This window comes from Pseudarthrobacter sp. C4D7, assembly GCF_013359725.1.
Classification (GTDB): domain Bacteria; phylum Actinomycetota; class Actinomycetes; order Actinomycetales; family Micrococcaceae; genus Arthrobacter.
Genome location: NZ_JABFMW010000028.1, coordinates 1 through 50,918 on the forward strand (window position 1 = coordinate 1; position 50,918 = coordinate 50,918).

General features: G+C 60.9%; 50 protein-coding genes and 2 pseudogenes. 27 read left to right on the plus strand and 25 right to left on the minus strand.

The window, feature by feature from the left end; all coding sequences use genetic code 11:
* The first annotated feature begins 551 nt into the window (after window positions 1-551).
* Genes HNO81_RS16380 through HNO81_RS20490 form a run of 3 tightly spaced genes read left to right on the plus strand, consistent with a single transcriptional unit; the run spans window position 552 to window position 1,808 of the window.
* Window positions 552-758, plus strand: coding sequence for a hypothetical protein (locus tag HNO81_RS16380; protein WP_254703529.1), 207 nt, complete (start codon window positions 552-554; stop codon window positions 756-758).
* A gap of 46 nt (window positions 759-804) precedes the next feature.
* Window positions 805-1,566, plus strand: coding sequence for an ATP-dependent DNA ligase (locus HNO81_RS16385; protein WP_371818292.1), 762 nt, complete (start codon window positions 805-807; stop codon window positions 1,564-1,566).
* The gene (locus HNO81_RS20490) at window positions 1,563-1,808 is read left to right on the plus strand and encodes a hypothetical protein (RefSeq protein WP_371818293.1); all 246 of its coding nucleotides are present in this window, start codon (window positions 1,563-1,565) and stop codon (window positions 1,806-1,808) included. The genes HNO81_RS16385 and HNO81_RS20490 overlap by 4 nt, the downstream gene beginning before the upstream one ends.
* Before the next feature lie 136 nt (window positions 1,809-1,944).
* Here HNO81_RS20490 and HNO81_RS16390 read toward each other — a convergent pair whose 3' ends face one another.
* The 3 genes from HNO81_RS16390 to HNO81_RS16400 form a co-directional block, all read right to left on the minus strand.
* Window positions 1,945-2,790, minus strand: a complete 846-nt coding sequence (locus tag HNO81_RS16390; RefSeq protein WP_175319174.1) for a hypothetical protein — start codon at window positions 2,788-2,790, stop codon at window positions 1,945-1,947.
* Window positions 2,791-2,925: 135 nt separating this feature from the next.
* The gene (locus tag HNO81_RS16395; protein ID WP_175319175.1) at window positions 2,926-3,672 is read right to left on the minus strand and encodes a hypothetical protein; all 747 of its coding nucleotides are present in this window, start codon (window positions 3,670-3,672) and stop codon (window positions 2,926-2,928) included.
* 124 nt (window positions 3,673-3,796) lie between these two features.
* Window positions 3,797-4,201, minus strand: a complete 405-nt coding sequence (locus tag HNO81_RS16400; RefSeq protein ID WP_175319176.1) for a hypothetical protein — start codon at window positions 4,199-4,201, stop codon at window positions 3,797-3,799.
* Window positions 4,202-4,430: 229 nt separating this feature from the next.
* On the opposite strand from HNO81_RS16400, the gene HNO81_RS16405 reads away from it, so the two are divergent.
* Both HNO81_RS16405 and HNO81_RS16410 read left to right on the plus strand, forming a co-directional pair.
* Window positions 4,431-4,760 carry a hypothetical protein gene (locus HNO81_RS16405; RefSeq protein WP_175319177.1) on the plus strand — a complete coding sequence of 110 codons (330 nt, stop codon included), beginning with the start codon at window positions 4,431-4,433 and terminating at the stop codon, window positions 4,758-4,760.
* A complete protein-coding gene (locus HNO81_RS16410) occupies window positions 4,741-5,067 on the plus strand; it encodes a hypothetical protein (RefSeq protein ID WP_371818294.1) in 327 nt (108 codons plus the stop codon). The genes HNO81_RS16405 and HNO81_RS16410 overlap by 20 nt, the downstream gene beginning before the upstream one ends.
* Window positions 5,068-5,436: 369 nt before the next feature.
* Here the strand turns inward: HNO81_RS16410 and HNO81_RS16415 are convergent, their stop codons facing one another.
* Together HNO81_RS16415 and HNO81_RS16420 are read right to left on the minus strand one after the other, a co-directional pair.
* The gene (locus HNO81_RS16415; RefSeq protein ID WP_175319178.1) at window positions 5,437-6,462 is read right to left on the minus strand and encodes a Z1 domain-containing protein; all 1,026 of its coding nucleotides are present in this window, start codon (window positions 6,460-6,462) and stop codon (window positions 5,437-5,439) included.
* Window positions 6,463-6,726: 264 nt separating this feature from the next.
* Complete coding sequence (locus HNO81_RS16420) at window positions 6,727-7,029, minus strand: DUF4193 domain-containing protein (RefSeq protein WP_175319179.1); 303 nt, start codon at window positions 7,027-7,029, stop codon at window positions 6,727-6,729.
* A 167-nt stretch (window positions 7,030-7,196) separates the two neighbouring features.
* Here HNO81_RS16420 and HNO81_RS16425 point away from each other — a divergent pair, with 167 nt between their 5' ends.
* Together HNO81_RS16425 and HNO81_RS16430 are read left to right on the plus strand one after the other, a co-directional pair.
* Entirely contained in the window at window positions 7,197-7,883 is a 687-nt protein-coding gene (locus HNO81_RS16425) for a hypothetical protein (protein ID WP_254703530.1), read from the plus strand.
* A gap of 99 nt (window positions 7,884-7,982) precedes the next feature.
* Window positions 7,983-9,083 (plus strand): ATP-binding protein, encoded by a 1,101-nt coding sequence (locus HNO81_RS16430; RefSeq protein WP_175319180.1) that lies wholly within the window; start codon window positions 7,983-7,985, stop codon window positions 9,081-9,083.
* 232 nt (window positions 9,084-9,315) lie between these two features.
* Here HNO81_RS16430 and HNO81_RS16435 read toward each other — a convergent pair whose 3' ends face one another.
* The 3 genes and pseudogenes from HNO81_RS16435 to HNO81_RS16445 form a co-directional block, all read right to left on the minus strand.
* On the minus strand, window positions 9,316-9,522 hold the full coding sequence (locus HNO81_RS16435; protein WP_175319181.1) for a hypothetical protein: 207 nt from the start codon (window positions 9,520-9,522) through the stop codon (window positions 9,316-9,318).
* Window positions 9,523-9,597: 75 nt separating this feature from the next.
* The gene (locus tag HNO81_RS16440; RefSeq protein WP_371818295.1) at window positions 9,598-9,915 is read right to left on the minus strand and encodes a hypothetical protein; all 318 of its coding nucleotides are present in this window, start codon (window positions 9,913-9,915) and stop codon (window positions 9,598-9,600) included.
* Between the two features lie 106 nt (window positions 9,916-10,021).
* Window positions 10,022-10,612: pseudogene (locus HNO81_RS16445) on the minus strand (IS110 family transposase); the annotation flags it as partial.
* Window positions 10,613-11,169: 557 nt separating this feature from the next.
* On the opposite strand from HNO81_RS16445, the gene HNO81_RS16450 reads away from it, so the two are divergent.
* Window positions 11,170-12,105 (plus strand): amidohydrolase family protein, encoded by a 936-nt coding sequence (locus tag HNO81_RS16450; RefSeq protein ID WP_175319182.1) that lies wholly within the window; start codon window positions 11,170-11,172, stop codon window positions 12,103-12,105.
* A 64-nt stretch (window positions 12,106-12,169) separates the two neighbouring features.
* Here the strand turns inward: HNO81_RS16450 and HNO81_RS16455 are convergent.
* The 11 genes and pseudogenes from HNO81_RS16455 to HNO81_RS16505 all read right to left on the minus strand — a co-directional run.
* A pseudogene (locus tag HNO81_RS16455) lies at window positions 12,170-12,550 on the minus strand (recombinase family protein); the annotation flags it as partial.
* A 450-nt stretch (window positions 12,551-13,000) separates the two neighbouring features.
* Complete coding sequence (locus HNO81_RS16460) at window positions 13,001-13,528, minus strand: hypothetical protein (protein ID WP_175319183.1); 528 nt, start codon at window positions 13,526-13,528, stop codon at window positions 13,001-13,003.
* A 276-nt stretch (window positions 13,529-13,804) separates the two neighbouring features.
* On the minus strand, window positions 13,805-14,140 hold the full coding sequence (locus tag HNO81_RS16465; protein ID WP_371818296.1) for a DUF309 domain-containing protein: 336 nt from the start codon (window positions 14,138-14,140) through the stop codon (window positions 13,805-13,807).
* A gap of 458 nt (window positions 14,141-14,598) precedes the next feature.
* Window positions 14,599-14,919, minus strand: a complete 321-nt coding sequence (locus tag HNO81_RS16470; protein ID WP_015062076.1) for a hypothetical protein — start codon at window positions 14,917-14,919, stop codon at window positions 14,599-14,601.
* Complete coding sequence (locus tag HNO81_RS16475) at window positions 14,919-15,551, minus strand: AAA family ATPase (RefSeq protein ID WP_015062035.1); 633 nt, start codon at window positions 15,549-15,551, stop codon at window positions 14,919-14,921. Before HNO81_RS16475 ends, HNO81_RS16470 begins: the two co-directional genes overlap by 1 nt.
* A 645-nt stretch (window positions 15,552-16,196) precedes the next feature.
* Window positions 16,197-17,810: a hypothetical protein gene (locus HNO81_RS16480; RefSeq protein ID WP_254703531.1), complete on the minus strand. Its 1,614-nt coding sequence runs from the start codon at window positions 17,808-17,810 to the stop codon at window positions 16,197-16,199.
* Window positions 17,811-18,200: 390 nt separating this feature from the next.
* A complete protein-coding gene (locus tag HNO81_RS16485; protein WP_015062033.1) occupies window positions 18,201-18,446 on the minus strand; it encodes a hypothetical protein in 246 nt (81 codons plus the stop codon).
* A 72-nt stretch (window positions 18,447-18,518) separates the two neighbouring features.
* Window positions 18,519-19,967, minus strand: coding sequence for a chromosome partitioning protein ParA (locus tag HNO81_RS16490; RefSeq protein ID WP_175319186.1), 1,449 nt, complete (start codon window positions 19,965-19,967; stop codon window positions 18,519-18,521).
* Window positions 19,968-19,973: 6 nt separating this feature from the next.
* Window positions 19,974-20,489 carry a hypothetical protein gene (locus HNO81_RS16495; protein ID WP_175319187.1) on the minus strand — a complete coding sequence of 172 codons (516 nt, stop codon included), beginning with the start codon at window positions 20,487-20,489 and terminating at the stop codon, window positions 19,974-19,976.
* Window positions 20,486-21,568 carry a CHAP domain-containing protein gene (locus HNO81_RS16500; protein WP_175319188.1) on the minus strand — a complete coding sequence of 361 codons (1,083 nt, stop codon included), beginning with the start codon at window positions 21,566-21,568 and terminating at the stop codon, window positions 20,486-20,488. The genes HNO81_RS16495 and HNO81_RS16500 overlap by 4 nt, the downstream gene beginning before the upstream one ends.
* A 51-nt stretch (window positions 21,569-21,619) precedes the next feature.
* Window positions 21,620-21,886 carry a helix-turn-helix domain-containing protein gene (locus HNO81_RS16505; RefSeq protein ID WP_371818297.1) on the minus strand — a complete coding sequence of 89 codons (267 nt, stop codon included), beginning with the start codon at window positions 21,884-21,886 and terminating at the stop codon, window positions 21,620-21,622.
* Between the two features lie 188 nt (window positions 21,887-22,074).
* Between HNO81_RS16505 and HNO81_RS16510 the strand changes: the two genes are divergently transcribed.
* The 8 genes from HNO81_RS16510 to HNO81_RS16545 are packed head-to-tail and all read left to right on the plus strand — an operon-like array spanning window position 22,075 to window position 30,374.
* Window positions 22,075-22,668, plus strand: a complete 594-nt coding sequence (locus tag HNO81_RS16510) for a DUF6668 family protein (RefSeq protein ID WP_371818298.1) — start codon at window positions 22,075-22,077, stop codon at window positions 22,666-22,668.
* 14 nt (window positions 22,669-22,682) lie between these two features.
* Window positions 22,683-22,970, plus strand: coding sequence for a hypothetical protein (locus tag HNO81_RS16515; protein ID WP_175319191.1), 288 nt, complete (start codon window positions 22,683-22,685; stop codon window positions 22,968-22,970).
* A gap of 11 nt (window positions 22,971-22,981) precedes the next feature.
* Window positions 22,982-23,710, plus strand: coding sequence for a hypothetical protein (locus tag HNO81_RS16520; RefSeq protein WP_175319192.1), 729 nt, complete (start codon window positions 22,982-22,984; stop codon window positions 23,708-23,710).
* Between the two features lie 10 nt (window positions 23,711-23,720).
* Entirely contained in the window at window positions 23,721-25,052 is a 1,332-nt protein-coding gene (locus tag HNO81_RS16525) for a hypothetical protein (RefSeq protein WP_175319193.1), read from the plus strand.
* Between the two features lies 1 nt (window position 25,053).
* Window positions 25,054-26,565 carry an SCO6880 family protein gene (locus tag HNO81_RS16530; RefSeq protein ID WP_175319214.1) on the plus strand — a complete coding sequence of 504 codons (1,512 nt, stop codon included), beginning with the start codon at window positions 25,054-25,056 and terminating at the stop codon, window positions 26,563-26,565.
* On the plus strand, window positions 26,565-28,184 hold the full coding sequence (locus HNO81_RS16535; protein WP_175319194.1) for an ATP/GTP-binding protein: 1,620 nt from the start codon (window positions 26,565-26,567) through the stop codon (window positions 28,182-28,184). Before HNO81_RS16530 ends, HNO81_RS16535 begins: the two co-directional genes overlap by 1 nt.
* On the plus strand, window positions 28,184-29,953 hold the full coding sequence (locus tag HNO81_RS16540) for a type IV secretory system conjugative DNA transfer family protein (RefSeq protein ID WP_175319195.1): 1,770 nt from the start codon (window positions 28,184-28,186) through the stop codon (window positions 29,951-29,953). The genes HNO81_RS16535 and HNO81_RS16540 overlap by 1 nt, the downstream gene beginning before the upstream one ends.
* The gene (locus HNO81_RS16545; protein ID WP_175319196.1) at window positions 29,946-30,374 is read left to right on the plus strand and encodes a DUF4913 domain-containing protein; all 429 of its coding nucleotides are present in this window, start codon (window positions 29,946-29,948) and stop codon (window positions 30,372-30,374) included. Before HNO81_RS16540 ends, HNO81_RS16545 begins: the two co-directional genes overlap by 8 nt.
* A 299-nt stretch (window positions 30,375-30,673) precedes the next feature.
* On the opposite strand, the gene HNO81_RS16550 is transcribed toward HNO81_RS16545, so the two are convergent.
* Window positions 30,674-31,003, minus strand: a complete 330-nt coding sequence (locus tag HNO81_RS16550) for an Lsr2 family protein (protein WP_175319197.1) — start codon at window positions 31,001-31,003, stop codon at window positions 30,674-30,676.
* A 512-nt stretch (window positions 31,004-31,515) separates the two neighbouring features.
* On the opposite strand from HNO81_RS16550, the gene HNO81_RS16555 reads away from it, so the two are divergent.
* Window positions 31,516-32,190 carry a bifunctional 2-polyprenyl-6-hydroxyphenol methylase/3-demethylubiquinol 3-O-methyltransferase UbiG gene (locus HNO81_RS16555; protein WP_175319198.1) on the plus strand — a complete coding sequence of 225 codons (675 nt, stop codon included), beginning with the start codon at window positions 31,516-31,518 and terminating at the stop codon, window positions 32,188-32,190.
* Between the two features lie 105 nt (window positions 32,191-32,295).
* Here HNO81_RS16555 and HNO81_RS16560 read toward each other — a convergent pair whose 3' ends face one another.
* Both HNO81_RS16560 and HNO81_RS16565 read right to left on the minus strand, forming a co-directional pair.
* The gene (locus HNO81_RS16560) at window positions 32,296-33,417 is read right to left on the minus strand and encodes an NUDIX domain-containing protein (protein ID WP_217509522.1); all 1,122 of its coding nucleotides are present in this window, start codon (window positions 33,415-33,417) and stop codon (window positions 32,296-32,298) included.
* A complete protein-coding gene (locus HNO81_RS16565) occupies window positions 33,414-34,238 on the minus strand; it encodes a hypothetical protein (RefSeq protein WP_175319199.1) in 825 nt (274 codons plus the stop codon). Before HNO81_RS16565 ends, HNO81_RS16560 begins: the two co-directional genes overlap by 4 nt.
* 345 nt (window positions 34,239-34,583) lie before the next feature.
* On the opposite strand from HNO81_RS16565, the gene HNO81_RS16570 reads away from it, so the two are divergent.
* The gene (locus HNO81_RS16570) at window positions 34,584-35,489 is read left to right on the plus strand and encodes a hypothetical protein (RefSeq protein ID WP_217509523.1); all 906 of its coding nucleotides are present in this window, start codon (window positions 34,584-34,586) and stop codon (window positions 35,487-35,489) included.
* Between the two features lie 1,120 nt (window positions 35,490-36,609).
* Entirely contained in the window at window positions 36,610-37,899 is a 1,290-nt protein-coding gene (locus HNO81_RS16575) for an ISL3 family transposase (RefSeq protein ID WP_175319200.1), read from the plus strand.
* Between the two features lie 242 nt (window positions 37,900-38,141).
* Here the strand turns inward: HNO81_RS16575 and HNO81_RS16580 are convergent, their stop codons facing one another.
* Together HNO81_RS16580 and HNO81_RS16585 are read right to left on the minus strand one after the other, a co-directional pair.
* Window positions 38,142-39,119 (minus strand): helix-turn-helix domain-containing protein, encoded by a 978-nt coding sequence (locus tag HNO81_RS16580; RefSeq protein ID WP_371818299.1) that lies wholly within the window; start codon window positions 39,117-39,119, stop codon window positions 38,142-38,144.
* 164 nt (window positions 39,120-39,283) lie between these two features.
* A complete protein-coding gene (locus HNO81_RS16585) occupies window positions 39,284-40,477 on the minus strand; it encodes an ROK family transcriptional regulator (RefSeq protein WP_175319202.1) in 1,194 nt (397 codons plus the stop codon).
* A gap of 554 nt (window positions 40,478-41,031) precedes the next feature.
* Between HNO81_RS16585 and HNO81_RS16590 the strand changes: the two genes are divergently transcribed.
* From HNO81_RS16590 to HNO81_RS16625, 8 genes are all read left to right on the plus strand, one after another.
* Entirely contained in the window at window positions 41,032-42,069 is a 1,038-nt protein-coding gene (locus tag HNO81_RS16590) for a zinc-binding dehydrogenase (protein WP_256399185.1), read from the plus strand.
* A 24-nt stretch (window positions 42,070-42,093) separates the two neighbouring features.
* Window positions 42,094-43,464: a sugar ABC transporter substrate-binding protein gene (locus tag HNO81_RS16595; protein WP_175319204.1), complete on the plus strand. Its 1,371-nt coding sequence runs from the start codon at window positions 42,094-42,096 to the stop codon at window positions 43,462-43,464.
* 101 nt (window positions 43,465-43,565) lie between these two features.
* Window positions 43,566-44,396 carry a carbohydrate ABC transporter permease gene (locus HNO81_RS16600; protein ID WP_175319205.1) on the plus strand — a complete coding sequence of 277 codons (831 nt, stop codon included), beginning with the start codon at window positions 43,566-43,568 and terminating at the stop codon, window positions 44,394-44,396.
* An 11-nt stretch (window positions 44,397-44,407) separates the two neighbouring features.
* Window positions 44,408-45,244: a carbohydrate ABC transporter permease gene (locus HNO81_RS16605; RefSeq protein WP_175319206.1), complete on the plus strand. Its 837-nt coding sequence runs from the start codon at window positions 44,408-44,410 to the stop codon at window positions 45,242-45,244.
* A 38-nt stretch (window positions 45,245-45,282) separates the two neighbouring features.
* Window positions 45,283-46,122 (plus strand): sugar phosphate isomerase/epimerase family protein, encoded by an 840-nt coding sequence (locus HNO81_RS16610; protein ID WP_175319207.1) that lies wholly within the window; start codon window positions 45,283-45,285, stop codon window positions 46,120-46,122.
* Window positions 46,122-46,991, plus strand: a complete 870-nt coding sequence (locus HNO81_RS16615) for a sugar phosphate isomerase/epimerase (RefSeq protein WP_175319208.1) — start codon at window positions 46,122-46,124, stop codon at window positions 46,989-46,991. Before HNO81_RS16610 ends, HNO81_RS16615 begins: the two co-directional genes overlap by 1 nt.
* A 123-nt stretch (window positions 46,992-47,114) precedes the next feature.
* Window positions 47,115-48,266: a Gfo/Idh/MocA family protein gene (locus tag HNO81_RS16620; RefSeq protein WP_254703533.1), complete on the plus strand. Its 1,152-nt coding sequence runs from the start codon at window positions 47,115-47,117 to the stop codon at window positions 48,264-48,266.
* A gap of 23 nt (window positions 48,267-48,289) precedes the next feature.
* Window positions 48,290-49,291, plus strand: coding sequence for a sugar phosphate isomerase/epimerase (locus tag HNO81_RS16625; protein ID WP_175319210.1), 1,002 nt, complete (start codon window positions 48,290-48,292; stop codon window positions 49,289-49,291).
* Between the two features lie 744 nt (window positions 49,292-50,035).
* Here HNO81_RS16625 and HNO81_RS16630 read toward each other — a convergent pair.
* On the minus strand, window positions 50,036-50,842 hold the full coding sequence (locus HNO81_RS16630; protein ID WP_175319211.1) for a DeoR/GlpR family DNA-binding transcription regulator: 807 nt from the start codon (window positions 50,840-50,842) through the stop codon (window positions 50,036-50,038).
* Window positions 50,843-50,918 lie beyond the last annotated feature (76 nt).

Below are 50,918 nucleotides of genomic sequence, written 5' to 3' on the forward strand. Positions count from 1 at the left end.
TTTTGGCTGCTGGCGAAGCTTGCGGAGCTGTGGCCGACGGAGGCCTGTCTACCCGGCAGGGCAAGGGGCGGGAAATTCCCGGAGGAAATCAGCGACGAAGGAGCGCCGCAGGGACATTTCCCGCACCGCGGGCCCCGACGAAGGAGGGGCTAGACGGGCCGGAGCGGACACGTACAATCCGTCAGGACAGCAGCCAAAGCGTCGTAGACAGAACAGGGCCAGAGACGACGGAGCTCTGCGGAGCCGGCACTGGACCCAACAGCCGGCCGCGCCAGCGGACGCCCAAACGGGTGCGAGCCCTGCGAGCATGCACCATCACTACCGGTGTGGCATGCTCGAAGGCGTAAGCAGCAGGATGTTTACACCCCAGGGCAGAGGGCCCATTCCCACCGGTTGCGGCCCTCTGCTTTGCCCTGGGAAGTCATTGGAGCGTTGATACGAAGGGAAAGCCGATGGGTCTGTGGAGCTGGTTTGTCCGTCGGCGCACGGCGGCAACGGCTGCTGGTCGCCCCGCCTTCGCAGCGGCCATTGAGCCGAAGGAACAGGAGCCGTTGACTCCTGAACAGGTGGCAGATCTGAAAGCGGCGTGGGCCGAACTCGCCGAGGCGGCGAAAGAGTCAACTGCCACCGGTTTTCATGCCTGCTCACGGGGCGCGAAGGCGTGGCAGGAAGATCCGGCAGCTGTGCGGAGCGTGGCGGCATTACTGCGCCGCGTCGACGCGGAGGACGCTGCTACGGAAGGTCCTACGGCCAAGTAGAAGCCAGCACGGACGTTCGTGCTGGTTTCTCCTTTAGGCTGGGCCCATGGCCGAGTCCCTTCCGCCGGCACTACACCCACCGGTCGCGGTTGCCCTGGCGAAACTCGTCAAGACCTTCCCCGGCCCCAACGCACTGCCCGGCGGCCTGAACGCCGAACCCAAATTCGACGGTTTCCGCACTACCGCCTTTAATGACGGCGGCACGGTGACGCTGTGGTCCAGACAGGGCAAGGAACTTACCCGAATCCTGCCGGACGCAGCTGCCGCCCTCGCAGAGCAATTGCCTCCCGGTGTAGTCCTGGATGGTGAAACCGTCATTTGGAACCGGGACCGGCTGGACTTCGACGCGCTGCTGCAGCGCATGGTCACCTCCAGGGCCGCGCTTCCGGCCCTGGCCAACGAGCTGCCCGCTTCGTTCGTCGCCTTCGATGTGCTGGCCGTCGCAGGGCAGGACACCCGCGGTGTGCCGTTCACCGGGCGCCGGGAGCTGCTCGAGGAGCTCGCCCGGGACTGGGCCGCACCATTGCACCTCTCCCCCATCACCAGGGACATGGACCTGGCGAAGACCTGGTTGCGGGATCTTCCCGCGACAGGAATCGAAGGTCTCGTGTTCAAAGGCTCCCAGCCCTACGAGGTCGCCAGGATCTGGTTGAAGCTCAAGCACAAGGATGTTTGGGACATGGTGTGCGCGGCCGTGATCGGGCCAGCCCGTGGCCCAACCACAGGCCATCATCGCCGGCCTGCCCATCGGCGGCGAACTGAAGATCGTCGGCCGTTCGACCGTCCTGACTACAAAGGCCGGGCGTGAACTGGGCCGGGCCCGGGCACCCCTGGCCCGAAGAGATCAGCGAGTCCTCCCTGAACAGATTCAGCAAGGACAAAGGCCCCGTGCGGCTGACACTGGTCGAACCAGTCGTGGTCGAGGTCTCGGCCGACGTCGCCTGGTCCGGCACGTCCTTCCGTCACCCCGTCACCTATAGGCGCGTCAGGCCGGAGCTGGATCCTTCCGAAGTCAGGCTTCCTCCGGAACTGGACAACAGGCACCGCTAACGACGGCGCTGCAGCGGATTTATATCCACGGTAGACACACTGGGCATAACCCGTCCCGGTCCGCCACTGAAAGATGCCGATGAACCTCTGACTATGAACTAACCACCTTTAAGGGGTGAGCGGGTTCGTGGCTGGCTCACGTAGCGTCGGCTGGATCCAAGGTCGTGAATCCGCCGGGTGGTTCGATGCCGCTGAACAAGGCCATGTTCTCCAGGTTGTTGCGCGTGAAAAGCTCTGTGTAGGTCATCCTCTTCTCTAGGGATGGCCGCTGCCCCGCCATAGTGAATCCAGCCCAAGCTTCGATTTCGGGGTCAATCCCTACTCCAGTGAGGTCCGCTTCGATGGCGAAGCGCGGTATTGCTTTGCTCGTGGTGAAGCGTCCGACTACAAGCTCGCCGACGATGTGGTGGTAGGGCTGCACTGACTCGTCAAAATTGGCCACCACACCGTCCGGCAGGCGCAGACGGATTCGATGCGCACCGACCCTTCCCATCCCCACGTGCAGGCTTCGGTGTCGATCCGTGCGGGCAAGCTCGTGGACCCAATAAAAGAGGTTGCTTTCCGGTCCGTAGGGAGACTGATAAGGCTGTGCTGCCTCAATCTTGTCCAAAATGTCTCCCGGAACGCCGGACAACCGCTTGCGTTGGCTGGTGTACTCCTTCACGGTTGAGCAGATTGGGTATTGAATTCGTTCAGCCAGCGGAGGCGGATTTTGTCCAGTGGCTGAGGCAACCCACGCGTAGAGACCGTTATCCAAGGCAGCTCGAACTGTCGCCAGCCAATCACTGAATGCCAGCGATAGCTGCACAGGTGCTTGCTCACGGGTGACGGCCAGGATTTCAAACGTAGTCGGAGTAAGGTTTCGGACATCGATGTCCCAGGGATGATTGGAGATGTACTGCTTCCAGGATTCACCAAATTCCCGTCGCTTCGATGCGGCGTGGTTCAGCCGCGCGAAGGCGAAATCAAAGAGCTGCTGCATGGCCTAACCATAAAGGCCGACCGCGACAATTCCTCTCTGTATGCGTGGGCCTGTAACTGGTCTTTGCCTTCCAGGGGTGTAGTCGAGGTCGGCGCAGTGACTGGGCGCAGTGACTGGTGGAGCTCCCAGTTGGGGCTAGGACAGCTGCCCGTCGACCGTCTGTGGCGGCGTGTCAGCGTCCTGGTTCCTGATAACCATGAACTCGCCATGGAGGGAGCGGCTTCTGTCCAATCGCTCCACTGCAGGCCTCTGTGTCGCTTCGTCGATTGAGGAAGCGGGGTCCTCCAGGGCTGCCTGTGGCGCGCTCTCCGCGCCATCACGAACTGATACGTCGGCGAGCCACTGCCTCCCTTGGGCCGCGTACTTCTCAGCCTCATGGACCGAGCGGAGGGCTGCTTGGTATTGTTCGGCGGTCACACTGGGCTTTTGTACCCCGAGAGTGCCGGCTTCATCATCGATATCGGAAGCTACTTCTGCGGGCACCGCCTCTAGTCGGGCAGTGGCATGTGGGCTCTGATTGCGGAATTCGCCCCTTCGTTGCGTCGACTTACTCTTAGCCCATTTCACCAGTTTGGGAATGCCGAGCTTGGCGTCGACCGCAGCGTCGACACCGTGCATGATGTAAGGCCTGAGCGCGTCCAGGAGATCGCTGGCGACCTGGCCAGCGATCTGCTGGGCTACTGTCGGGTCGGGCGGCATGGCCGGGGTGTGCGATCGGATAATGTCGTCGATATTTGCTGGACGTGATTCGGACGGTCCTAGGAGTTTTCCTGTGTCGTTTTCGCGGAGGAGGTCTCGGTCATAGCCGGAGGTCTCTCTGGAGCCGGAGCGGCGCGTCCCCTCGCGGCGTCGGACCCAGCGCAACTCTTCATCGTGGTTCATGCGATGACCGTCCTCATAGCCGAAGTGTAGCCGCGTTTGTTGGCAGTTCCGTGGTCGCAGTCGCTGCCTGCACCGCGGATTGCGATGAGCCGCTTCCCAAGACACTGCCGCATGACGCCTGCGGCTAACTTCGATCAGCTGGCCGCGTGTTCCTAGCTTCCACTTCCAGTAGAAAAAGGTCGGCCAGGCTTAGCCAGTCACTGATCGGCAGCTCAGAGCACCAGTCCTCAAGGAACTCCTCGGGCGTGGAATTATGCGGGGTCCGGTTGATGCCTTCCGACCGGAAGTTCTTAAACGGGGACGTCGACCTGTCCACCCGAAAGATGATGTTCCGGGGCTGGTTCACGGCGCCGAATTCGATTTTGGGGAGTACCTCAGGTGACTGCACAGTGGGCTGCCATTTACGCCAGGCGGACAGAAAGGGACCCTCGAAAGCAATGTTGTCCGTGGCAATGTGAGTGACACCGCGTGCCGCAAGAGCCGCGAGAAAGCCGTTAGCCAACACCAGCAATTTTTGGTTCGTCTCCATGGTCACTCAGCCTAGTGCGAGTAACGAGCGGTTCCTTCCCGAGCAATATCGCTGAACAGCATAAAGCCCTTGGTGAACTGGACGGTGGCATTAGTGACGACCGCGGAAGTCGATCGGTCTTCGGCGAGGGTCCTTTGTCATACCCCTCCCCCATCATCAGAAGCGGCGGGCAAACCTTGGCCGCCATCATTTGGCGTGTCGATTCGAATATATGTTCTAAGGTTGTGGTATGGGACCCGAGCAAGCTGCAGCCCTGCAGGCGCAGTATGCGCGGCGGGCCGGCCCTATCGGGCTGACCGTGGAGGAGCTCGACTTCGAGCATTTCCCGGTCAAGAACGGGTATCCCGGGATCCCGGTCAAGGCATGGATCCGGTTCCCGAACTGCGCCGAACTGGTGGACGGGGAAGTGTTCGCCTGGACAGCGAAAGCGGCCGAAGTGACATGGAAGGACGGTCCGGTGACCTACCGGACCTGGGTATGGAGCTCGGCGGTCACTCGCCGGGAAGAAATGATGAACAGAAATTTGGGAGAGCGGACCCGTGGCAAGAACAGCAACTGACAAAACCCCCAACGTACCGGTGCAGGTCCGGTTCACCACGGCCGGCACTCCCCTGGCCGTTAGGTACGACGGCCGGATCTGGGCCGTGGCCGCCGAGCCAGTGCACTGGTTTACTCGCTCGGACTGGTGGAACACCGCCAAGCGGGCGCCGGTCGGCATCGGGAACCTGGTAGACATCGAGAACTGGAGGATTCAAGTGCGTTTGACCTCGACCTCGGCGCTGCGCACGTTCGAACTGCGCCGCGACCCGTTGTCGGACCAGTGGCTGCTCGCGGCTATCACGGACGCCGGGGCGGTCGCGGCCTAGCGGCGGGGCATCGAACGGACTGCCGTGCCGTTGCCCACAGCCAGGGACAATTCCTTATGGGTTATCCACCGCTACGGCTGCTAAGGGAGCTACCCAACGGCTCCCAATTCTCAGCCGTGGATAACCCGAATTGACCCCAGCTATGGACAACTCGAAGGTCACCTGGGCGCCGGAACCGTAGCGTGAGCGGCGCCGTGAGCCACTCTCCGGGCAATCTGCTGGAGAGCTCAAAGACAGCTAAAGTCGGCTCTTCATAAGCTTGATGCCTCCGCTAGACTCCGCTTCCGCAGACACCCGCCCGGTCAACCGGTTCTCCTGTCATTCAATCCGGCTGAAGGCTGGGGGCCGACAACCTCGTAACTCCTCCCTTCAAGCGCTGATGTTAGAGGCCTCAATTGTTGGTGACGATCGGCGGTCCGGTGCTCGTACACTGAAGCCGGCCTTTCCCTTCGGTGCCGCGGCGTGGGGCAGGGCCCACGAGAAGAGTGTGGCGATATCTGCTGGATCGACTATGCTCCCGGTCAGAGCGCTAGGTTCCGAGACGGCAGTTTGGTTCTTCCACTGATCAGCGGCGAGGGTAAGTATGATGGCCCCTGTTGTACGAGAAGCAGGGTCGTTCGGCTCCTTCTCCTTGGTGAACTGGTCTTCAAGGGGCTGTCGTGTCCATCTAGACGATCCAGAAAAGTCTCCGCGTGCGCGTCTGTTTCGTTCGATGATGGGGAACTTGGTAGTTCCCGTCTCTTCGAGGTCAATCATTCGCATGACTGGATCATTAGTAGGAATGGGCATGACGACCTTGAAGTGGGTAATACTTCCTTTGCTGGCTGCCTCTTTTACGAACTGAATATCCGGGTCAGCAAGGCCTGGCTTGCTCCACTCAAACGAAGATAGGGCCTCGATTATGAGCTGCGCAGGCACGAGGCCTGTTTTGGCTTTGTAGGAGGAGATCCGCTGGGTTGCCGTGGTGTATTCGAAGGATTCCGTTTCCGTAAGACAGTTGAGTAGGGGCACCATTGCCAACAGGTTTTCGCGGTTCTTGTTTTGCTTCGGGTCCCGGGGCGGCAGATAGAAGAAGTCCTTGAAGCGGTCGCCTTTGGCGTACTGGACGATCTGAGCGTTATACATGCGGCTGCGTGCGGTCGGCCTGAGCCAAGGCAAGCTTTGGGAAACGAGCGGAGGAATATCGATGGGGCGTACCTGTGGCTGTCCGTTTTCATCCAGCTCAGCAAACTGCGCGAGCTGATCTCTGAACTCTTCCTCGTCACCGATCATCGACTCAAAAGCCTCATAAAGGTCATACGGCTTGGGGTTCCTCGCCGAAGCTGGAACATTGCGCGCGATGTATAGCCGCACGAGGTCCCGGTAGCCGGGCCTGTAACCGAACCAGCGGCCCATTTCCGACCAGTACTCCCCCGAGCCCGACCAGATCGGGCGGAGTCGCCACCGTTGTCGGGCGGAGCGGGTTTTCCATGAGATCTCATGTGAATATCGGTGAATCCTGTGAATCTTGTGAACTCACCAAATCAGAGGGGTTGCTGTGCCAAGGCTGCGCGTTCGGCCTCACCTGGCTCACAACTCCCGCTGCACCTTTGGGTGGGCGCCGACACCGATGTACCCAATTGTCCACCTGCCTGAACAATCAGGGCTCAGTAGAGGCCTTTACCCTTCGCACTCGGTGCAGTATGAGTGGCCGTTGGCTTCCCGTGCGAGTTGAGACCGATGCCGGACGAGGAAACAGGAGTAGCAGGTGAACTCGTCCGCAGCCTGAGGAATAACCTGAACGATGAGCTCCTCAGCGACGATCTCTCCCCCGGGAGTCAAGCCCTCATCGAGGGCATCCGCTTCGTCGAGTTCGGTGACGACGCTGCGGGCATCGGGAGCATTCGCAGACTGCAGGGCTTCCAGGGAGCGGTCCTGGGATTCCTTAACATCGGAACGGACTTCGTCGTAATCAGTTGCCACTTTAGGTGATTCTCATTTCTGACATTTTCTGGGCAGTTCTTTCTGACGAGACTGAAACGTACACCAATGCACCGTTGTTCCCACGTCAACGGGCTGTCGGACGCCGGGACCGGGACGGCACGGGAAATGCCTAAGGAAATGCCTAAGGAAATGCCTAAGCTGTGGTCATGAGGGTTTCAAAAACGGATTCCATCGCCGGGCTGCCGGCCGATTTGGCCCGGGCCATTGCCCGCAAGTTCAGGGGCCGGGAAGGGGTCGCCGAAGTCGCCGTCGACCTGCTCAACGGCACGGAATTCGAGCTCGGGGCAGTCTTTGCAGGGCTGGAAACTGCCGGATATCTGGAGAAGGTACGGGTCGATAACGACGGGGACGTCTGGTGGGACACGACCATCCAGGGCAATGCCCTGGCGATGGCAAGTTTCGGAAAGCCGATCAGCAGAAAGACCGCAGACCGGCTCGTTGCCGGGGTGCTGGAGCGTGCGCGGGACTACAACGCCGGACCGGGAAATCCGATGTTTATCAATACGCTCAGGGTCTTCGGGAGCTATCTCAGCCCGGAGATTGACCCCTTAGGGGACGTCGATATCGAGCTCACCTACGGTCGGAGGATGACAGACCAGAAGGCCCTGGCGGACTACACCCGAGCCAGCGGACGGTCGTTCAACACGTACGTTGACCAGCTGTTGTGGCCGCAGACTGAACTCTTCCTGCACCTGAAGAAACGGTCATCGTTCATCAACATCACCCTTGAAGACATCACCAGGCTGACGGACCGCTTCGAAACCATCTACAGCATCGATGCGGACCCGCAGGCCCTCCGCCCGCCGGCCGATAGCTCCCTCATCGGAAGGTAACGGGATACGGAGGAAGCGGGGCGACCTACTCCCCTAGCTCACAAGATTCACAGGGCACACTAAACTCACAAAACTCACAGGTACTCATAGAATGGACTGATGATAGAGAATCCCTTTAGGCCATCGGCAGGAGCCACCCCGCCGGAAATCATCGGCCGGACAGGCTTGCTTGACGAGTTCGAATACGGGCTCCGGCTTGGCTCGGGCGCGCCCGGCCTCCTCACCATCTTTACCGGAGCCCGAGGTATCGGCAAGACCGTAATGCTAGGGGCAACCCACGACGCGGCGCGCCAAGAGGGATGGGCAGTTATCGCAGAGACTGCAACAGAGGGCTTTATGGGCCGGATTGGCGAGGCCATGCGCAGTCTGGCAGAGGAACTTGGCAACGGTCCGCAGAACCGGCGAATTACCGCCATCGCGGCGGCGGGGTTCAGCATCACCACTCAGCTGGCCCCTGAACGTCAGGTGGCATGGCGCACGCTGGGAGAGGAGCTTCTGCAGCTCCTTGATGAAAAGGGCACCGGTCTGGTCATTACTGTGGACGAAATCCACGCCGCCGATAGGAATGAACTTGCTCAATTGGCGGCCAGTGTTCAGCACTTCATTCAGGACCGCCTGCCCATCGGTCTGGTCTTCGCCGGGTTGCCGGCAGCCGTCTCAGACCTGCTCAATGAAGGCGTCGCGACGTTCCTCCGCCGAGCCGACAAAATAGACCTCCACGCCGCACGCATCCGGGACGTTGAAAGTTCTTTCACCTCCATATTTGCCGCTGCCGGCTTCCATATAGCCCCGCAGCTCATCCAAAAGGCAGCGGAATCCACCGGCGGCTATCCCTTCCTGATCCAGCTCGTGGGTTACTTTCTCTGGCGCGAAGCCGAGAACAACAACGGCACGGTGACAGCCACAGAGTCAGAACGGGCATTGGAAGCCGCGCACAGACGCAACGCGCGCACAGTTATCGAGGCTGCCCTCTCAACCGCTTCACCAAAGGACCTCGAGTTCCTTCACGCCATGGCCCAGGATGACGGCCCTTCTACCGCCGGAAACATTGGAGAACGGTTAAAGGCCAAGACCAACCTCGTTGCCAACTACCGCTCACGCTTACTGGCCGCCGGCCTGGTCGAACCCGCCGGGCATGGCAAGATCGACTTCGCGATACCTGGACTCCGTCAGCACCTGCGGAACATGGCTGCCGACTGAGATCAACCGTTTGGAACACCGCTGTCCTGCGCGTCCCCAGAGGAAATAGTCCAAAGTGCTCTGGACTATTTCCTGGGCCAGCATCTGCAAGGAAACCCACTCTCCGCAGACCGCCCGGGATCCCGGGGGCTGGTCCGCGGCGCCCCTGTTCCGGGCCGGTCCCGGGTCCGCGTCGGCTGCCTTTCGCCGGATTACTCCGCGGCGTGTTGGTCGGCGCCCGGGCGGCACTTGCTCACTCGCTGGGGTTTTGTCCGAGGATCCGGAGCAGATCGTCGACCACCATCCGTAACTCCTCGAACGCGTGCTGGTAGTACAGGGGAGTCATCTGGTCCTGAGGGGTGTCGTCCAGATCGGCCAGTAATCTCAGGGCGTCTTCAATGATCTCCCGGTCGTTCCCGTGAATCCGTGGGCGATCAGTGTTGTCGGGCTCTTGGGTCATGTGATCCTCACCTTGCCAGGGTCCAGTTCCACGGAGTTGGCTGTGCCGGCGGGCCCGTCCTTGCAGATGCTGCCGTCAGCGGCTTAGACCGTTCTTAGCCCGCGAAGCGCCCACCGCCGGCCCTGTCTTCGTTTTCCTCACCTTTGCCGCACCATTGCCCCTCATGACGGCCGCACTGGGGTGTGTGCCCTCGCTGCGTGCCGCGGCGATGCGGCCGCGGACCTGGGTTTCGTTCGCCCCGCTGTTCTCCAGTGACTCTGCGAACTTCTCGTGGTGGATAGCTGAGCCATAGCCTGCCGCCGACGTGCTTTCAGTTTTCAGGCCTTGGTCTTTGAGTCGGCCGCTGTCGTTGCCGGTAACACGGTTCTCGATCTCACGACCTACGCCTTCCATGCGGGAAAAGAGTTCCTTCTCGGCGCGTTCGTACCGCTGTTCCATCGAGGACCACTGGGAGCCGGCGAATCCGCCTTCCGCCAGGAGCTTGGCTTCGTGCATGTCCTAGCCTGGCCTGACCCGTGCGGCGGATCCCGTCCGGGGTCCGGTGTTTGGTCAACAGCAGCAGCGCTCCTTTGGAGCGGCTGTAATCAAAGGCCCGCTCCAGCGCGGGGAAGTATTCGAGCAGTTGGGCCTGCAGCCGGTTGATCGCCCGGACCCGGTCAGCGGATTTGTCGGCCCGGCGGGCGGTCAGGAGCCGCAGGCCGGTGCTGATCTCATCCCCGGCACGCAAGGGTTGCAGGTCACGGCGCACCCTGGCCTGGTCCGCGATCACCGCGGCGTCTTTCGCGTCCGTTTTGCCCTCACCGCGGTAGAGCTTGGAGGCGTGGTGGACGACCCGACCGGGGATGTAGAGGATGTTCTGGCCGTGGGCCACGAGGATGGCGATCAGCAGCGCAGGTCCGCCGTGGTTCAGGTCCGTTGCCCAAATGACCTCGTCCCCGTCCGCGAGTTTGAGGACGTTGGACATGAGCTCGATCAGTGCCGGTTCGTCGTTGGGGATTTTTTGCGACAGCAGCCGGTTTCCGTCGGCGCCGATCACGACGCAGTGATGATGGGCTTTGCCGGCGTCGATACCGGCCCACACTTTCGCCACAGCAGCCTCCAGTCTGTCGATGGTTGAAGCCCAGCAGATAACCGCGCCGTCGTGTCCTTATCCGGCGATCATGTCGCGTCTCTCAATCAGCGGTCGGGTCATCGCGGGGCGGCGGGCGGCCAATCCTACGGAGCCGTCACGACGTGAATCGTCCAGCCACAGCAACAAAGCCATACCCGCCTCCCCTGGGTAGCAACGACCCTACAACGGCCGCGGAACCACCCGACAACAACATAAGGACAGCAGCAAAAAACAGAAAGAACGCTTCTACAGCCCGAGCGCAGCGAGGTCCGAGCACTTAACCTGAGGCGCTGACGTGCAGGGCGGGAAGCGAAGCCCCGCGTCACCTTCGTGCCGGGCCTCCCGCGGCCGCAGTGTGTCATAGACCACTCCCCTACCGGTCGCTTCACCGGATGAGTCTTACGGGACGCCGTTGGAACCTGGCTCGCAATGATGCAGTTCAGCGGTGCGTGCGACCGGTGAGGGACCGGCTAAGGAGACGGCAGAGGATGGCGCCGAGCGATAGCAGTGGCTCTCTACATATACTTAGCAGGGCAATGGCTCTGTCACGCCTGCGCAGGAGGTTTGTCTTGGCTATAGCACCTGTACCGCGTTCAGACGCGGATGTCCGCCCGTATCTCGACTCGCTGGGCTTGCCGGGGATTATTGATCTGCATGTGCATTTCATGCCTTTCAAGGTGCTGGAGAAGGTGTGGGTGTTCTTTGACCGTGTTGCGGACAGCGGGGCTCCCCCCTGGCCCATCACCTACCGGGACTCCGAAGAGGAACGGGTGCGAACGCTGCGAGACATGGGAGTGAAGGCATTCACGACGCTGAACTATGCGCACCGCCCCGGCATGGCGCAGTGGCTCAACGACTACTCGACAGCATTCGCCTCGACCCATGCTGACGCCATCCACTCTGCCACTTTCTACCCAGAGCCAGGCGTGGAAACCGTCGTCGCGCACAGCTTGAAACAAGGCGCTCGAATTTTCAAGGTACACATCCAGGTGGGAGGATTCTCACCCTTGGATCCTCAGCTTGCACCCGCCTGGGAGCTTATCGAGGACTCCGCTACACCGGTCGTCATCCACTGCGGCAACGGTCCGCACCCCGGGGAATACACCGGACCTGAACCCATACGCGAACTCATCAGAAGGTACCCCTCGTTGGTGCTCATCATCGCGCACGCAGGCCTGCCGGAGTACCAGGAGTACGCCGACCTTGCCGCAAACAATCCTCACGTCTACCTCGACACCACCATGGTCGGCACCTCCTACATGGAACAGGTCGCCCCGATCCCGTCCGGATACCAGGACACCCTTGCCGGACTGTCACACAAAGTCGTCTTCGGCACGGATTTTCCTTCGATTCCCTACTCCTACAGCCACCAGATTCAGGTACTCGAAGGCTGGGGACTCGGAAGCCAATGGATGAAAAATGTCCTCTGGCACACCCCGCAGGCACTCCTAAGGCTGGACCGGCTGCCCTAGCCTCGCCTGTCTTTGCTCCTAACGCTGGGGCGCCGTGTCCGAGCCCTTGCGCCCGCAAGAGTGTCCGTTGGAGGATGAGCTCGCGCTCATACTCGGCAAGGGTTGCAAGCATGTTCAACATCAGCCGGCCAGTCGAGGTTGCAGGGTCGATGCCATCGGAGATGGACCGGACCTGGACACCGCGGCCGCGAAGCAGGGCCACCGTGTTCAGCACGTCCATCAGTGACCGTCCCAGCCGGTCGACCCGCCACACAACAACGGTGTCCCCCTCCTCGGCGTACTCGAGGAGCCTTTTCATTCCCGGCCGCTCGACTGCCGTCTTGCTACCGGAAGTGACATCGGTGAAGACATCGCGTTTCTGCACGCCAGCCTCCATCAGTGCATCCAGCTGCAGCTGGGCGTCTTGGCTGGAAGTACTCACGCGGGTGTAACCCAGTACCCTCACAAGGCAATTCTGGCTCGAAAAGCCCCCGATGCACCCGCGGCGAGACGATTTACTGTGAGAGGCATTTACGAGACACGAACACCCGGCCATTCCGCCCGCTCGCGCGGCCGTCGCTGGTCCCACCCGAGGTCGGCGAGAGTGTCTTGAAAAACTGTTGTTTTTCAAGACGGTGGGTGGGAGCCTGACGAAGGGCGGCGTCGGCGTCCGTTTAAGGCACCTTCACCGGGCAATTTCTCGGGCGGGTCATACGGGAATCAGCCATCCCGCCTGGAGAGTAGACGTCGGTTGAATTTTCCTGCTCCACCGCATCCTCATCGGCTGAGCAGCGCCCCGCCCACCTCCGAAAGTGCGACAGAGCCGAAAACTTGACACCCCCGAGCACGCCGCGATGGCGGTCGCCATTCCTGCAACGATCAGTGTCACGGCGGCGCGAAATGCATGACGCATCCGTCACACAGCTTCCTCCGCGGCGAGGAACTCTAAAACCACACGTCCAGAACTCGGAGTCGAGCTTCGGAGTTCTCGCTGAACTGCGAGAATCATCGGACGGATCTCGTCGTATCCACCGGGGCTCCGTGCGGGGGGATTCCGTGACAGCGCCTCCGCTTCGTCGGCGGCCATCCGTGCAGCATCGAACTTTCCGTTCGCGCAAAGGGCTACGGCCCGCACGGTGAGCGCGATCGGCAGGAAGTGTCGATCTCCTCCGAATCGGAGGGAGTTCACGGCACCGAGCGACACTCCTTCGGCCTGGGTGTAGGCGCCGCGGCGAATCAGGTCGACCGCCTGGGACACGGAGCCGATTGCCTCGAAGCCCAGGTCGCTAATCCCGTTCACTGCCTTTGTAGCGCGGACGCCAACCAGCCCGATAACGAATGCCGTCGTCAATGCACCGACCATCGCCAGCCATTGCCCATTGAAAAGTGCGATTACCCCGCCGATGCCGCAAGCAATTTGCAGAAACCCCAGAAAAGCCCGCATTCGTCTCCCCCCGACCGAATATGTGTCCCCTACTTTGGGAACCGTGGTCAAATCATGCCATGAGCCATGGCCACTCCCATTCACCGCCGCACCGCACCGCTTTGACGAAGGTCGGCCGCGAGATCCATCAGTACGAAGACGTCGCGTCGCGAGCCCCCTGCCTGATGCTGAGTGCCTGCCGCCGTTCCCCTTATGGGACAAGTTAAGGGTCAAGCAAACTCTTAGCAGTCTTCCGGAGATAGTACCTCCGCCTGCCGCGAGGATGCTGGTGCCAGCTCAGCCGCCGGTGCCCATCCGATCACGCGCGCAACTCACCACGGCGGACAAATCGAGCCCGTAGGTTGGCCCTTCACCGGAACCGTACTCCTCGAGTCGGGCCGCGCCGCGATCGAAGAGCCGGAGCGCGCCAACGCTGTTCCCCCGGGCAGCGTGGGTGAGCCCGACGCAGACCTGGGCGAGACCTTGCCAAAGGTCACGTTCTTGGGCCGGCCCGGCTTTCCAGCGGGCCTCCAGTACCTCATGCGCGGCGAAGGGCCGGCCCGCTTCCAGCAGGTTCCGGGCCGAGACCAACGTCTCCGCCGGCGGCAGCGGCTCCTCGGAGACCGGCTCCACACCGGCGCTTCCGTACGGCAGGGGCCGTCCAAGAGCGTCACGTGGCCGGGCCTGCCGCGGGCGCCTTAAAGCATCCCGGTCCCGGTCACCGGTCATTGCAGTTTCCGCTCTGAGCGTCCATGGACCTTAGCAACCTTCATCCGCCCAATGCTAAGGCTCGGCCCTTCGAAATGAGCCATGCACTTCCCTTGGACCCCATGCGTTGATTCTTGGTGCGCCGTCAAGGATTCCCTTGCGGGCCGCACTGTGCGCCAAATAGCGCTGCGAAAAAGCCGCCATATATCGATGAAAGTCACACATTTTTTGGAGGCTTGCCGGACGCCGATCAGAAACGGTCGTTTTTGACTGGCCTTTTGGATGCACTCCAATACGCGCTTGATATCGCAGGCCAACTTTCTTGTGGCTGCTATGAAGTTGCTATCAACTTGATAGCAACTTCATAGCAGCCAGGGGCTTACTTACTCGTAACTGTCGCGGACCTGCTCGAGACCGATCCTAAGAGCGCGCAATGCCATCGGATGCTTCTTTCGGCCTTCGAGCTTCGCCACGTCCGCAAGTAAGTCCATGAGTTCACGGTCCTCGTCAAAACGAAGCAACATCGTTCTGGCAGTCCCCTTGTCCCTCGAATCACTAAGTGTGGGCGTGACACTGGGCCTGGCTGGAATTCCGCGCTCAGCGCTGACAGCCGGCGAGGTCAGTAGTGGTTCAGCGGCATTGCCAAACGCCTCGATAGCCTCGTCCCTTGCTTTCTCGGACGCGGACCGCTTCTTGATTGCCACTACCCCATCAACTCCTCTACCAGCCCACGGATTTCCCTCGCCGCCTTAGGGTTCTTCCACTCAACAACTCCGAGCCCCTCCCCCACCACATCTCGATAAGCCTTGCGCTCGTACAGAACGGTTCGCAGTGGTTCGATACTCGGATAGTCGGAAAGGTAATCTCTGGCGTCGCCACTTTCAGATTCGAACGCGTTGGTTGATACCCGTGTAAGAGCCCCCCTGACTCGAAGGGAGGGATTGAAGTCACGGGCAGTTTCGATCAACCTATCGACGGTCGCGAGTGTATCGAGATCAAATTGACTCGATTGCGTCAGGATCAACAACTGATGGGCCGCAGTCATGGCTGTGCGCATCTCCTTGCTGTCCTTCCCTGCCACATCGACAAGGACAACGTCATAGCTCGTATCCAGTTCACGCAGCGTCTCGTGCAGGCTCCCAAGTTTCTCCACTACAAAGATGCGAGGTTCATGCCCGGCCTCTTCGCGGTCTACGGCCCAACGAGCAGTGGACCGCTGCCGGTCACCGTCCACGACCGCTATGCGCATCCCCCGCTTCGCCAGCTCGACAGCAAGGTTGGTTACAACCGTGGACTTGCCGACGCCGCCCTTTTCGCTACCCACAACAATGATCATGCCTCCAACCTAATGCCGAGGTTGATAGCAAAAGGCTAGCGACACGCTACCTGTTTGATAGCACTATGAAAGCAGTAGCAAGTGGGCCGGATCGAGAGGAGATACTCGGATAATGTGATAGCAGTTTCAAACTGCTATCAGATCACTATTAGATCGATAGCTATGAGCGCCGAGGGACCAGGCCGTCAGCAAGCTCAAGCTCGCGCTCAGCCACTACTCACCTCCTGTCTAGAGATCATGCGTCATATGGAATACCGCTCGCTACTAAATCGCTATTGAATCACTATCAATTTGATAGTGATTATGAAACTCAGGGACAGCTGATGACTGCCAACAGCGCGCGGTTGCTAGCGAAACACTACTTATTCGATAGCACTATGAAAGTAGTATCAGTACGTGGTCGGCGGACCAATGCACAGCCCAAGTCATCGGAGCAGTTTCAAAGTGCTATCGAACTACTACACAACCGCGGCTGAGGATCAACCTCAAACTGCTCGACGCGGGCATAAGCTCCACGCAATCGCCACCCACGCTCAGCAGGGATGTCGGACCAACTCGAAACGCTGTGCTAGCGAAACGCTACTAAGGCACTACCGATTCACTAGCATTTTGGTAGCTGGCAACGAAATCATCTGCACCAGAGACCTATGCGGGCTGACCTATTCGCCACACTGCCGCGTCATCCGGGGGTAGCCAATACTCATCCCTTTCAGAATCAAACAAATCGACCTCATCGATGGCAAGCTGCAGTGTCTTGAACCTATCGAGGTAGGCATGCCAGATCGCGCGTTCGTGACGATTCCGGCGGATGTGGTCAAGGTAGTCGTCGAGCACTCCGAGCCTGGCGGCGAGCATGCGGAGGTTCACTGAAGTGGTTTTCCACGTTCTACCGTGGCGCCGGATCATGCCGAGTGTCTCCATCTCAGCCAATGCGGCCGAGCAGGCGTTGCGGCTGACACCACTGTTGCGGGCCACTTCCGCGGTGGTGGGGGAGTGGCGCCCACGTTCAATTGCCTCATAGGCAAGGGCAGCCACGTCTCCCAGGGCCCGAAACACGGGGCGGATGGCGTGAATTTTTCCTTTCCGCCACGTCAGTTCCCGTGCAAGTTGTTGGTAGTGCTCAGGGAGTTGAATGAGGTAAACATCGGCCACCTTCTGACGTGCGTCGGCGATCTTCGTGAGGATCCCATCAGACGCTTGAACCAAGACGGGCAGCAGCCTCGCGATGGTGACGTGGTGTTTGCCCATCGCGACAGCAAGAGTCCGGCAGCCGACATCCAGGATGTCTGTTTCTTTAGCCCGCATGTATCCCAACAGTCCGCGGATCAGGAGGCGGAGGCTGAGGCCTTCTCGACCGCGTTTTTGGAGTCTGTGGTCAAGGACTGCGTACAGGACATTTTCCAAGTCGTTCACGAGTTGGTGTACAGCAGCACTACTAGATTTGCTTGCCCCCCCGGTGGTTAAAGTGGCGCTTGTGTTGTTAATAGGTGCACTCCTTTCCCCACGATTACGGGGGAGCGGTTTTCGGGCGCTCGAAGCTGCACCGGTGAAGGCCTGGGCTTTGGCCCACTCGTAAGGAAGGAGCCTTGCCTGGCGTTCTGCAGATCCGTATAGGGCAGCTAGGCCCGGGAACTGGCCGACGAGTTCGTTTTCTACGTGCTGCAGGGACCAGCCACAGGCACTGAAGTGGTTCAGCACGGCCATTCGGGCCTCGGACGGGCCCTTGTACTTAGCCGTGTCGTACAGACCGGTTCGTGCGACTCGTCGCAGCGGGGTCTCACTACTGGATCTCAGTGAGAGCGCCGGCAGCCCGCCGGTTCGTTGAGCGGCTACGGTCTTCGCTTCTCGGGCCTTGAGTGCGCGTTTGCGGGCCAGTTCCGGCGCCAACGCCGTACGCAGCTGCACTAAGCCCCGTGCTGGGTTGCGGCGGCGCAGGATGTCGTAGGCCTGGGACAGGGGAGTGATGAGGGTTTGGTGGCCACCGGACTTGTGGATCGTTCCTGGGACACGGATGCAACCGTCTGTGATGTTCTGGTGGGGGCTTGGGTCGAGACTGGTGGCCATAAGGGCTAGCGCTTCGACCAGCTCCCGGGCCTCGGCTGCGTCCATCCGGTCGTGCAGCGGCACGTACAGGTGTCGTCCACCGCTGGGAGAGAAATCCTCCACGAACCTCATGCCGCACGCCGACAACAATTGGCCCACCCGGACCGCGTCCGAGTCCACCACGCCCTTCAGCGCCTTCGAGGTATCAAAGTCCAAGCACAGCGTGGAGACTCGGCCATCCGTGCCGTGCACCATTACAGCAGCAGGATGTCCCGGCAAAGACGGAGTGATCTTCGGCGCATTTTTCGGCCGAGGATATTGAAACCTCTGCCCAATCCACCGCCCCAACCGGTACGAAGGCGCGCCAGCAATCAGCGGAGCAAGACCCCATGCATCTTCCGGCTTGGGACGTGGAGCGACACTCACAAGGGCATGCGTTGACGTCAATACCGGTTCCGGTACCATAAGGACAGTAGTTCCTTTCGAGGTAACACAAATGGCACCCACAGCGTGGGTGTTGTAGCAGCTCGGATCCGGATCTTGGCGGATGAGGGATCTGAGCGAAGGATTAGGAAGGTCCCTCCTTTTAGGAGGGGCCTTCTTCCGTTAGGAAGCCTTATCGATAGGCAGGGCTCCTTGTTCCTGGTAGTCGTCTATGTCAGGCCAAATAGGCAACCCGCGAGCATCCAGCCGGATGCTCATCAGGAGGCGTTCGGCTGCCTGTCCTTTGGAGAGCCCCATGTGGGTGGCAAGACGTTCCACTAGAGCTTTAGCATCGGCAGCAACGTCAACTTTGAGGACGACGTTGCCGGCCCCTGTACCCCGTACGCGTCTGTGGATGGCTGTACTCATAAGCCCGAGCCTATAGGTACCGGTACCGTTAACTGCGCGGCCCGTTCGGCGTGTCGTTTCCATTAGACGAGGTCAGAAGCCTTTGGCCACCGCGGCAGCCGCGGCGAGCCACGCGCGCTGGGTAGCTGGTTGGAGGGCGTCGTAGCGGATGGGGCCGTTGACCAGGGCGGGGTCGTAGGGGATGCGGACCACGGCTCGTACATGGGGGGCGAAGCCGTCAGCGATACGCCGGGCCTCATCTTTGGCCCGCTTGAGTGCGTCGCCGCTCATGCTGCGCTTGGCGTCGGTGGATTCGGAGACGATGACGACGGCGTTGCGGGCCAGTTCGGCATCGTGGCCGCCGCGGGATTCGAGCGTTTGGAGGGTCAGGCGCGCGGCCTCGGCGCGGTCTTCGATGGCTGTCACTGGGACGACGAGCTGGTTGGTGTGGTGGATCATGCGGCGCCAGTTGGCCGCGCGGGCGGTGTTGCCTGAGTCCATGACGATGAGCCGGTAGTAGCGGGTGAGCACCTGGTGGGCGATGTCCACCTCCTCAGCGGTCACTTCGTGGTCGCCTTCGTCGTTCTCGTCCGAGCGCAGGACGTCGAACTTGTCTGAGGTCTGGTGGTGGACGAACTGGGCGATCTCGGCTGCTTGGGCGCTGGGGGAGAGCAGCGCCTTTGATGAGTCGATGAGATCCAGGACGCTGTTGTTGTGGCCGCCTTGTTCGGTGCGCCAGCCGAGCGTGCCCTGTGATTCGTTGTTGTCCCAGGCGACGGTCGCTGCGCCGCTGTAGCGGGCCAGGATTGCACTGAGCATCACGACGGTGGGTGTCTTGTTCGCTCCGCCCTTGCGGTTGACGACGGCGACTGTGCGGGGGCCGGGCCAGTGTTGGCTGACGGTGCGGATGTCTTCGCGTTCGGCCAGCTCTTCGGCGGATGGGTCCATGCGGAAGCCGAGGCGGCTGAGTGCGCCGCGCCAGCCGCGCGTGGCGGGCTGGAGCACGGGCGTGCTGATGAGGAACGAGGTGTCTTTGAGGCTGCGCCGGCCGGCTGGTTCTTCAGCGGCTGGTGTGGCGGCCGGTGCGGGTTCCTGGGCGGCCGCGTCAGTGACAGCTGCACCGAAAGTCACTGGCGCTGCCCCGGTTGGATCCTCGGGCGTTTCTTCGGGCTGTGGGGCTTCCCGAGGCGGAGCGGGAACGGGCGTGGTCGTGACCTTGGCCGGTTCGGGTGAAGGGGCGGCCTTAACGGGCAAAATGTCCTCCCGTCGGGAGGCGGGCTTGATTGGAGTGGCCTCGCTGACGACACCCTCGGGGGAGACGATGATGAGGCCCTGCCCGTCCGGATCAGTGGTGCTGACCCGGACGGGTCGACCGAGCTGAACAGCGGTTTCGGTGATGAGGCGTATCGCGTCAGCAAGGACGGCGGCTTCGTCGGCGGCCTCGATCGCATGGGAGGTCCCGTTGATGGTGACTTCGCCGGTTCCGTTGGTGCGGAGAACGGCGTTGATCTTGGGGAAGTCGAGTGCTTGGGTTTCCATCATCTGTCCTTACTTTGCGCCGTTCGGGGGTGTGAAACGGTTGACCTGCCAAGGCTTGTCCGCTGCGCTGCGGAGCAGCTGCACGTCGTAGTCGCCGGCATCGGTGGGAAACACGACATGGCAGCCGAAACCGTTGTTCTCATCGATCTTGAGCCGGCCTGTTCCGGTGACCTTGGTGACCGGGATGTTGGCAGGGTCAACATATTGGTAATCGGCGGTGGCTTGGGCGGTCAGGAGCTGCCCGAGCTCCTGGATCCAAACTTTGTCCGTGACCGTGGGGCGGGCGAAGAGCGTCATGGCCTTGGTGGCGGTTTCCCGCGCGGCTGTTTTGCTTGCCTCGTCCCAGGCAATGCCCAAAGTGGCGGGCGCTGTGCCGCCGGGGGCTTGGGGCTTGCCGCCTGCGCTGAGGGTGGCCGGCACGGTGGTGGAAGTGCTGGGTGACGGTTCCGCGGGCGTTGTACTAGATACTGACGCGCAGGCGGTACACATGAGCAGGGCCGCGAGGGCTGTCAGGGTGCGTTTCATGGTTCCTCCGGTGAGTCGCTGCCGGGCAGGTAGAGAAAGGCGCTGGGAGTGCCGTTCTGTACTGTGCGGGTGTAGTAGGTGTGGTCGTTGGGGGCGGGGTTGCCGTTGTAGCCCTCTTCGAAGAAGGTGCCGTCACCGTTGACGGCTTTGACGATGGCGACGTGGCCGTAGGTGCCGTCTGCGCCTCCGGTGCCGGGGGAGTACCAGACGACCGCTCCTACCCGTGGCGTTGTGCCGGTCGGCCAGCCTTTGGCGTCCCAGCCGTCCTTCCAGGTCAGGGCAGAGCCGAGGAGGGCACCGTCGGGCCGGAAGGTGCCGTTCAGGACCTTGTAGGGGGCGGTGGTGCTGCCGAGCTGCTGGTTGATGCGCCAGAGGGCGAAGTCGACGCATTCGCGGTTGAACATGCCCAGCGGGGAGGGCTCGTAGATCTTGGCCGTGCTCCACGGCAGGTCATCGCCTGTGCCGGATCGGCCCGGGATGCCACAGGAGCTTGTGCCCCCGGCGTCGGTGATCTTCGCGTCGCCCAGGGCGGCGACGACCTCGACGGCTGCCGGCCAGTAGGCCCGGTAGTGGAACGGGTCAGCGTTGCGCTGGACCCTGTGTGCGGCGGTGGTGGGTTCGAGCTGTTCCCAGCCGTTGATCTTCTGGAGGGCCTTGAAGAAGTTGCTGGCGGAGGTCGTGGGGTTCATCCGGTCCTGATAGGTGCCCCAGGCGCCGTTGCCGCGCTGCTGGAACAGTCCCCGGGAGTCAGGTCCCGGGCCGTCGCCGTGGTCCAGGACACGCAGCCCGGACTCACCCATGGCCGTCATGACACCGATCGTCTGGCCCCGGGCAGACAGGCCAAGGGCTTTGCCTGCGTTGATGACCAGGCCGGCGTTTTTCAGCTGCTCGCCCTGATAGCCGGCGACAGCGACCTTGGGCAGCTGGTTTGCGTCGACGCTGACGCTGGAACCGGTCGGTGAGCAGACGTCGGCCGCGGCCTGAGAGCCCCCGCCGAACAGGATGATGGACAGCACCAGGCCAACAGGCGCAAGGACGGCACCGGCCACCAGCACGGCCCCGCTCCCTGGTGACTGCATGTGTCCCCCTCACATCTGCCCGTTGCTTTACGTCTGTTCGGTTGCTTCGCCCTAGGGCTGGTCCTGGTTTGTCTCGTCTGCGGTGTTCACTTCCGGTGTCTGGCCCTTCCTGAGTGTGTTCCGGTTCTCCCAGACCCAGTCCTTGACTTGATCTCTGGCGATCAACCATGTCTTCTCGACTTGGTAAGCAGGAATCACTCCGGTTTGGAGCCAGCGGTAGACGGTGTTTCGGGACAACCCGAAGATCTCTTCGAGGTCCTGAGGCGTAAGACGCTCCGGGTACTTGGCGAAGAGTGCTTCCAGGTACTTGGGGTCCACGCTCAGTCCGTCCCACCGCATAGAGCCAGCATAGACCACAAATGTGTACTGTGATGTACTAGACGTGATTGAAAGGTACGAAAGCTGTTGCTGGAGGTCACTTATGGCCTTTCGTGTCGGATGGTACCGATACGATCTTTGCGGACATTACTAGGGGATGTGAAATGCCGGTCTCAAAGAATCGCTGGGTGAACCTCGGCGCAGACACTATCGACGAACCCGTTCCAGCCATCCCGGAAGAGCCGCCTTTCATCCCTACCGGGGCGACGAAGCCGCAGCTAAGTGTTCCGCAGCCGGACCAAGCGGACCGCCTTCCGCGCAGGAATGTTACGGGAAGCCAACCAGCCTTTTGGTGGCTTGGCGTGCACGGCGGCGCGGGCGAAACCTCACTTGCACGCCTGGACAAGAACAGCAGGGCAGCCGATCATCACTGGCCTTTGACGGCAGCCGGGTCCGTCGTCGTCCTCGTTGCCCGTTCCAATATCCCCGGCCTGCGCGCGGCCCGGTTGGCGGCAACTGAATGGGCTTCAAGGTCACTTCCCGGGATCCAGATCGCTGGCCTGGTGGTCATGGCCGACGCCCCCGGACGGCTCCCCAAAGAAATCCGCGACTTCTCCCGCGTCGTCGGCGGGGGAGTACCCCACCTGTGGCACTTTCCCTGGGTGGACGGATGGCGCTACGGCCACGACGTCGCCCCCGAAGAACTGCCCAAAGAAGCCCGCACCATCCTTGAGCAGATACACCTCGCAGTAACCGCCACCGCCGCACTCACGGCCAAGTAGAAAGAAGAAACCCTATGTTGTTCTCCAAGGCCATGGAATGGTCCAGCATTGCCATCACCGAGATACCGAACCCGGGCACCGGTGAAGCACCTCCCGGCTCCGAAGGTTTGCTCACGATCCTCAAATGGGTCGCCTGGATCGTCTTCGGCTTGGCCGTGGCCGGCATCCTGATCACCGCCGGGACGATGATGATCAACAACCGACGCGGCGAAGGCGGCGAGCACGCCGGCCGTCTGGCATGGGTCCTCGGTGGCTGCATCCTGGCAGCCTCTGCAGGCGGTGTCGTAGGCGCCCTGGTCTAAGGAGCCCAGCCATGACTGAACCGACAGTGAACGAAGACCAGAATCCGCTGACCAAACCCAAGTTCATCATCTCGGCCGTTGTCGTGGCGATCATAGTCGCGCTCGGAATCATCCTGGCCCTGCTCCCCAAAGGAGGAGGAAACCCGGCAACCGAGCCAAGCAACTCCGGATCTACCAGCGCCAGTACGCAGCCCAGCGCGGCGGCGGCCGCAAGCGTCTGCGGCCTGCCCTCCGGCGACCAGGCCAAACCAGCCACCACACCCACCGACACCAAGTGGGAGCTGGTCGGAAAAATTGCCGCGCCAACATCACCAACGCAATTCGGCCCCGGCAAGACCGAAGCCAACGGCCTCCGCTCCTGCTTCGCACACTCACCCACCGGGGCGTTATATGCCGGAGCGAATATCGTGATCCTCGCCAGCTCGGGCCACAACGACCTGGTTCTTCGGTACCTGACCGTTGACAGCCCAGAGCGCGACAAAATGCTCGGATCTTCTTCGCCGTCAGGTAGTTCTGGAGGGCCTTCATTCCAGCTGGCTGGCTTCAAGCTCACGGACTACACCGGGGATCGCGCCGTGATTGAGTACGGATTCAAGGTGTCTAACGGAACCTTCGGCTCACTGCCCGTAGTGCTGCAATGGTCCGGCGGCGACTGGAAAGCTGTTCCTCCTGCTTCCGGTCAGCCTGAAGGAAAGCAGTTGGCCGACCTGAGCGGGTTCATTCCCTGGGAGGGCGTCTAGCTTGCGGCCGATGGACCAGAACGGAAAGCCTTGTGACTGGTGGAACTTCGGGTGCCAGGCCGGTGACTTCATAAGTGACCGGGCGAACGACGCAACCAAGGATATGGCTCAAGCTATTGCCGATGCCGTGGGAAACGTCATCAAAACGCTTGGCACGTTTTGGGTGCATGTGGGGACTCCCGCTCTAACAGCAGCGCCGGGAGGCTCTACCGGGAGTGATCCGGTGTTGTTCCTGCAGAACAGTCTTTATTTTTGGACGGCGTCCCTGGCGGTGCTGTCTGTCCTCGTGGGTGCGGCCAAGATGGTGATTGAACGAAGGGGTGCGCCCCTGCGTGATCTGGTGCGTTCGCTCGCGACCCTGATCGTCGTGTCTGGCGCGGGTGTAGCGGCAGTAGGCCTCCTGACGGTCGCGGCCGATCAATTCTCTGCCTGGATCATCAACAACTCCACCGATGGAACGTCGTTCAACGAGAACATCACGTCCCTTTTGGCGCTTTCGGCTACCAGCCCGATCGGGTCGATCATGATCATCCTCCTGGGGCTGATCGCGATTCTGGCCTCGGTGATGCAGATCGTGCTCATGATCGTCCGCGGCGGCCTGCTCGTCATCCTGACGGGGATCTTCCCTACGGCTGCAGCTTTTACCAACACCGAGGCCGGCAAGGGCTGGTTCCAGAAGTGCACGGCCTGGTTGATTGCGTTCATTCTCTACAAGCCCGCGGCCGCCATCGTCTACGCCACGGCCTTCCAACTTAGCGGCAGCAAGATCTTCGGGAACGTTGGTGACGGCAAGGACTTTGGCTCCGCGCTCCTGAGCACGGTCACAGGCCTGGCCCTGATGATCATCGCTTTGTTCGCCATGCCAGCCCTCATGCGCTTCGTCACCCCGATGGTGGGTGCCGTTGCTGGCGGCCGTGGAGCTGTGGCTGCGGGAACGGTCGGTGCCATGGCTTCCGGTGCTGTCAGCATGGGCAGCGCCGGCCGAGGCGGCGGCCCATCCACCAGCTCGACGACGACCCACAGCGCATCGAGCCAGAACCCTGGATCGCAGGGTCCTTCAGGGACCGGCAGCCAGGGAACAGCCGGAACCGCTGGCACGGCAGGAAAGACCGGCACCCGGGAATCAGGAGCCACGGGTTCGGGAGCAACAGGTGCGCACTCCGGAACTGGCCCGGCAGCATCCACCGGCGCCGGCAGTCCTGCTGCAGGCAGCGGGGCGGCAGCTGCGGCAGCGGGTGCAGGCGGTGTCGCCGTACTGGCCGCACAGAAAGGCGTTGAAGCAGGCCAGGCCGCTTCCGGGGCGATCAAAGACATGAGCGAAGAATCTACGGGGGGTGCCTGAGATGGCAGCGATCGAGAACACATATAGGGAACCGACCTACGGCAACTGGCGGCGTCCGCGTAAGGCCGGCATCGGCACCCTTGGCGGGCTGGCAACAGCCGGTTTGTTTGTTGGCCTCATCATCACGGTGATCTGTCTCTTTGTCGGCGGCTGGTTCGCCGGGCTCGTTGCTCTGTTCATTCTTGGGGTGGCGTTGGCCGTCGTCTCGGTGACCGACAAGCACAACAAGTCCGTAGGGGAGCGGGTCTTCGCCCGGCTGGCGTTCCGCTCCGCACGGCGCAGACGCGCCAACATCTACCGCTCCGGTCCGTTGGGGCTGACGCCTTGGGGCGAGTTCCAGCTGCCGGGGATCTCTGCCGGTTCCAAGCTGTACGAGTTCACGGACTCCTATGGGCGCCCGTTCGCGTTGATCCACCTTCCCTCCACCGCGCACTACACCGTTGTTTTCGGCACGCAGCCTGACGGGGCGTCGCTGGTCGATCCCGAGCAGATTGATGCCTGGGTGGCTAACTGGGGCGGCTGGCTGGCCTCGTTGTCGAATGAACCTGCCGTCGTGGCTGCATCCGTCACGGTCGAAACTGCCCCCGATTCCGGGGCGCGGCTGCGCCGGGAAGTTGAGTCGAACATTCATGACGACGCCCCTGACATTGCCAAGGCCATGCTCCGGGAGGCGTTGGAAACCTATCCGCAGGGATCGGCCACGATCCGGGCGTGGGTCGCTTTGACGTTCAGCGCCGCTGCCCGGGCCGGCGGCAAGCGGCGCACCGCAGAAGAGATCGCAAGGGATCTCGCGTCACGGCTTCCCAGCCTGACCGAGCGTCTGGAATCCACCGGTGCCGGGGCATGCGCGCCGTTGAACGCCCAGGAACTGTGTGAGGTCGTTCGGGTCGCGTACGACCCGGCAGCGGCCCGGCTCATCGACGAAGCCCACTACCAGGGCACACCTGTCGACCTGGACTGGGGCGACGTCGGACCCTCAGCCCACCAGGCCGACTGGGACGGCTACCGCCACGATTCCGGCCACTCTGTGTCCTGGTCAATGACGGGCGCCCCGCGCGGACACATCCTGGCATCAGCGCTGGCCCGCCTGGTGGCACCGCACGGGGAAATTGCCCGCAAGCGCGTCACCTTGCTGTACCGGCCGATCGAAGCCGGCCGTGCGGCCGCCATCGTGGAGTCGGACCAGACCAGCGCCCTGACCCGGGCCTCCTCGACCAACCGGCCCACAGCCCGCGCCCTGGTCGATGCGCGCGCGGCGCAGGCAACCGCGGCGGAGGAAGCCAAGGGAGCCGGGCTGGTCAACTTCGGCATGGTGGTCACGGCCACGGTGCTGTCCCCCCGTGACCTTGAGGACGCCGTGGCCGTCGTGGAAGGCAACCTCGGCCCGTCGGCGCGCCTGCTGTTGCGGCGCGCCTACGGTTCACAGGATTCTGCCTTCGCCGCGTCCCTGCCACTGGGACTGGTCCTGCCCAAGCACCTGAAGGTTCCCGAAGAGATCCGCGAGGCCATGTGATGTTCGGCAGCAAGACCAAGCACCAGCGCACACCGGCCCCTGCCACGAAGCTCGCGGCCGCGGTCGCCCGCCGCCCGGGCCTGCGGGGCTGGCGCGGCCGCGGACAGGGCGAAGCCGTCTACGTCACGGCAGCCGACGAATGGCGCGGAACATCGGTCCAAGTCTGCGGTCTCTGGCCGTTCGTGGGCGGGTCCGGCACCCCGATTCTGGGAGTGCCGATCGGGGTTCACACCGACACCGGAGCGCCCTTCGGGGCAGATCCGATCAGCTGGTTCATGCACGGCATGATCAACAACCCCTCCATGTTCGTCCTCGGCCTGCCGCACTACGGCAAGTCCACCCTGGTTCGGCACATCGTCCTGGGCCTGGCAGGCCGGAGCATCAACCCGTTGATCCTCGGTGACCTGAAGCCGGACTATGTTGACCTGATCGAAGCCCTCGGCGGGCAGGTCATCAGTCTGGGTCCTGGCCGTGGTCATTTGAACGTCCTGGATCCCGGCGAGGCTACCGGCGCATCCGTCAGACTGCTCGCTTCGGCCGAGGAACACCGGGCCAAGGCGAACCGGACCCTGAACGATCCAGATGGCGACCAGGCCGCGGCCGCGCAGCTGCTCGCGGCAGCCGTGAAGGCAGAGAAGCTGGCAGAACAGCTGATGGCCGACTCGCACAACCGGCGCCTGAACATGATCACGGCGCTGATCACCATCGTGCGGAACGCAAAGCCCAGCGCCCACGAGGAATCCCTGATTGACCGGGCCCTGCACATCCTGGACGAGCGACTGGACCGCGTTCCCCTGATCGGGGATCTGATCGAGGTCATCAAAGACGCCCCCGACGAGCTGCGGGCGATAGCTCTGGACCGTGGCGATATGAGCCGCTACCTCGACGCGACCGACCAGCTGCGCCAGTCGCTGTACTCCCTCGACGGCTCGGGCCGGTTCTCAGACATGTTCTCCCAGCCCACCGATCAGCCGATGGACCTGACCAAACCCGTGGTCTTCGACCTGTCAGGGATCTCCGACACGCAGCGGGACATCCAAGCGGCCTGCCTGCTGGCCTGCTGGTCAACCGGGTTCGCCACCGTCCAGGTGGCCCACACCCTGGCCGACGCCGGCCTGGAACCGCGCCGGAACTACTTCGTCGTCATGGACGAACTGTGGCGGGCACTGCGCTCCGGTGAAGGCATGGTCGACCGGGTTGACTCGCTCACCCGGCTGAACCGGACCGAGGGAGTCGGGCAGGCCATGATCACGCACACCATGAGCGACCTCGAAGCCCTGCCCACCGAATCCGAGAGGATGAAAGCGCGCGGATTCGTCGAACGCTCCGGCATGGTTGTCTGCGGCGCGCTCCCCGGAGCCGAAATGGAAAAACTCAACAAAGCCGTCACCCTCTCCCGGGCCGAGCAAGCCCGCCTCATCTCATGGGCAGACCCCGGGTCATGGACCGACGTCGGAGGATCCCGCAAACGCGTACGCCCGGGCCTGGGCAAGTTCCTCTTCAAAGTCGGCGGCCGCCCCGGGATCCCCGTCGCGCTCAAACTGACCAGCGTTGAGGAGAAACTGCACGATACAAACAAGCGCTGGACGATTAGCCGGAACGGCGAAGGGGACAACTGATGGGTGCACCAAGCAGCGGCAAGCGTACCCGGATGGATACCGAAACCATCCTCCTTTGGGTCTTCATCACCGCCGTGGTGCTCGGTGTCGGCTCGGTGGCCGCTGCCGTGCACCTGGGCTCGATCCTGTCCAATGACGGCCAGACCTTGCCGGCGAACCCGTTTGAACTGGTCTTCAGCCTGTTCTCGCACAAGGTCACGTGGCCCGCGGCCGCCACCTGGGTACTGATCGGCTTCGGCGTCCTCATCATCCTGGTGACCGTCCTTGTGGTCCGTGCGGTGCTGCACCGACGGTCCAAGCGCTCACGGGTGGACGCCGCAGCCCAGCACATGGCCAAAGGCCGGGACCTGCGCGCCCTGAGCCTGCGCGGAGCAACAGCCACCGCCGAACGTCTCGGGGTAAAGGGCTCGCCCGGAGTCCCGGTCGGTAAGACCGTCCTGGGCGGGCAGATGGTCTACGGCTCCTGGGAAGACATGCACATCGACATTTGGGGGCCCCGGACGGGCAAGACGACCTCCCGGGCCATCCCGGCGATCCTCGCTGCCCCGGGATCGGCGTTGGTGACCTCGAACAAGCGGGACATCGTTGACGGAACCCGCGACGTCCGCGCAGCCGAGGGCCCCGTGTGGGTCTTCGACCCGCAGTCGGTCACACTCGAGGAACCCTCTTGGTGGTGGAACCCCCTGTCCTATGTCACGGATGAAGTGAAAGCTGCACGCCTGGCTGACCACTTCGCGGCCGGCTCGCGCGGCCCGGACGCCAAGACGGACGCCTACTTCGACCCGGCTGGCCAGGATCTCCTTGCCGGGCTCCTGCTCGCCGCCGCCCTCGACGACCGCCCGATCACGCAGGTGCACACCTGGTTGACCCGGCCCACTGACGACGAAGCAGTGGACATCCTCAAAGCCCACGGCTTCACCCAGACCTCCAACGCGGTCGGCGGCGTCATCAACGCACCCGAGAAGCAACGCGGCGGCGTGTACGGCACGGCACTGCAGATGGCCTCCTGCCTCACCAACCGGCAAGTCGCCCGCTGGGTCACCCCGCAGGACGACAACGACACCCGGCCCCAGTTCGACCCGGCAGCATTCGTCCGCTCCAAGGGCACCCTGTACAGCCTGTCCAAGGAAGGCAAGGGCACAGCCGGCCCGCTGGTGACCGCACTGACCGTAGCCACAGTCGAGGCCGCCGAAGAACTCGCCGTCCACTCTCCCGGCGGCCGTCTGGCCACACCCATGGTCGGTGTCCTGGACGAAGCAGCCAACGTCTGCCGCTGGCGCGAGCTGCCGAACCTCTACAGCCACTACGGTTCCCGGGGCATCGTCCTGATGACCATCCTCCAGTCCTGGTCCCAAGGCGTGGAGGTGTGGGGCCGCGACGGGATGCGCAAGCTCTGGAGCGCGTCCAACATCAAGGTCTACGGCGGCGGTGTCGCCGAAGCTGAGTTCCTGAACGAGCTCGCGCAGCTCGTGGGGGAATACCGGTACTCCAACATGACCAGAAGCCGCTCCAAACAAGGCACGTCCTACAGCCACGACGACGACCGCAAAGAACGCACCCTGGACGTGTCAGACCTCGCCGCGTTTCCCCGTGGCCGCGCCATCATGTTCGCCTCCGGCGCCCCCGCGGCATTGCTGGAGACGGTGCCTTGGATGAGCGGTCCGCAGGCTGAGGCGGTGCGTGCCTCCATCGCCGCACATGACCCTGCGAACAGGCCGGCGGCCGCGGCCGGGAACCGATGGATCGCCGCTGGCGCCTCCAATGACTGAAGGCCTGGGGGAGTGGGACGACGATCTCGAGGACGCCACAACCGCCGCCCTCATGGAACCGGCCGAGGAGGACTCGGACGCCCCTGAGCTGTTCTACCCGAACGTCGCCGAATTCGTCAGCGGCAAGCTGGCCACCAGCTACCGCCGGCAGCTCAACGTCCAGGGCGGTGTGACATGGTGCCCGCAATGGTGGAAGCACGCCGAAGCGATCAGCCGCCTCGAAGCGCTCTGGCGGGCCTGGGAATTCCTGCGCCTGGACGGCACCACAGGGATGAGTGTGTGGTGGCGCGACCACGCAGACCACCACATGTCGGTCCTGCTCTCAACAGACGGCCCGTTCAAAGGCTGCACCCCGGACGACGGCCACCGCTCCAAACTCGCCCCTCTACCCTGTGAAGAACCACCCCCAGGGCTGTTCTAAAGGGGACATGTTAGCCAACGCTCAAGGTGACCACGCGGGCTGTCCATAGTTGGGGTCAATCCGGGTTATCCACGGCTGCGCATCGGGAGCCATCGGGAAAGCTCCCTCAGCAGCAGTAGGGGTGGACAACCCATCAGGTTTGTCCCCGGCTGTGGGCAGCAATCCAATTGTCCAACGGGCTTTGGACAATTGGATAACAGACTCACCTCGAAGGAAAGAAGCGCACGCCAGCTGATTCCCCTACGTCCGAGCAGGACGTGAACCTATCTGGATTCCGTCCTGATTTCGCTTTTCTGTTTCTAATGAGCGGCTTCGTACTTCTCTATGACTTCCGCTTGGATACGACCACGTGTATTTACCTGGATACCATTCTCAACCGCCCACATCCGTACCGCTTTAGCGTCCGGACCACCTTGCGAGGACTTCGTCCGGGCCGCCGGACGACCGCGTCCACCAGATACCTTGCGTCCAGCATCCGTGAAGCGGGCCAAGACTCCGCGAAGTTCGTTCGCGTGCCCCTCATTCAGATCAATCACGTATTCACTGCCGTCGAGGGCGAAAGATACCGTTTCGCTAGCTTCAGAGCCATCAATATCATCTTCCAGAACCACGACTGTCTTTTTTGCCATAAAACAAGGTTAACAGCCTGCTGAACGAACACATGAGCCCCTTCGATGCGCAATTTTTAGCGCGGCCAATGGGACTGATCACGGACCGCGTCCAACTCTCGATTTGCCTGAGCCGTCGGGAAGGATGCTCGGTCGAGACAACAGCCGCTATGCGAGCCGGTCGACAGTTAGGGTCAATCCGAGTTATCCGTCAATCCATCCATGAGTTGGTTGTCAACCGCAACTACTGCTGCTGAAGGTGCTTTCCCGATGGCTCCCTGTTTCAACCGTTCTCCCGGTTGGTGCGGAACAATTGTTCGGAGTGTCACAGGGCAATCGTGCAGGGGGCCAGCATCCTGCCTGGGTGGGCAAGAGTCCTGCCGACCGTAGGGGCCCAAGGATTACCAAACTCGCAAACCCTCCGTCGCCCCGTAAAAGCAATCCTCCAGAGCTCACCGAGCATTTGTCGAGGATAGGATGATGAATGTCGTCCACACTGAACGTGCTGATTCGCGTATGACAAAGAGGGGCCCATGGGAGAAGAGTTGGCTGCACCAAGCCTATCCACGGACGACTACTTGTCGATCAATCAACGGACCTACGAAGCACTGGCGGACCAATACTACGAACGTAGCAGCCAAGACTTTCATAACGACATCCCGATCGTCGACCGTATCTGGTCTCTACTAGAAACGGTCGTCGAACGACGGCCGCTTGAAATCCTCGATGTGGGATGCGGTCATGGCGTGAACCTGAAAATGTTCAGTGACTTGGGAGCCATTACTACAGGTTTTGATTTTTCCCCGGCAATGTTATCGGTCGCGCATACTATTTCGCCGAGCAGCCTACTAGTTCAAGGCGACTTCATGGCACATGATTGGGATGCCAAGTATGACTTGGTTTTCGCAAAAGCATTTCTACATTTGTTCCCATTTCACGACTGCCCCAAAATCATCCAGTCAATGAAGTCGATAGTGCGAGACGACGGACTTATTTATTTAGCGACGACACTGGCAGCCACAAGCGACGAGGGGTACATCGTCAAGCACGACTACAGAGGGAACCTCTCACGATTTCGCCGTAATTGGACGCAGGGAGAATTGAAGCAATTTCTCCTAGAACAGGGGTTGGTTATCCGCGGGGAATGGATCAATGATGAACCACTCCGGGAAAAAACATGGCAGCATGTTATCGTAAGCGCTTGGTAATATCTGAAGGATAATCGGGTGCTGCGCAATAGACCATTTCTATTCGTCGCCCAAGACATTTGATCGTTGTCAATCAAACAGGTGCTGGTGTAGAAGGTCCTCCCCTTACTGATTAAACAGCCAATACTTGATGTCTTCACTAATCTGTGTAATAGCCGCGGCCAAGGGCAGATTTAGGGGAAAGACCCTTCCGGAGTCGGCCAATTCCTGCAACTCAGAAGGCGTGATCCAAATACCCCTATTTTTTAGCGCACCAGTCGGGCTATCACGACGCACCGTCTCGGCTAGGAATACGACCGATAAATAATTTAGCCTACCACGCAATGCTACCGCCGCCAGCGGTCTAGAAATTTCCGCTTCGAAGGACTGGCCCAGATCCGGAACCCCACCCGTCGAAAATGAATAGAGACGGTTTATAATCAGACCGCTTTCTTCTAGAAGCTCACGGTTGGCAGCTTCGAGAAATGACTCCCCATCTTCCAGGTGGCCTTGGGGAAACTCAAGCATTCCCTCATACTCCGAGTCTTTCTGGCTTGCCGTAATTCTATGTTGCAGATAGACCTTGAAACCTGTGCCTGATCTAGATACTGGGACTATGGTTGCTACCGTCGGAATCCTATTCTTGGTGCGTGAAACGGTCAGCCGCAAGTAAAGCAAAGCGTCGTAGCGGTGCGCAGTCGAATGTTCTGAAGAACTAATTTCCTGACTGGCGAGGTCTAAACATGGATATTCAATTGTATGATCGATATCGTAGCCAGCAGCTTGAGCGACCGATATCCATGGTTCCGAGAGTGCAGGCAATGAGGCTTCTTGACGCAGATCTTCAGCGGTTGTTTCCTTTGGCGTTTTCTGGGGAGAGAAAACCGCTAAAGAATCGGCATCGATAACTAAAGATATGACTGCATCAGAAGCTAGATGTGGCAAGAGACTTACCAAGAGTGACCGTAACATACTGGGTGTTGAGATGCCGTAAATCACTGCGTAGTCGGCAGACTTCGGCAATTTCTTGATGTTTTCCGTATCGGAGATCATCCAGGTCAAGCGAGAGTGCGCAAGTACATAAGCGACCTTACCCTGGCCGTCTTTTGAGACATCGAGGCAAAGGGCTTCATCCTTGAGCAACAATGTGGGACGCGTTAATTCAACCAGCAGTCGGCGCAGGAGGGGCCGTGCGGCGGAATCCCTATCAGAGGCAAAAGACCCGGAGAGGAAGTTTCCCGCTGTCACTCGTTCTCGCCTACACGCTCTTGCATCAGCTGCGTATCGGCTGCATTCAGTGAGCTGCGGTTCGCGATCCAGTCCCTAATCAGTTCGTAGCCCGCAGCACTCGTAGCAAGACGCATGCATCCATTCTCCGGACCGACCCAATCTGAGTTCGCGGCCGCCCAGGTGTACGGGCCCCAATACACGGCTACGCCTTCAACTGCTATTGCATAGATTGAGGGATCAGACCGATAATGGACGATTTCAATGGAACAGCTCGACCGCCCTAGACTGAAGTCTCCCCGCTCCAGAAGCTCGGTCACAATTGAACTGATGCTCTGAGAGTAACGCCGATTTCGCTGAGCCTGGTCAGAGGGGTCCGTCTCTCCAGGCAAAAGACGTTCGGCTATGAAATTTGGATCAATGCTGGACAGCACGATATTTGCGTGCCCGGAGACGCGGCCACTTGAAAGATCATCAGCTACTTCTCGAATGAGATCAGACATCGACCGAATGCGACCACCGATGAATCGGATCTTAGCCGGCTCCTCAGCCCGGGATCGTCGAACGGCATGTTGTATATCAGAAATAATGTCCGAACGCGCCTGACGCATATTGTCGTATGTCTTAATCGATTCTTCCTGAGATCGGATTAGCGTCTTGAGTTCGATAAGGGTCCACACGATGGCGTTCGCGGCTGCAAAGTAGAACACCGGTAGGTATTGCTGCAGGGGCGGGATCAGGCCGAAGACAACGACGCAAGCGAGCGAAATGCCGGCAACAAGGGCATTCCAATTTCGGAGAAGGAAAAGTAGTATACGCCCGTAGCGGCTCTGCTTATTCACGCTTAGTCCCTCGTTGAATGATAGCCAGTGGCCCTCATTCAATCACACCACATCACCGGTGACCGGCTTTGGCCTTGAACGTTGCTGAAGGCGCTCAGATGGTACAGCCGGTGGTTGGTGTCATTGGACGCGTAGGCAGCACCTGCTGGCCCAGTCAGGGAGCTTGTAGTTGTTGAACGGTGGCAGTCAGTAACGGGAGCTGACATCAAGAAGACTTAGGTCACGCCAGGAAAGGACTCGGATTCGTCCAATAAAACCAACGTCACAGCGGGAAACCGTAAGGTGGCAACGTCGTCCGATTCTACGAAGATGTCGGTCGGGATACGATCTGGACAGGAGGACCTGATGGACAACGACCAAATGAATGAATTCGGGCTGTCATGGGCGCAGCGCAGGGTGCAGGCTTTTCACGAAGCCGCTGGGCATCCCGTGGCCGCGCATCCGAGGCCTCTAGGACCAGACCGGCTGAAGCATCGAGTCGCCTGGATGCAGGAGGAACTCGAAGAACTTGCCGCAGCCGCCACTCTTGTGGACCAGACCGACGCCGTCATTGACCTCATGTACTTTGCGCTCGGAACACTCGTTGAGATGGGCATCGATGGGGAAGGTCCGTTTCAAATTGTTCATCAGGCCAATTTGCGAAAGGTGACGAGTTCTGGCATCACGAGCCGTGAACATGATGGGAAGATCCAGAAACCTGCGGGCTGGGTAACTCCTGAATATGAGATAGCAAGTTCTATAGTTTCGTCGTACTCGCCTTTTGTGCTGGTCCGCGCAGAAGAATCAGAATCGTGCGCGGCGGTCCTTGAAATGGTGAGCCGTTCGTTGGGCGCCGCTGACTGGACCAAGGGGAGGTACCATCAAGCACTTCCGCCTCTGATTAATCCGAAAGAATCCCTAGGTATTCCACTCGATACCGTAGAACCCTTCTTGCTGGCTGCTAATGCACCTCTACGAGAGGAGTTCATTCCAATTGAACAAATGAGTGAGGCAACCTTCGCCGATGCTATCGCGGAAAGCTTAGCGGAGTTCCCAAGTACATTTGCTGCCTTTCAGCCGGGGGAGGTTTACAGGTCACAAAAGTCTCCGATCCGCTACGCCCTCATTTTCAAACTAATCGGCGACACGGTGCATCTTGTGGATCCCGACGAAAAGAACCCCGGATTGCATTCCGTACACGTGGATGATCTATTCGCGGGAGTCAAAGCTGCGCAGGACGGGCTTCATCGAGTAGATCGGCGGAAAGAGTGAAGGGGTCACACTCTAACGAGACCGTCCCTCCACGTCCACTTACCCGCATGCTTTTGAATATTGACGCGGAAACGTGTCCTTTCGGATGCACATACTGCTTTGCAAAATTTGGTGATTACCTACCCCCAACAGGATTAGCGGAACTAGAAGCTAGCCCAGAACTAGGCGCCGAGGTCGATATTCTGTATCCGGCCTGCGATTCGGATCTCTTCGCACGGCAGGACTTTGATTCTATTTTGCGGCGCGTCAGCCGCTTCGGAAAGTCTGTGAGTATCTCAACGAAAGCTTCGATCGGAGATCGTGCTGTCGCGTCCTTAAAAGCATTGCAGCGTGAACTAGAGGCAGTCTCTGCGGTAGTCAAAGTAGGAATTTCCGTATCCACCAAATATGCGGTCCCTTCAATTGAGCCGCGTACTCCCAGCTACAAGTCCCGTCTACGCTCATTGTCTAGGCTGCAACAAGAAGGGATACCCTCGGCACTTGCCCTGCGCCCACTCCTGTCCGACGTCTCTACTGACGAGTACGCAGAAATCCTCGAGGACTGCAGTGAGCTAACCGACCGAGTCCTCATTGGAGATGAGTGGCTCGATCGGGGAGAGCGGGTGCGTCAGGCGCAAGCCGTTCATGGAAGCGTTATGGTCTCCAAAGCCACGGTTAATTGGCTTCCGAGCAAGCCGGAGTGGTCACAAAGGTCACAGCCGGGGCGCGCAGACGCACTAAGACTAGTCGCCGACAACTTGGGGTTCCGTCTCTTCGAATCCGATTTGGACTTGATGGAGGATATTCTCAGGCATTAGATAGCTCCTCGGCTTAACCAGGCCCTGCCAATAACGACCCAACCCTGAATACCGGTTATCCGGCAAATGCAGCTGAGGTGGGCATGGTAGCCATCTGCCTGGCGACGACATGATTGGAGGCGTCTGCTGCTGGCGCCTCCAAGGCATCCACTTAGCAAAGCTCGGTTGAGGGCGAAAGACTACTGCAATTTCAGGACTATCAAGCTTTAGGGGCTCTTCGCGGTTAGTGGGGAATTGAGTTCGTGTCGTTGAAGACAAAGGGGCCCGTGGCCCTGCTGGGATGAGTGTGTCTAAGCATTCAACCTGGAACAGGACCACGAGCCGTGATCGAGCCTACCGGGGTCGCAGCCGACGCTGCCACCATTCTTTTCAACCTGCCCGACTACCGCGTCATTTCCACCACTATTGTCGCCGGCCGCCGGCAGGTCATCATCGAAACGGATCAGCCGCCGGGCTGCCCCAGCTGCGGTGTCATCGCCTCCCGGCGGAAGGAACGCCGCGTGCAGCGGCTCCGCGATGTCCCAGTCGCCGGGCCGGTGGAAGTGCTCTGGTCCAAGTACCGATGGTACTGCGAAGAGCCAGCGTGCGACCGGCTCTCATTCTTTGAATCCACGCCCCAAGTCCCGCACCGCGCCCGCTCGACGACCCGGCTTCGGGACCAGCTCGTGGACGCGGTCATCCGCTCCGGACGGGCGGTGTCGGAAACAGCGGCCGGCTTCGCCGTGTCCTGGTGGATGGTCCGGGCCGCGGTGACAGAGGCGTGCCTGCTGCAGTTGCCGGACGTGGACAAGCTCAGCCCTCGAATGCTGGGCATCGATGAGCACAGGTTCCGGTCGGTGCGCTATTTCCAGGACCCGGGAACGAAGGCATGGACCCGGTTCGAGCCGTGGATGACGACCATCGTCGATCTGGACACCGGCCAGGTCCTTGGCGTTGTTGACGGGCGGGACCACAAGGGCGTCGGGGACTGGCTGTTCGCCCGGCCTCTGGAATGGCGCCTGGCGGTGCAGGTCGTCGCCATCGATCCGTCGGCGGCGTTCCGCAAGGCGTTGCGGATGTGGCTTCCGCGGACCGCTGTCGCGGTTGATCATTTCCACTTGATCTCGCTGGCCAACCAGGCCATGACCGAGACCCGGCAGAACCTCTCCCAACAGGTCAAGGGCCGCCGCGGACGGGCGATCGATAAGGCCTGGGCCCACCGCATGCTTCTGCTGCGAGGCGGCGACACCCTCAGCAGCCGCGCCGCCCACCGGCTCGAGGAAGTCTTCGCCGTCGACGATCCGACCGGAACCCTCCGGGCGGTCTGGCAGGTCAAAGAACAACTCCGGGCACTACTCCGAACCGGCTCCCTCGAAGACGCGGCGACGGCCAAGAAGGTACTTGAGGAACTGGTCATCGCAGCCGCACGGCAGGAGACGAACAGGCTCTACCGCACCGTATGCCGGTGGTGGAAAGAGATCGAGGTGCTGATCATTACCGGCGCCACGACAGGAAAGGTCGAGGCCAACAACACCGCGATCAAAAACATCAAGCGAACCGCCCGCGGCTACCGAAACGCAGCCAACTACAAATCGGTTATTCTATTGAGAAGTGCCACCCGGACGGCGGCATGACGCTCATTCCAGGGATCCCTTTCCCCACTAACCGCGAAGAGCCGCTTTAGGGCCCTGGGTATACTTCGCCAAGTTAGGGTCTAGGGGATAGCACTGTAACGTGCACAAAAGGCTTTGAGGACCCTTATCTGACAGTCTTTGGCCGTGTTACCTGACGTCAGGTAAGGGTGTACTTCTACGAGATGATCCTGCGTGTCTGAAATTCGCTGCCATCGAACCTAAGATCCCAGCACAGTGACCCGTTAGGGCTTTAGTGACTCCTGCAGTTGCTGGAGTGCGTAACGAATAAGGAGCTCCGAACGGTTTATCTCCCTCACATTCATCCCAGTGAACTCTTTCACTGCGCGGCGCATGCTTTGCACGTTGGTGAATCCGCAGGATGTGGCTATTTCTTCATAGGTGACTCTTTGGGTGGGGTCGGATGTGAGGAGGAGCTGGAGAGCTTTGCGTGTTCTCAGGGCGCGTATCCTCTCTCCTAAATGGAGTTTTTCATCTTCGAAGAAGTAGAACAGAGAGCGACGGGACAGGTTGAATCTTTCGGCGATCGTTGCCGCATTCAGATTCGGGGTGTCGTAACTGTCATCGATGTACTTCTTTACGGCCTTCCCCAGCGCTGGTTTCTGCGCTTCTTCGTCGGTGGGCGCTCCTAGCAGGGAACCCACGAGGGTTGCCATCACCGATCGGAGGATGTCGGCGGTACCTGAGACTTCTTCTTGAATGCCTGGCCGCTTCCAGCTCATGAGCGCAGGAATCACGAAAGTGCCCACAATTGGATGCTTTGAGAGGTCAGGCAAGCGAAGCAGGGATCCCGTCGCAGCTTCGTTGATCTCCAAGCTGCTACGGTCGATGTTGAGTTGCAATGCGTGAAAGCCTTCGGGAGCATCAAAGCCACCGGCCGCCGAGGCATCGACGAACCTGACGGAGCCCGGTGATACTGGCTCATGTGCGCCGTCGAGAGCGAGGGTTAAACCGCGAGCTTCCCGAAAATAGACCAGGCGCAGATCGTTGCTGTCGGGATTTGGTGCCCATGAACCCAATGCGGGGCCATTCAACATTTCTATGAGGCTGAATCCTGGGCCGGCGAGATTGATGGCTGAAGGATTGAAGGAAACAGGGGTCTGCCGTGCTGATTTTTCCAAACGCATCGGGGTTTCGACGGCACTGCCGTACCAAGCTCGCCAATGTTCAAACCTTTGTTCGGGGCTGAGCCCTTCGGGCACAACATACCGCTGCAAACGGCCGCTGTTGCCGTTAGCAGATGGGGGCGCGTCGTCCTCCCTTACCATCTGAACCAGGTGGTAAAGGAGGGGGTGGCGACCGTGTCTCGGGGAAGGTTGCTTGGGTTCATCAGACTGGTCGGAGAACTTCTACTAGGAACACAATTTTATCCAGCACGCCTTTGCTGTCCGCCGAGGTGAGGTGTAGTTGCGAGATCATTGACTCGGTGCGGGGCAAGGGCATGTTCGACAGCAAGAATGCTCGCCCCAACGACTCCAGCTTCGGGGCCTGTTTCGGACTGGATAATGGTGAGGTGTTGGGTTGCCAACGGTGTCGAACGTGCATAGATCGTTTCACGGATACCGGCGATGAGATGTTCTCCGGATCGCGCAAGCGATCCGCCGACGACGATCAGGGAGGGGTTAATGAAACTCACACACATATTCAACATTTCCCCGATGTCCCGGCCTGCTTGTCGGACTGCTTGGATAGCAGCCAAGTCGCCAGAACGCACGAACGAGACAACATCGTCCGCGGTAAATGCCTCGAGACCGTTGTCACGGAGATGGGCGGCGATGGCAGGCGCGCCGGCAATCGCTTCCAAGCAGGCAGTCTTGCCGCAACGGCACTGAATTCCTGCCGCATTGGAGACGGCTATATGGCCAACGTCGCCAGCGACTCCTGCCGCCCCCCGCTGCAACGTCCCTCCACTGATAACCCCGGAGCCGATACCAGTGGCGACTTTGAGGAAGATCATGTTGTCCTCGCTGGGCCAGCACGTAGCCCGCTCCCCGATAGCCATGATGTTGACATCGTTGTCGACGAGTATGGGAACCTCAAAGGTCCGCTGGAGGTAAGTCGGGACGTCGAATCCGTCCCATCCAGGCATGATCGGGGGGCTGGTCGGCTTTCCGGTGGAGTGTTCAACCGGACCGGGAAGCCCGATGCCGACAGCGACGATGTCCGACGCTGGCCGGTTCATCGCTTTTAGGTGACTGCTCAGCGTCATCGCTACGCAATCAAGAACAATTTCCGGTCCCCGCGAAATCTCAAGTGGTTCAGTTGTTTCAATCAAAATCCCTCCCGACAAGTCGGTGAGAGCTACTGTCACGTGAGTGGCGCCGACGTCAGCGGCAGCGGCCACCCTCGCACCAGGGTTGAAGGCTAACCGTGCAGAGGGCCGGCCCCCGGTGGACGCCGCATCCGAGACGGGCACGACTAGGCCGAGCTCCAGGAGTGGTTCGAGGCGAGAACTAATGGCCCCTCGACCCAAGCCCGTTATCGCAGCCATGTCGGCCCTTGTTCGCGGGTGCCCGTCCCGCAGAATACGCAACAGTTCGCCCGGTCCGTCGTTACCCATATATCTCCATTCGGGAATGTCAAAACATCTGCCTGGTGAGCTTCAGCTCTGAGACGTCCAACTCACAGGCCAAAGGGCCCTCTTGTCCACTTAGTGTCAAGTCCGCGATTGATGCCGTCCAGTCGTCGATGTTCTTACCGTCAAAAAGTGCAGCTTCAGCATGAATTTCCTCGGCTTAAACATCAAAAGGTGCAGACTTTTGCTTTGAGTCTGACAAAAGCGACGTGCTCCGTGTCACTCTTTCGTCATGCAAGTCGACGGAGCCACTAGCCCCTTCAGCTACGAAGGGCGACGGTCGTCATGTCGAGTTCAGGTTGAGATTTACAGCAGGGCACTGAACAGCCACAACGGGAACACGGGCGTGGCAGTCAGCAACACACCGGGGCCGCGGGCAACCGTTCGGGCGGCACCGGCCCGAGTATCCAGAGGCGTTGGGCACGACAAGACCGCTGTTAGTGGCGGCTTTTCGTAGACGAACCTTTGGCCAACGCAGTTACCCATCCCATTGGCAAGCAGCACGGTGAAACGAGAAAGCAATTCCTATGAGAGACACAATGACAGCGGTGCGACTTCACGCGCCGGGAGACCTTCGACTTGATGAAGTCCCTGTACCCGAGCCTCGCTCGGGCGAAGTTTTGGTCAAAGTCTGGCGAAGCGGAATCTGCGGTACCGACTTGCACATCGCCAAAGGCACGTTCCCGGCGCCTAACCTGCCGCTGACCCTGGGGCATGAATTCTCTGGGACCATTGTCGGCCTCGGTTCAAACACCGGTGCTCTGGCTTTGAATGACAACGTCGTCGTCGATATCAACATCGCCTGTGGCCATTGTTTTTTCTGTCGGCGGGGCCAAAAGCTCTTCTGCCCGGCAGTCTCGCAACTCGGTGTCCATTCCCCTGGCGGTCTCGCCGAGTACGTCGTCGTGCCCGTATCAAACGTGTACGTCCTGCCGTCAACGCTGAGCCTGGACGCAGCTGCGTATGTTGAACCGCTTGCCTGCGCGATTCATGGCCAGGACCGGATCGGGATTAAGTCGGGGGAGCGCGTCCTTATCATCGGGGGTGGCCCGATGGGGCTGGCTCACATTGCCTTGTCCAAACTCGGCGGTGCGAGCAACGTGATCGTCTCAGAACCGGATCCGGACCGTCGGGCGGTTGCCAAACGACTCGGTGCCGACAACGTTCTCAGCCCTTTTGCCAGCGGCTTCGCCGAGGAAATCGCCGACATGACCGACGGTGTGGGGCCCGACGTGGTCATCGAAGCCGTCGGCTCCATCCCCACCTACGAAGCAGCGATTTCTCTCGTACGCCGGGGTGGGCGGGTGCTTGCCTACGGGGCGGCGCCTCAGACGGCCTCCATGTCTTTGCGGCCTTTTGATATCTATTCCAAAGAGCTCACCATTGTCGGCTCCTACGCCGGCACCTACGACACCTGGCCCCGTGCCATCGAGCTGCTCGCGTCAGGACGGTTCGACCCGGACCTGATTGTTGACTCCGTCCGGCCGCTTAGCGAAGCGATCGAAGCCATCCGCGGCCTGGAGACGGACAAATCCATTGTTAAGGTCCACATCCAGATGACCCCTTCCACCTCCTAACGCTCTACCAACCGTCCTATTTCGATGAAGAAAGAGACCAACATGAAAGTTAGCCAGAAACGGACCGCGAAGCTGCGGATCGGGGCTCTCGGCGTGATTACCGCTGCGGCGGTAGCGTTGAGCGGCTGCGCTGCCGGCGCACCTCAGAACGAGTCAGGCAAGAAGACGCTGAATGCGATTTTCCTTCCTGCCGACTGGGGCAAGGTCGTGCAGGAGAAACTCGCTCCCGAGTATGAGAAGGAAACCGGGGTGAAGGTGAATGTCGAACTTGTGGGTCGGGATGCGATCCACGAAAAGATGGCCACTCTGTTCGCCGGGCAGGACTCCAGTTACGACATCTTCAACGTTGACTACAACTGGATTCCGGAATTCGGTAAGGGCGGCCACTTGGTTCCCCTGGACAACGCGATCCAGGACAAAGAGGACTTTCTACCGCTGAGCCTCAAGGTCGCCACTTGGGATAACAAACTCCTGGGAATTCCGCAGACGGTCCACCCGGCGACGCTCTGGTATAACAGCGCACTTTATGGCGATCAGTCGATGAAGGACCAGTACCAGGCCGAAACCGGGCGTGCGCTTGCTGTACCGAAGACCATGGACGAGTGGCTAACCCAGGTTAAGTTCTTCAACGGCAAGACATTCAAGGGCCAGAAGCTTTCAGGCTGGGCCGCGCAGGCCGCCAAGGGCTTTGGCAACGTGCATACGTGGCTGAGCTTCGCCTATTCCTTCGGCTGCAATCCGTTCAACGCCGACTTCACGAAATCGACTCTGACGACGCCTGAGTGCATCGGGGCCACCGAGCGTTGGTCCGAGATGATGAAGTACATGCCCGCGGGAGCCAACGACTTCACGTACGACAGTGTTACTACCGCGGCGCAGCAGGGCTCGATCGCTACAGCCATCCAGTGGTCCTGGGGCCAGACCGCCACCGACAACCCGTCCGCGTCCAAGACCGTAGGGGACTGGCAGATGACGACGATTCCGACGGGCCCGACCGGGATCAGTTCGGCGCATCTAGCAGAATGGGTGATCTCGGTATCCAAGTACTCCAAGAACACCGAGGAGGCCACGAAGTTCGCTGTTTGGCTCGAGTCGAAGAAAAACGACGTTCTGCAGGCAAACAATGGCGGAGGCGACCCTGTGCGCGCCTCCAGCTACTCTGACCCGACCTTGACCGAGCAGAAGATCGAGGGCAACGGAGCTGCCCGCTTCCGGCGTCTGCCCACGACTCTGGAGGCGATGAAGACGGCACAGCCCAGGCCTTTCTTCCCCGGCGAAGAAAGCTGGGAAACGGCCCTGAGCACCGAACTCAGCGCCATTTCGCTGGGCCAGCGCGGTGTACAAGAGGGTCTGTCCCGCGCTAACGACGCCATAGACAAGAACCTCTCCCAGTAATGACCACATCAATTACAGAGTCTCGGGTGTCCCGGAAAGCCGCTCGGCCTTCCGGGGCCCCCGGGGGGCGCCGACCCAAGAAACTCGGACGCTACTTCGCGATGTCTCCCGGCCTGCTCTTTTTGGCCGCGCTCTCCCTTTACCCCACGCTCTACTCACTCGTCGTCTCCTTCACGCGGTGGAACCTGTCGAGCGGTGAAGCGGCCCGCTTCGTCGGCGTTGACAACTTTGTCGGTCTGCTGACCGACGGGCTGTTCTGGAACTCGGTTCGCGTAACCCTGGTGTTCGTGTTCTTCTCGGTGCTGATAGAGCTTGCTCTTAGCTTTGGGCTGGCTCTTCTCTTCTTCCGCGGCTTTCCGGGGGATAAGTTGCTCCGGGCCTTGATCATGATGCCTATGCTCTGCGCGCCGGTGGTCGTGGGCCTGCTGGCCCGCTTCAGCCTTGAACCCACGTACGGGATCGTCAATCAACTTATGCGGAGCATTGGTCTTCCAACCACGGAATTCCTAGGGAATGTCGACCTGGCGCTGCCAACGCTGATAGCCATCGACGTTTGGCAGTGGACGCCGTTCCTGTTCCTCATATTGCTCGCCGCCATGCAGGGCCTCCCCGAGGAGGTCATCGAGGCATCCAAGATCGACGGCGCTTCGTGGCCCCGCATTATCTGGCACCAGTTTCTTCCGCTGCTGCGCTACCCGATCCTTGTGGGCGTGCTCCTGCGGCTCATTGATTCATTCCGTGTCTACGACATCGTCTACATGACGACCCGTGGCGGACCGGTTGATGCAACTTCGACCATGTCCTGGCAGATCTACAACGTGGGGTTCCGCGCTTTCAATATCTCGTACGCCGCCGCGTTCTCGTGGCTGCTGCTCCTGCTCGTTCTACTGGCCGCCAATTCGCTCATGCGGCGAATGGTCGCACGCTCTTGAAGGGTCCCGTCATGTCCGTAGCGCATCGCCGCAGCATCAACTGGAACGTGGGAGTGCGTGCCGCCGTGGCCGTCATCTGCACGTTTCTCTTCATCGCCCCCGTCCTGTGGATGGTCACGACGGCCTTCAAAACCGGAAACCAGGCATTCTCCGGAGAAATCCACTGGTTCTTCACACCCACCCTTGAAAACTTCAATGAAGTTCTCGGCGGTACCAGGCTCACCTACGCGCTGATCAACAGCCTGCAGGTATCAGTGATTTCCTCCGTCGTGGCGATTCTGCTCGCCTCCGGCATCGCCTACCCCTTGGCCCGACATGAGTTCAGGGGCAGGGATCAGATCGCGGGAACAATCCTGTCCCTGCGCATCGTGCCTCCGATCGTGACCATCATCCCGCTGTTCCTGGTCATGCGGACCATCGGCCTGAACGGTTCGCTGCTCTCCATCATCATTCTTCACGTCTTCATGAACCTGCCGCTGGCTGTCTGGCTGCTGCGCGGCTTCTACGAAGACGTTCCTAAGGAAATTGAGGAAGCAGGGGCTATCGACGGCCTGGGCAACATCGGAATCTTTTTCCGAATGGTCCTCCCGCTGGCCATGCCAGGCGTCGCCTCAACTGCACTCCTGTGCTTCGTTTTCTCCTGGAACGAGTTTCTCTTTGCGAGCGTCCTGTCCAACGCCGGCAGCCAAACCGTCACAGTGGCCCTCACTCAGTATGTGACCCCGGTGGGGACGGAGTGGACCTTGATCATGGCGGCGGGAACCGTAGTGGCGGTTCCGGTATGGCTGGCAGCACTGGCCGCCCAGAAATACCTCGTCCGCGGTCTCTCCCTCGGCGCGGTCAAATAACGCGCCCCTCCAAATACAGCCTGAAAGGCAGTTCAAACATGTTCCGTTATACCTACAACACCCTCGTCTACGGCAGCGAACCCATCGAAACCGGCATTGAGCGTATCGCCAAAGCCGGCTATAACGGCGTCGAACTGGTCGGGGAACCAGAACAACAGGACGAAGCCGCTCTCCGTTCCGCCCTTAACCAGCATCAGGTAAGTGCCTCGTCCATCGTCAGTATCTACACGCCGGAACGCGACATCGTCAGCTCGACCCCCGAGGTCCGCGCGAACGCCATCAAATACGTCAAGGGAAACATCGATTACGCAGCAAGGCTGAGTGCTGAAGTCGTAACGTTCACTCCCACGGCATGCATGAAGATCGTGCCCGAAGCAGACATCAAACAAGAATGGGCATGGGCCGTTGAAGCCGCAACCGAGCTCGCGGCATACGCAGGGGACAACGGCGTGCGCCTGGCCCTGGAACCGTGGAACCGCTACGAGACGTACCTCATCAACAGAACCGAACAGGCACTGCAGTTCCTGGACGAAGTCGACAGCCCGCACATCGGTTATATGGTCGACACCTTCCACATGTCCATCGAAGAACGCGACATCGCAGAGTCCATCCGCAAAGCAGGAAACCGCTTGGCACATGTCCATCTCGCCGACAGCAACCGGGCTGCCCCCGGATACGGGCACTTGGACTTCGAACCCATCATCCAGGCAATCCTCGACGCCGAATACAAAGGCTGGATCTCCTACGAGCTGCTGCCCGCAGCCGGAGACGTTTGGGGCGTGCTGAGCGGTGCCGGAGCACCCGAGTTCAAAGACGAATACACCGGGGCGGCAATTCAGCACACGCGTGCGATCGAACGCCGTCTGGGAGGCCTGTAATGCCGGCCAATCCCATCGGGCTCAGCACCTTCATCCTCGCCTCACCCTTCTCCGTCGAGGAGGCGTGGGCCTTCGACCGTGTAGCGGAGCTCGGCTACGACGTCATCGAAGTGTGTATCGAGGACCCGCAAAGGATCACGCCAGAATGGCTCGTCCAGGAATCCCAGAGGACAGGGATCGACGTCGGAATTTGCGGCGCGTTTGGTCCTGACCGGGACGTGTCAGATCCCGATTCCCACCGGCGTGAGAACGGCATCGCCTACCTTCGCGGCTGCATTGACGTAGCAGCGGCAGTCGGTTCACCTCATGTTGCCGGGCCCATGTTCTCTGCGACGGGCAGGGCAGAACTCTTGGAAGCCGCTGAGCGCCAGGCCCGGTGGCAAAACAGCGTGGAAAGCCTGCGCGCCGTAGCCGACTACGCCGCCGATCGCGGAGTAAGACTCGCCATCGAGCCGCTCAACCGCTTTGAAACGGACATGGTCAACACCGTCGAACAAGGGCTGAACCTGTGCGATGACATTGGCAGGGAAAACGTGGGACTTCTTGTCGACACGTTCCACATGAACATCGAAGAAAAAGACATTGCCGATGCGGTCCGTAAGGCCGGATCGCGGATCTTCCACGTTCAGGTCTCAGAAAATGACAGGGGTACCCCCGGATCGGGCCACGTCCCTTGGGACACCTTTTTCCAGTCGCTGCAGGACATCAAGTACTCAGGTCAGATCGTGGTCGAGTCATTCCTGCCCACCGTGAAGGAAATCGCCCGAGCCGTCTCGCTGTGGCGTCCTGTGGCGCCATCAATGGAAAGCCTCTCGGAAGACGGTTTGGCTTTTATCAAAACCATGCTGAGCGAAAGATCTCAGCTATAACAGCAATGCCCCGGATCACCTGCGGGGCTAGCGCGCGCCCTCCAGTGATCGGTCGATAGCCTCACCCGGATCCTGTCAGCGCTGCACCCACCGCCTCACGAACCCATGAGAAAGGACAGCACGATGTCCCACCCAAGCAACCCTCCCAAACCCCTTGGGGTGGCCGCGATTGGTTATGCCTTCATGGGCAAGGCCCATTCCAACGCGTGGCGGAATGTGGCCAGCTTCTTCGACGTCCCGGCCTTCGAGCAGAAGGTCCTGGTAGGCCGGGACGCCGACGCCGTGGCGGAGGCAGCCGCGAAGTATGGCTGGGCCGAATCGGCCACGGACTGGCGGACCGTGATCACCCGGGACGACATCGACATTGTGGATATTTGCGCCCCTGGCTGGATGCACGCCGAGATCGCTGTCGCCGCACTGGAGGCAGGCAAGCACGTGCTGGTGGAAAAACCGCTGGCGAACACCCTGGCCGAGGCCGAACTCATGACCGCCGCGGCCGCTAAGGCCCGGGCCAGGGGCGTGCAGTCGATGATCGGCTTTAACTACCGCCGCGTCCCGGCCCTGGCCTTGGCCAGGGAGCTGATCGCGGAAGGCCGGCTGGGCACGGTCCGGCACGTCCGCGCGGCCTATTTGCAGGACTGGCTCGCCGACGCCCAGGCGCCCATGACGTGGCGGCTCCAGAAGGAAACCGCCGGGTCCGGCGCGCTCGGGGACATCGCCAGCCACGCCATCGACCAGGTCCTCTTCCTCCTGGGCGACCAGGTCACCGAGGTCAGCGGCCGGCTGAACACCTTCGTGGGCCGCCGCCCCGGCGCTGCGGGCACCGAGCAGGTAACGGTCGACGACGCCGCCTGGGCCACGCTGTCCCTCACCTCCGGGGCCATCGCCTCAGTGGAGGTGTCCCGGGTGGCCACCGGCAGGAAGAACTCGCTGCAGATCGAGGTGTACGGCGAGAAGGGCAGCCTCCTGTTCGACCTGGAAAACCTCAACGAGCTCGGCTTCCTTGACGCCACGCTGCCCGTCCGGGAACAGGGCTTCCGCCGGATCCTGGTCAACGAGCCGGAGCACCCGTATCTCGGCGCGTGGTGGCCGCAGGGGCATATCATCGGCTGGGAACACACCTTCACGCACCAGGTCCGCGACTTCCTCACCGCCATCATGGACGGAACGCAGCCGTCGCCGTCGTTCGAAGAAGGACTGAACGTCCAGCACATCCTCAGTGCCGTGGAGGAATCCGCAGCCAATAAGAGCACCCTCACCGTCGTGCGCCACTAGCGCCCCACCACCAAGGAGCCCCCATGCCCCGCCCCTTCACCCTGTTCACCGGCCAGTGGGCCGACCTGCCCTTCGAAGAAGTCGCGCGCCTGGCCTCCGGCTGGGGCTACGACGGACTGGAAATCGCCGTCTCCGGCGACCACCTGGACGCCTGGCGCTGGGACGAACCCGGCTACGTCGAGTCCAAACTCGAGATCCTGGACAAGTACAACCTCAAAGTCTGGGCCATCTCCAACCACCTCAAGGGCCAGGCAGTCTGCGATGACCCCATCGACTTCCGGCACCAGGCCATCGTCGGCTCCAAAGTCTGGGGCGACGGCGACCCCGAAGGAGTCCGCACCCGCGCCGCCGAGGAAATGAAACACACCGCCCGGCTCGCCAAAGCACTGGGCGTGGACACCGTGGTCGGGTTCACCGGCTCCGCCATCTGGCAGTACGTGGCCATGTTCCCGCCCGTCCCGGAAAAAGTCATCGACGCCGGCTACCAGGACTTCGCCGACCGCTGGAACCCCATCCTGGACGTCTTCGACGAACAAGGCGTCCGGTTCGCCCACGAAGTCCACCCCTCCGAGATCGCCTACGACTACTGGACCACCGTCCGCACCCTCGAAGCGATCGGCCACCGCGAAGCATTCGGCCTGAACTGGGACCCCTCGCACATGATGTGGCAAGGCATCGACCCCGTCTCCTTCATCTGGGACTTCAAGGACCGGATCTACCACGTGGACTGCAAGGACACCAAGATCCGCCAAACCGGACGCAACACCGTCATGGGCTCCCACCTGCCCTGGGGCGACCCCCGCCGCGGCTGGGACTTCGTCTCCGCCGGCCGCGGCGACGTCCCCTGGGAAGCCTCCTTCCGGGCCCTGACCGCCATCGGCTACGACGGCCCCATCTCCGTGGAATGGGAAGACGCCGGCATGGACCGCCTCCACGGCGCCCCCGAAGCCCTCGCCGCCCTCAAGAAATACGACTTCCCCGCCTCCCAAACCAGCTTCGACGCCGCCTTCAACAGCAAGGACTGAGGGCGCGGTGGCCTTTAGACGCTTATAGGCGGTGCGCCCGAACCGACCATCCCGTGGGGACAGGACAACGCGAACACCCCGCTTATCGGCTTTGACATTGAAGGCACCGAAGTCATTGGAGGCCTCGTAGACCAAGGTAAAGGCAAGTTCCTCTGAGAACCGGCCTGCGGACCGCCTGCGCGGCAGGCATAGTCGTTGCGGCCATGCAATCGCCTATCAGGCGACTCGTTGGATCGAAAACCCGACCGTAGGAATCAACCCAGTGGTTCGCCCCCCAGACCGTAGCAGCGGCCGATCCGCTTATCAGGAGCCAGTATGTGTCTTCACAGCCATGGACAGGTTAGTGTTCAACCACCCCACCTAGTTAGAGCAGATCTCTCGCTGTCCGAGCAGGATTGCTTCCTTGAATTTGAGTACTGCGGGGAACTTCCCTGCAAGGGCACCGTCATCATGGGGGTAGAAATGGCCATTGGACACCGCGGGAACGTCAGGCACTGCTGCGTCGAGTTCATGGACGGCGCGTCGGCAGGGACACTGACATACGATTTTCGTGGGCATTGGCAGGTTAACCATGGCGTAGCAGTATCAGCAACGAGGGCCAACACTGTGCGGGGGCGTTTTCCGTCTTGGTCTTTTCGGGGTCGGACGCCCGATGTGCCTCTCTCTGCGTTCGTTATCCACAACGGGGCGACGACAGACTGCGGCGTATTCGTGTCCGAAGGCATGCCACCGACTGGTAAAGGATCACGCGGTTTCCACTTGGAGGCCTGCTGATCGCAACGACGCAAGCATCTGAGGGTCGATGCCACTGTCAGTGATAAGGAGGTCGACATCGGCGAGATCCGCATGTTTGCAGTTGCTGACCTTCCCGAACTTACTGTGGTCGGCCAGTAGTATGCGGCGCCGGGCGCTGGCGTGCATGAGCCGTTTCACGGCGGCTTCAGCTGCGTCCTGGGTAGTGAGGCCCCGATCGAGGGAGACGGCTGTTGTGCCGAGGAAAGCTATGTCGACGTTGATGTCTGCTAGTGCCCGGGCTGCCCAGTCATCTACCTCAGCATAGGTGACCGGCCGGATGCGGCCGCCAAGGGTGTATACGGTCAGCAAGGGGGCGTCCATGAGAGCGATAGCTATAGAGAGCGTGTTGGTGTAGATCCTCAGGGTACGGTCCCGCGGCAGGATTTCGGCCAGCTTTGCTGTCGTGGATCCACCGTCGATGAGGACGGAGCCGTTGCCGGGCAGGTGCTGGAGGGCGGCCCGAGCGATGCGGGCCTTCTCCTCGGAAAGGGCGGTTCTCGCGGCCAGAGGAGGTTCATACGTGAGGCGTCCGACGGGGATCGCTCCGCCGTGCACGCGGCGAAGCAACCCGAGTTGCTCCAGGGCGACCAAGTCTTTGCGGACTGTCTCGTTCGTTACCCCAAGTTCCAGAGCGATGGCCGCGGCATCAGCACGACCATTTGACCGGAGAGTAGCGAGGATGAATTCTCTTCTTTGGTCAGCATATGGAATGCGCGTGTCCGGACGTCCGGTCGCCTGTTCTGCAGCTGGGGTCATGGCTACCTCCGATAGAGCGGCCTAGGGCGTGTCTCCTAAACCTGGGTTGGTTTAGGCGGGATGCTTGATGGGTGTC

Bases quoted from the DNA above. Each gene is read 5' to 3' on its own strand.
- HNO81_RS16475 (WP_015062035.1), bottom strand. From the start codon at position 15,551: ATGATCATTGTTGTGGGTAGCGAAAAGGGCGGCGTCGGCAAGTCCACG.
- HNO81_RS16610 (WP_175319207.1), top strand. From the start codon at position 45,283: ATGTTCCGTTATACCTACAACACCCTCGTCTACGGCAGCGAACCCATC.
- HNO81_RS16440 (WP_371818295.1), bottom strand. From the start codon at position 9,915: ATGGAAGGCGTAGGTCGTGAGATCGAGAACCGTGTTACCGGCAACGAC.
- HNO81_RS16630 (WP_175319211.1), bottom strand. From the start codon at position 50,842: ATGACCCCAGCTGCAGAACAGGCGACCGGACGTCCGGACACGCGCATT.
- HNO81_RS16515 (WP_175319191.1), top strand. From the start codon at position 22,683: ATGTTGTTCTCCAAGGCCATGGAATGGTCCAGCATTGCCATCACCGAG.
- HNO81_RS16535 (WP_175319194.1), top strand. From the start codon at position 26,565: ATGTTCGGCAGCAAGACCAAGCACCAGCGCACACCGGCCCCTGCCACG.
- HNO81_RS16595 (WP_175319204.1), top strand. From the start codon at position 42,094: ATGAAGAAAGAGACCAACATGAAAGTTAGCCAGAAACGGACCGCGAAG.
- HNO81_RS16620 (WP_254703533.1), top strand. From the start codon at position 47,115: ATGTCCCACCCAAGCAACCCTCCCAAACCCCTTGGGGTGGCCGCGATT.
- HNO81_RS16605 (WP_175319206.1), top strand. From the start codon at position 44,408: ATGTCCGTAGCGCATCGCCGCAGCATCAACTGGAACGTGGGAGTGCGT.
- HNO81_RS16485 (WP_015062033.1), bottom strand. From the start codon at position 18,446: ATGAGTACAGCCATCCACAGACGCGTACGGGGTACAGGGGCCGGCAAC.
- HNO81_RS16550 (WP_175319197.1), bottom strand. From the start codon at position 31,003: ATGGCAAAAAAGACAGTCGTGGTTCTGGAAGATGATATTGATGGCTCT.
- HNO81_RS16570 (WP_217509523.1), top strand. From the start codon at position 34,584: ATGGACAACGACCAAATGAATGAATTCGGGCTGTCATGGGCGCAGCGC.
- HNO81_RS16525 (WP_175319193.1), top strand. From the start codon at position 23,721: ATGGACCAGAACGGAAAGCCTTGTGACTGGTGGAACTTCGGGTGCCAG.
- HNO81_RS16425 (WP_254703530.1), top strand. From the start codon at position 7,197: ATGAGGGTTTCAAAAACGGATTCCATCGCCGGGCTGCCGGCCGATTTG.
- HNO81_RS16415 (WP_175319178.1), bottom strand. From the start codon at position 6,462: ATGGGCCGCTGGTTCGGTTACAGGCCCGGCTACCGGGACCTCGTGCGG.
- HNO81_RS16490 (WP_175319186.1), bottom strand. From the start codon at position 19,967: ATGATGGAAACCCAAGCACTCGACTTCCCCAAGATCAACGCCGTTCTC.
- HNO81_RS16400 (WP_175319176.1), bottom strand. From the start codon at position 4,201: ATGGAGACGAACCAAAAATTGCTGGTGTTGGCTAACGGCTTTCTCGCG.
- HNO81_RS16585 (WP_175319202.1), bottom strand. From the start codon at position 40,477: ATGGGTAACGACGGACCGGGCGAACTGTTGCGTATTCTGCGGGACGGG.
- HNO81_RS16460 (WP_175319183.1), bottom strand. From the start codon at position 13,528: ATGCGGGCTTTTCTGGGGTTTCTGCAAATTGCTTGCGGCATCGGCGGG.
- HNO81_RS16545 (WP_175319196.1), top strand. From the start codon at position 29,946: ATGACTGAAGGCCTGGGGGAGTGGGACGACGATCTCGAGGACGCCACA.
- HNO81_RS16530 (WP_175319214.1), top strand. From the start codon at position 25,054: ATGGCAGCGATCGAGAACACATATAGGGAACCGACCTACGGCAACTGG.
- HNO81_RS16555 (WP_175319198.1), top strand. From the start codon at position 31,516: ATGGGAGAAGAGTTGGCTGCACCAAGCCTATCCACGGACGACTACTTG.
- HNO81_RS16390 (WP_175319174.1), bottom strand. From the start codon at position 2,790: ATGCAGCAGCTCTTTGATTTCGCCTTCGCGCGGCTGAACCACGCCGCA.
- HNO81_RS16520 (WP_175319192.1), top strand. From the start codon at position 22,982: ATGACTGAACCGACAGTGAACGAAGACCAGAATCCGCTGACCAAACCC.
- HNO81_RS16600 (WP_175319205.1), top strand. From the start codon at position 43,566: ATGTCTCCCGGCCTGCTCTTTTTGGCCGCGCTCTCCCTTTACCCCACG.
- HNO81_RS16590 (WP_256399185.1), top strand. From the start codon at position 41,032: ATGACAGCGGTGCGACTTCACGCGCCGGGAGACCTTCGACTTGATGAA.
- HNO81_RS16395 (WP_175319175.1), bottom strand. From the start codon at position 3,672: ATGAACCACGATGAAGAGTTGCGCTGGGTCCGACGCCGCGAGGGGACG.
- HNO81_RS16430 (WP_175319180.1), top strand. From the start codon at position 7,983: ATGATAGAGAATCCCTTTAGGCCATCGGCAGGAGCCACCCCGCCGGAA.
- HNO81_RS16405 (WP_175319177.1), top strand. From the start codon at position 4,431: ATGGGACCCGAGCAAGCTGCAGCCCTGCAGGCGCAGTATGCGCGGCGG.
- HNO81_RS16495 (WP_175319187.1), bottom strand. From the start codon at position 20,489: ATGAAACGCACCCTGACAGCCCTCGCGGCCCTGCTCATGTGTACCGCC.
- HNO81_RS16625 (WP_175319210.1), top strand. From the start codon at position 48,290: ATGCCCCGCCCCTTCACCCTGTTCACCGGCCAGTGGGCCGACCTGCCC.
- HNO81_RS16385 (WP_371818292.1), top strand. From the start codon at position 805: ATGGCCGAGTCCCTTCCGCCGGCACTACACCCACCGGTCGCGGTTGCC.
- HNO81_RS16500 (WP_175319188.1), bottom strand. From the start codon at position 21,568: ATGCAGTCACCAGGGAGCGGGGCCGTGCTGGTGGCCGGTGCCGTCCTT.
- HNO81_RS16540 (WP_175319195.1), top strand. From the start codon at position 28,184: ATGGGTGCACCAAGCAGCGGCAAGCGTACCCGGATGGATACCGAAACC.
- HNO81_RS16435 (WP_175319181.1), bottom strand. From the start codon at position 9,522: ATGACCCAAGAGCCCGACAACACTGATCGCCCACGGATTCACGGGAAC.
- HNO81_RS16450 (WP_175319182.1), top strand. From the start codon at position 11,170: ATGGCTCTGTCACGCCTGCGCAGGAGGTTTGTCTTGGCTATAGCACCT.
- HNO81_RS16615 (WP_175319208.1), top strand. From the start codon at position 46,122: ATGCCGGCCAATCCCATCGGGCTCAGCACCTTCATCCTCGCCTCACCC.